The organism is Bradyrhizobium sp. 1, from assembly GCF_023073315.1.
Taxonomy (GTDB): Bacteria; Pseudomonadota; Alphaproteobacteria; order Rhizobiales; family Xanthobacteraceae; genus Bradyrhizobium.
Map to the genome: position 1 here is coordinate 348,323 of NZ_JADPJH010000011.1, position 57,671 is coordinate 405,993.

General features: G+C 61.1%; 50 protein-coding genes and 1 pseudogene (2 of these 51 running past the window's edge). 13 read left to right on the forward strand and 38 right to left on the reverse strand.

Translation table 11 applies throughout. The annotated features are described in order from the left end of the window. The 6 genes from IVB29_RS06975 to IVB29_RS07000 all read right to left on the reverse strand — a co-directional run. A protein-coding gene (locus IVB29_RS06975) for a two-component system VirA-like sensor kinase (RefSeq protein WP_247502656.1) crosses the window boundary here: on the reverse strand, window positions 1-323 show its start. Its footprint begins 2,179 nt before the window's first position; 323 of the gene's 2,502 nt are visible here — the first part of the coding sequence; it begins with the start codon at window positions 321-323; its stop codon lies off the left edge, out of view. Beyond that, complete coding sequence (locus IVB29_RS06980; RefSeq protein ID WP_247502657.1) at window positions 320-1,303, reverse strand: cytochrome c peroxidase; 984 nt, start codon at window positions 1,301-1,303, stop codon at window positions 320-322. The genes IVB29_RS06975 and IVB29_RS06980 overlap by 4 nt, the downstream gene beginning before the upstream one ends. 193 nt (window positions 1,304-1,496) lie before the next feature. Then, window positions 1,497-2,105 carry a DUF1127 domain-containing protein gene (locus IVB29_RS06985; protein ID WP_247502658.1) on the reverse strand — a complete coding sequence of 203 codons (609 nt, stop codon included), beginning with the start codon at window positions 2,103-2,105 and terminating at the stop codon, window positions 1,497-1,499. 147 nt (window positions 2,106-2,252) lie between these two features. Continuing rightward, complete coding sequence (locus IVB29_RS06990; RefSeq protein ID WP_247502659.1) at window positions 2,253-2,978, reverse strand: response regulator; 726 nt, start codon at window positions 2,976-2,978, stop codon at window positions 2,253-2,255. Between the two features lie 447 nt (window positions 2,979-3,425). Next, on the reverse strand, window positions 3,426-4,376 hold the full coding sequence (locus IVB29_RS06995) for a c-type cytochrome (RefSeq protein WP_247502660.1): 951 nt from the start codon (window positions 4,374-4,376) through the stop codon (window positions 3,426-3,428). 146 nt (window positions 4,377-4,522) lie between these two features. After that, window positions 4,523-4,723 (reverse strand): hypothetical protein, encoded by a 201-nt coding sequence (locus tag IVB29_RS07000; protein WP_247502661.1) that lies wholly within the window; start codon window positions 4,721-4,723, stop codon window positions 4,523-4,525. Between the two features lie 13 nt (window positions 4,724-4,736). Here IVB29_RS07000 and IVB29_RS07005 point away from each other — a divergent pair, with 13 nt between their 5' ends. From IVB29_RS07005 to IVB29_RS07025, 5 genes are all read left to right on the forward strand, one after another. After that, window positions 4,737-6,089 (forward strand): glycosyltransferase, encoded by a 1,353-nt coding sequence (locus IVB29_RS07005; protein WP_247502662.1) that lies wholly within the window; start codon window positions 4,737-4,739, stop codon window positions 6,087-6,089. A gap of 88 nt (window positions 6,090-6,177) precedes the next feature. Next, complete coding sequence (locus tag IVB29_RS07010; protein ID WP_247502663.1) at window positions 6,178-7,431, forward strand: Bcr/CflA family efflux MFS transporter; 1,254 nt, start codon at window positions 6,178-6,180, stop codon at window positions 7,429-7,431. 422 nt (window positions 7,432-7,853) lie between these two features. After that, the gene (locus tag IVB29_RS07015) at window positions 7,854-9,284 is read left to right on the forward strand and encodes a sodium:solute symporter family protein (RefSeq protein WP_247502664.1); all 1,431 of its coding nucleotides are present in this window, start codon (window positions 7,854-7,856) and stop codon (window positions 9,282-9,284) included. Then, window positions 9,281-10,489, forward strand: coding sequence for an exo-alpha-sialidase (locus IVB29_RS07020; protein WP_247502665.1), 1,209 nt, complete (start codon window positions 9,281-9,283; stop codon window positions 10,487-10,489). The genes IVB29_RS07015 and IVB29_RS07020 overlap by 4 nt, the downstream gene beginning before the upstream one ends. Before the next feature lie 15 nt (window positions 10,490-10,504). Further along, window positions 10,505-11,185 carry an SDR family oxidoreductase gene (locus IVB29_RS07025; protein WP_247502666.1) on the forward strand — a complete coding sequence of 227 codons (681 nt, stop codon included), beginning with the start codon at window positions 10,505-10,507 and terminating at the stop codon, window positions 11,183-11,185. Window positions 11,186-11,187: 2 nt separating this feature from the next. On the opposite strand, the gene IVB29_RS07030 is transcribed toward IVB29_RS07025, so the two are convergent. From IVB29_RS07030 to IVB29_RS07060, 7 genes are all read right to left on the reverse strand, one after another. Further along, window positions 11,188-12,120, reverse strand: a complete 933-nt coding sequence (locus IVB29_RS07030) for a dihydrodipicolinate synthase family protein (protein WP_247502667.1) — start codon at window positions 12,118-12,120, stop codon at window positions 11,188-11,190. Between the two features lie 93 nt (window positions 12,121-12,213). Then, window positions 12,214-13,572, reverse strand: a complete 1,359-nt coding sequence (locus IVB29_RS07035) for an ABC transporter substrate-binding protein (protein WP_247502668.1) — start codon at window positions 13,570-13,572, stop codon at window positions 12,214-12,216. A 199-nt stretch (window positions 13,573-13,771) separates the two neighbouring features. Then, the gene (locus IVB29_RS07040; RefSeq protein ID WP_247502669.1) at window positions 13,772-14,827 is read right to left on the reverse strand and encodes a LacI family DNA-binding transcriptional regulator; all 1,056 of its coding nucleotides are present in this window, start codon (window positions 14,825-14,827) and stop codon (window positions 13,772-13,774) included. A 260-nt stretch (window positions 14,828-15,087) separates the two neighbouring features. Beyond that, complete coding sequence (locus IVB29_RS07045; protein WP_247502670.1) at window positions 15,088-16,437, reverse strand: carbohydrate porin; 1,350 nt, start codon at window positions 16,435-16,437, stop codon at window positions 15,088-15,090. A 121-nt stretch (window positions 16,438-16,558) separates the two neighbouring features. After that, a complete protein-coding gene (locus IVB29_RS07050; protein ID WP_247502671.1) occupies window positions 16,559-17,620 on the reverse strand; it encodes an ABC transporter permease in 1,062 nt (353 codons plus the stop codon). Then, window positions 17,617-19,143, reverse strand: coding sequence for a sugar ABC transporter ATP-binding protein (locus IVB29_RS07055; protein WP_247502672.1), 1,527 nt, complete (start codon window positions 19,141-19,143; stop codon window positions 17,617-17,619). The genes IVB29_RS07050 and IVB29_RS07055 overlap by 4 nt, the downstream gene beginning before the upstream one ends. Window positions 19,144-19,203: 60 nt before the next feature. Further along, window positions 19,204-20,166 (reverse strand): sugar-binding protein, encoded by a 963-nt coding sequence (locus IVB29_RS07060; protein ID WP_247502673.1) that lies wholly within the window; start codon window positions 20,164-20,166, stop codon window positions 19,204-19,206. A gap of 255 nt (window positions 20,167-20,421) precedes the next feature. On the opposite strand from IVB29_RS07060, the gene IVB29_RS07065 reads away from it, so the two are divergent. After that, the gene (locus IVB29_RS07065) at window positions 20,422-21,690 is read left to right on the forward strand and encodes an ROK family protein (RefSeq protein ID WP_247502674.1); all 1,269 of its coding nucleotides are present in this window, start codon (window positions 20,422-20,424) and stop codon (window positions 21,688-21,690) included. Window positions 21,691-22,482: 792 nt separating this feature from the next. Here IVB29_RS07065 and IVB29_RS07070 read toward each other — a convergent pair. The 8 genes from IVB29_RS07070 to IVB29_RS07105 all read right to left on the reverse strand — a co-directional run bounded on the left by IVB29_RS07070 (window position 22,483) and on the right by IVB29_RS07105 (window position 30,088). Beyond that, entirely contained in the window at window positions 22,483-23,688 is a 1,206-nt protein-coding gene (locus tag IVB29_RS07070) for an ABC transporter substrate-binding protein (protein WP_247502675.1), read from the reverse strand. A gap of 380 nt (window positions 23,689-24,068) precedes the next feature. Further along, on the reverse strand, window positions 24,069-24,260 hold the full coding sequence (locus tag IVB29_RS07075) for a hypothetical protein (RefSeq protein ID WP_247502676.1): 192 nt from the start codon (window positions 24,258-24,260) through the stop codon (window positions 24,069-24,071). A gap of 130 nt (window positions 24,261-24,390) precedes the next feature. After that, window positions 24,391-26,655 (reverse strand): trehalose-6-phosphate synthase, encoded by a 2,265-nt coding sequence (locus IVB29_RS07080; RefSeq protein ID WP_247502677.1) that lies wholly within the window; start codon window positions 26,653-26,655, stop codon window positions 24,391-24,393. A gap of 661 nt (window positions 26,656-27,316) precedes the next feature. Then, complete coding sequence (locus IVB29_RS07085) at window positions 27,317-27,592, reverse strand: DUF5985 family protein (RefSeq protein WP_007607495.1); 276 nt, start codon at window positions 27,590-27,592, stop codon at window positions 27,317-27,319. Further along, entirely contained in the window at window positions 27,592-27,849 is a 258-nt protein-coding gene (locus tag IVB29_RS07090; protein ID WP_247502678.1) for a DUF5985 family protein, read from the reverse strand. The genes IVB29_RS07085 and IVB29_RS07090 overlap by 1 nt, the downstream gene beginning before the upstream one ends. Before the next feature lie 2 nt (window positions 27,850-27,851). Further along, entirely contained in the window at window positions 27,852-28,223 is a 372-nt protein-coding gene (locus IVB29_RS07095; RefSeq protein WP_007607493.1) for a hypothetical protein, read from the reverse strand. 170 nt (window positions 28,224-28,393) lie between these two features. Further along, window positions 28,394-28,900, reverse strand: coding sequence for a PRC-barrel domain-containing protein (locus IVB29_RS07100; RefSeq protein ID WP_247502679.1), 507 nt, complete (start codon window positions 28,898-28,900; stop codon window positions 28,394-28,396). A 390-nt stretch (window positions 28,901-29,290) separates the two neighbouring features. Beyond that, entirely contained in the window at window positions 29,291-30,088 is a 798-nt protein-coding gene (locus IVB29_RS07105; RefSeq protein ID WP_247502680.1) for a Crp/Fnr family transcriptional regulator, read from the reverse strand. 218 nt (window positions 30,089-30,306) lie between these two features. Between IVB29_RS07105 and IVB29_RS07110 the strand changes: the two genes are divergently transcribed. Then, a complete protein-coding gene (locus IVB29_RS07110; protein ID WP_247502681.1) occupies window positions 30,307-32,319 on the forward strand; it encodes an ATP-binding protein in 2,013 nt (670 codons plus the stop codon). Continuing rightward, window positions 32,291-32,977, forward strand: a complete 687-nt coding sequence (locus tag IVB29_RS07115) for a response regulator transcription factor (protein ID WP_247502682.1) — start codon at window positions 32,291-32,293, stop codon at window positions 32,975-32,977. Before IVB29_RS07110 ends, IVB29_RS07115 begins: the two co-directional genes overlap by 29 nt. Window positions 32,978-33,655: 678 nt before the next feature. On the opposite strand, the gene IVB29_RS07120 is transcribed toward IVB29_RS07115, so the two are convergent. Then, window positions 33,656-33,889: a hypothetical protein gene (locus IVB29_RS07120; RefSeq protein ID WP_247502683.1), complete on the reverse strand. Its 234-nt coding sequence runs from the start codon at window positions 33,887-33,889 to the stop codon at window positions 33,656-33,658. Window positions 33,890-34,210: 321 nt separating this feature from the next. Between IVB29_RS07120 and IVB29_RS07125 the strand changes: the two genes are divergently transcribed. Beyond that, a complete protein-coding gene (locus tag IVB29_RS07125; RefSeq protein ID WP_247502684.1) occupies window positions 34,211-35,461 on the forward strand; it encodes a sodium:proton antiporter in 1,251 nt (416 codons plus the stop codon). Window positions 35,462-35,517: 56 nt separating this feature from the next. On the opposite strand, the gene IVB29_RS07130 is transcribed toward IVB29_RS07125, so the two are convergent. Further along, window positions 35,518-37,335, reverse strand: a complete 1,818-nt coding sequence (locus IVB29_RS07130) for a chloride channel protein (RefSeq protein WP_247502685.1) — start codon at window positions 37,333-37,335, stop codon at window positions 35,518-35,520. 100 nt (window positions 37,336-37,435) lie between these two features. Beyond that, window positions 37,436-38,641 carry an FAD-binding domain gene (locus IVB29_RS07135; RefSeq protein ID WP_247502686.1) on the reverse strand — a complete coding sequence of 402 codons (1,206 nt, stop codon included), beginning with the start codon at window positions 38,639-38,641 and terminating at the stop codon, window positions 37,436-37,438. 230 nt (window positions 38,642-38,871) lie between these two features. Between IVB29_RS07135 and IVB29_RS07140 the strand changes: the two genes are divergently transcribed. Next, window positions 38,872-39,912, forward strand: coding sequence for an AI-2E family transporter (locus IVB29_RS07140; protein ID WP_247502687.1), 1,041 nt, complete (start codon window positions 38,872-38,874; stop codon window positions 39,910-39,912). A gap of 1,138 nt (window positions 39,913-41,050) precedes the next feature. Here the strand turns inward: IVB29_RS07140 and IVB29_RS07150 are convergent. The 14 genes and pseudogenes from IVB29_RS07150 to fdhD all read right to left on the reverse strand — a co-directional run bounded on the left by IVB29_RS07150 (window position 41,051) and on the right by fdhD (window position 54,142). Continuing rightward, on the reverse strand, window positions 41,051-41,773 hold the full coding sequence (locus tag IVB29_RS07150; protein ID WP_247502689.1) for a DUF4396 domain-containing protein: 723 nt from the start codon (window positions 41,771-41,773) through the stop codon (window positions 41,051-41,053). 123 nt (window positions 41,774-41,896) lie between these two features. After that, window positions 41,897-42,673 (reverse strand): Crp/Fnr family transcriptional regulator, encoded by a 777-nt coding sequence (locus tag IVB29_RS07155; RefSeq protein ID WP_247502690.1) that lies wholly within the window; start codon window positions 42,671-42,673, stop codon window positions 41,897-41,899. A gap of 92 nt (window positions 42,674-42,765) precedes the next feature. Further along, a complete protein-coding gene (locus IVB29_RS38345) occupies window positions 42,766-43,431 on the reverse strand; it encodes a glycoside hydrolase family 15 protein (RefSeq protein WP_346731267.1) in 666 nt (221 codons plus the stop codon). Further along, window positions 43,428-44,546: a glycoside hydrolase family 15 protein gene (locus IVB29_RS38350; RefSeq protein WP_346731268.1), complete on the reverse strand. Its 1,119-nt coding sequence runs from the start codon at window positions 44,544-44,546 to the stop codon at window positions 43,428-43,430. Before IVB29_RS38350 ends, IVB29_RS38345 begins: the two co-directional genes overlap by 4 nt. A 9-nt stretch (window positions 44,547-44,555) precedes the next feature. Next, window positions 44,556-45,635, reverse strand: a complete 1,080-nt coding sequence (locus IVB29_RS07165; RefSeq protein ID WP_247502691.1) for an SDR family oxidoreductase — start codon at window positions 45,633-45,635, stop codon at window positions 44,556-44,558. A gap of 12 nt (window positions 45,636-45,647) precedes the next feature. Then, window positions 45,648-46,027 (reverse strand): annotated as a pseudogene (locus IVB29_RS07170) (sensory rhodopsin transducer). A gap of 2 nt (window positions 46,028-46,029) precedes the next feature. Next, window positions 46,030-46,470 (reverse strand): PPC domain-containing DNA-binding protein, encoded by a 441-nt coding sequence (locus IVB29_RS07175; protein WP_247502692.1) that lies wholly within the window; start codon window positions 46,468-46,470, stop codon window positions 46,030-46,032. Window positions 46,471-46,480: 10 nt separating this feature from the next. After that, on the reverse strand, window positions 46,481-48,136 hold the full coding sequence (locus tag IVB29_RS07180) for a GMC family oxidoreductase (RefSeq protein WP_247502693.1): 1,656 nt from the start codon (window positions 48,134-48,136) through the stop codon (window positions 46,481-46,483). After that, window positions 48,126-48,794 (reverse strand): gluconate 2-dehydrogenase subunit 3 family protein, encoded by a 669-nt coding sequence (locus tag IVB29_RS07185; RefSeq protein ID WP_247502694.1) that lies wholly within the window; start codon window positions 48,792-48,794, stop codon window positions 48,126-48,128. The genes IVB29_RS07180 and IVB29_RS07185 overlap by 11 nt, the downstream gene beginning before the upstream one ends. After that, window positions 48,787-49,596, reverse strand: coding sequence for a hypothetical protein (locus tag IVB29_RS07190; protein ID WP_247502695.1), 810 nt, complete (start codon window positions 49,594-49,596; stop codon window positions 48,787-48,789). Before IVB29_RS07190 ends, IVB29_RS07185 begins: the two co-directional genes overlap by 8 nt. Window positions 49,597-49,711: 115 nt before the next feature. Continuing rightward, window positions 49,712-50,809: an enolase C-terminal domain-like protein gene (locus IVB29_RS07195; protein ID WP_247502696.1), complete on the reverse strand. Its 1,098-nt coding sequence runs from the start codon at window positions 50,807-50,809 to the stop codon at window positions 49,712-49,714. After that, window positions 50,806-52,581: a thiamine pyrophosphate-requiring protein gene (locus tag IVB29_RS07200; RefSeq protein WP_247502697.1), complete on the reverse strand. Its 1,776-nt coding sequence runs from the start codon at window positions 52,579-52,581 to the stop codon at window positions 50,806-50,808. The genes IVB29_RS07195 and IVB29_RS07200 overlap by 4 nt, the downstream gene beginning before the upstream one ends. Before the next feature lie 199 nt (window positions 52,582-52,780). After that, complete coding sequence (locus tag IVB29_RS07205) at window positions 52,781-53,140, reverse strand: hypothetical protein (RefSeq protein WP_247502698.1); 360 nt, start codon at window positions 53,138-53,140, stop codon at window positions 52,781-52,783. Between the two features lie 144 nt (window positions 53,141-53,284). Then, window positions 53,285-54,142 (reverse strand): formate dehydrogenase accessory sulfurtransferase FdhD, encoded by an 858-nt coding sequence (gene fdhD / locus IVB29_RS07210; protein ID WP_247502699.1) that lies wholly within the window; start codon window positions 54,140-54,142, stop codon window positions 53,285-53,287. A 311-nt stretch (window positions 54,143-54,453) separates the two neighbouring features. On the opposite strand from fdhD, the gene IVB29_RS07215 reads away from it, so the two are divergent. The 3 genes in view from IVB29_RS07215 to IVB29_RS07225 are tightly spaced (at most 27 nt apart) and all read left to right on the forward strand, a layout consistent with a single transcriptional unit that may run on beyond the window. After that, on the forward strand, window positions 54,454-56,745 hold the full coding sequence (locus tag IVB29_RS07215; RefSeq protein ID WP_247502700.1) for an FdhF/YdeP family oxidoreductase: 2,292 nt from the start codon (window positions 54,454-54,456) through the stop codon (window positions 56,743-56,745). 27 nt (window positions 56,746-56,772) lie between these two features. After that, window positions 56,773-57,426 (forward strand): cytochrome c3 family protein, encoded by a 654-nt coding sequence (locus IVB29_RS07220; protein WP_247502701.1) that lies wholly within the window; start codon window positions 56,773-56,775, stop codon window positions 57,424-57,426. Then, window positions 57,414-57,671 carry the 5' portion of a 4Fe-4S dicluster domain-containing protein gene (locus IVB29_RS07225; protein ID WP_247502702.1) on the forward strand. It continues 2,601 nt past the right edge of the window, so 258 of the gene's 2,859 nt are visible here — the first part of the coding sequence; its start codon is at window positions 57,414-57,416; the stop codon falls past the right edge of the window. Before IVB29_RS07220 ends, IVB29_RS07225 begins: the two co-directional genes overlap by 13 nt.

A 57,671-nucleotide genomic window follows, 5' to 3' on the forward strand; every position in this document is an offset into this window, starting at 1 on the left:
AGGCTTTCCTGCCGGCCGGCCCGCGCCGACAGCACGTCGATCGCGCCGGTCTGCTCGACGTCGAGGCCCGCCGTATCGCGCAACTTTGTCAGGGCATCGTCATAGGCATTCACCATTTCCACCAGCCCGTCATAGTTGCGCGACAGGCCGGCGCGCGCAGTGAGGACTTCCCTGGTCATCCCGCGTTCGAACCGGCTGAAATCCCCGAGCGCCTGCAACTGGGTGTCGTAGCGCGCCGAATTGACGTTCAGCCCGTTGAGCAGGAGCCAGGTGAGAAGCGCGAGCACGAATGCAACGCAGGCGACGAGCGGAGCAGATCTCACGGCGAGCCTCCCACGGGCGCGCCGCGATAGGTCCCGGTCAGGCTGCCCAGAAAAGCGACGAGCGACCTGGCCTGCTGGTCTGTCAGCGTCGCGTTCAACTGGGCCATCGCCATCTTGCGAACCGCGTCCTCGAGCGTCGGTGAGCTGCCGTCGTGAAAATAAGGCGGCGTGGTCGCGACGTTGCGCAGGCTCGGCACGCGCAGGATCTTCGGCTCGGGCGAGGCGAGAGGATGGAATATGCCGTGTCGCTCGTACAAATTGCCGCCGACATTGACGCCCTGATGGCAGGCCGAGCAACCCAGCGACTTGAACAGGCGATATCCGTCCAGTTCGTCCGCCGACAGCGCTGCATCGTCGCCCTGGAGCCAGCGATCGAACCTGCCGCCCGGCGTGAGCAGCGTGCGCTGAAAGCTTGCAAGCGCGTCGACGACATCGTCGCCCTCCGGACGGCGGCCATAAGCCGCCATGAAGCGGCCGCGCATGTCGAGATCGGCATCGAGCTTTGCGGCAATCTCCGCCGCGCTGCTAGCCATGGTGCGCGGGCTTTCCAGCGATGCGTTGATATCAGCCTCGACGGTGCGGAATTTTCCTTCCCAGCTGAAACGAAAGCTGAGCGTCGAGTTGAAGACGGTGAGCGAGTTGAGCGCAAGCTCCACCCCGTCGAGACCGACATCGTGCCGCTTCTGGCTGGCGCCGTTGGTCGCGATGTCATGGCAATATTGGCAGTTGCGGGAATTGTCGTGCGATACCCGGCGGTCGCTGAACAGTTTCTCACCGAGCGCGACCTTGAGCGGGTCGATGGCGGGAGCCGAAGGAATCGGCGTGATCGGCTCGCCGCGGTCCAGCACGACTGGCGGCGGCGATTGCGACGGCGCAGGCGTGACTTCCACGCAGCACAACAGCACCGCGCAAATGGCGATGACGCCGCCCCGATAGCCGGCGCCTGGCCCGGCTCCGCGAAATCCAATCAATGGTCGCACTGTCAATCATATGGGGGTGGAAGCGAAACCAGCTGCATCTGTTCAAGGGCTTTTGATCGAAGCGCGATGATTTCGTGAACGCGGCCTTGGCCAGATCCGGACGCCGAACATGCCGGCGTTGAAGCCGCTCGAGATCATCAAACGGCACATGGCGTGGCAGAGGTCCAGCCCGGCGAAGGCAAGATAGAACGCATCAGCAATCACGGCAGTACCTCACCGTTCGCTCGACGTCCGAACGGCAGCAGATTCCGAGATCGCGCAACGTCCGGTCGTCGAGCTCCTCGAGAGCGACAACCGCCCGTCTGATCTCGCGCTCGCGGCGCAGCTGCGCCGGCCATGCCGCCAACGTCTCGCCCGCTGCGCGCAGCCAGCTCCAGTGCCGCTCCGGTTGCGCCCCGAGCGGCCGGACGTGATCGAGCTTGACCACGTTGCCGGCGCCGGCACGGTCCTGCACCGGCTCCGGTGGCTCGCTGACGTCAGGGGGCGGCTCGCGATCTCTTGTTGCCGCCAGGATGGCATGAACCGGCATGGCGGCCGTCGGATGCAACGCCGCGCCATAGAGGGCAAAGCCTTCCATCAAGGCAAAGAGCAGCTTCCACCAGAATGAGCCGGCGCTCCGCCCCGGCTCCGCTTCGGGCCGCACCGGATGCGAACCGATGTCTGCAACGCTCTGCATCCCGGTACGGTCAAAACCGAAATGAACGAGGCCACGGCCGTCGGACCGTGCAAGCCAGCCCGGTCCGTCAGGCTCGGTGATACTCAGGCGGACAACACGGGCTACACTGCGAGACTGCGCTTTCATCGTAAATCTCCCACACGCTGTTGGTGGGAGGCAATCTGAATACAGGCCGTTACACCGAGATCACCACCGCCGGCAAAGGAGTTACAGTTGCAATCAGGCGGTGGCATTTTTGTATACGCGTGATCTTCGCGCAAACGCGTTCTGCGCCTAGAACGGATCTACGGGAACCGCGAAGACATAGCCGACGCCTCGCTCGGTCTGAATGACGCGCGGTGCGCTCGGATCGGACTCCAGCTTGCGCCGCAGCCGCAGCACCTGAACGTCGATGCTGCGATCGAAAATGTCCTCGTGGATGCGGGTCGCCTGAAGCAGGTGCTCACGGGTCAATGGCCGCTGCGGCGCTTCGAGGAAGGCCAGCAACAAGGCATATTCGCCCTTGCTGAGCGGTACCGGCGCTTCGCTGGGATCGATCAGCTTGCGGCCGCGGCGCTCCAGCTTCCATCCGCTAAAGCGATAGCCGCCGCGCTCGGGATCGCGGGCGCGCGCGGCACGGCCCATCTCCTGTCGCCGCAACACCGCGCGGACACGTGCCAGCAGCTCTCGCAAGGAAAACGGCTTGATGATGTAGTCGTCGGCGCCGAGCTCGAGCCCGACGATACGATCGATTTCATCGGGGCGGTGGCCGGTCGTGATGATGACGGGCACGTCGGAATGCGAACGGATCTCCCGCAGCAGATCCAGACCGTCTTCTTGACCAAGCCGAAGGTCGAGAATGATCAGGCTGGGCTGGCCGGCTTCGAGGTAGTGGTTCAACTCAGTCCTGTTGGAGGCCGCCCTGGTCGGGACGTTGTGCTCCTCGAGATATCTTATCACCATCTGTCGCAAGGTGGGATCGTCGTCGACAACGACGATGTGGCCAACATCTGCAAGCATACTTCTCTCTCAAAATCTGCCGTCACCAACAGAGTCGCGATCTGATATCCGCAATCACTCAGAATAATATAGGGGACAGCCAAAACCTCACCATGCGCGAGACCGTCCATAACGCTCTGTTGGCGCCGTATCCCGGTATTTCTGCGGCTAATTCCATCGGATATCGCAGACGTGAAGCATTGTGATCCGAGGGAATGCTACTTTTGAGCGATTCCAATCTGTCCGCCTGCGTCATTGTTCGCCGGAGACGAAGGGATTGTCCGGCGGTGACGACGCCCCTGCGCGACTGGCAGCGAAGACTGTGAAAGCTTTGCTGCCTGCGCAACGTCGACGTCCGCAACGCGCGTGCTTTTCCCGATGCCGCTGCACTGTACGCGTATCGGACGCGTGATGACGACGGTGCAGCCGGGGCGAGACCGGCCGCACCAGATTATTTGACACGATTTGTCAGGAACGCGGGAGAGCCGTCAGGTACTGGTAGATCGCTGCCAGCTCGTCGTCGTCCATCCGCCCGATCGGCCGCCAGGGCATTTGCTCTTCGAGCCGATGTCCGTTCGGATCGACACCCGTGCGCATGGTGGCGATGAACTGTGCCTGGCTCCAACCCTTGACGATGATGAGGTCGGGTCCGAGCGGCGGCAATTGGCCGGGCACGCCGCCGGCGAGATCCTTGCCGTGGCATTCACGGCAGTCCTGATAGGACAGGAGGTACCTGCCATAGCGAGCCGTCGGCGCCTTCGGCGGCGCGATGATCGCACCGGTGAACACCGGCTTGGCGTCCGGCAGCAGTCCGGCGCCCAGCATCGCCAGCCCCAGCAGGCTGAAATGATCCGGCGGATCCCGGGTCGGCTCCCCCGTCGCGGGCAAGCTGCGGATATAGGCGATCACCGCCCTGGTGTCGTCGTCACTGAGTCGGCCGGCATTGGTGAAGGACATGATCGCCAGCCATCGCCCCTGCGCGTCGACGCCATTGCGAATCGCGCGAAAGATCTCGCCGTCGGACCATTGCTTCAACGCTCCGGCGGGCGTTAGATTCGCCGGCACGAAGGAGCCGATCGGAAGCGGGAGATCCTCGCCGACGTCGCCGCCGCCGGACAACACGCCGCTGTTCGAATGACATCCGGCGCAGAAGCCATCCGCGACCGCCCGGCCGCGGGCGATTTGCTCCGGCGTCGCATCGATCTTGAGATCGGGGACCGGCGCAGAACGGGCATGCTGCTTGACGATGCCGGCCGCGGTCAACGCGCCCATGCCTGACACCGCGATGGCCAGTGCTGCCACCAGCACCACGCCGCCCCACTTCACCACAAGATGATCTGCCCGCAAGGCGCGAACGCCGAGCCAGACCAGTAGCGCGATGAGAGCGACCATCGCAGCCAGGGCGACAACATCCTGCATGGCGTACTCCTCAAAGAATTCTGCGCGGTCACAACCGCGCGATATCCTGGTCGTCAATAATTGCCTTCGGCCAAATCGCCGTTGAATGTCCGCGGCACGCCAAACGGCGCTTTGTCGGATTACGGGCGCGGCATTACCGCCTCGTTTCACGGCAGGCCGCTCGCGTTACAATTGTAATGCTTGCCCGGCAGCGCCATCGCTGCCTTCACCGGCCTTGGCCGCGCCACGATGCGTTGCCGACGTAACCATTTGGTGGTCATCGGAAGCCTTGGTGTAACGGCGATCCCCTCAATTCCCTCTTGCTCACGCGAGCGGCTGCCCTGTGGCAACCGTGCATCGATCATCAAGAGGTCATCTCCTATGAAGATTCTTATCGCTTCGACACCTGCGACCGGTCATCTCAATCCGATGCTAGCGATCACGCAGATCCTGGTCGGCGACGGCCATGAGGTCGCTCTCATGACCGGCACCGCCTTTCGTGCCCGCGTCGAAGCCAGTGGCGTCAAGTTCTTTCCCCTGCCGGAGGATGCGGACTTCGATCCGAACGACGTCTTCTCACGGTTCCCCGAGCTCAAGACCATCCCGCCGGGGCTCGAGTGGTTCCGCGTTGCCTGCGAGCGCCTCTTCGTCGACGCCATTCCGGCCCAGCACCAGGGGTTGCTGCAGGCGCTGCAGCAGTTTCCCGCCGACATCATCGTCGGCGACGACATGCTGTTCGGCGTGCTGCCGATGCTGCTCGGACCGCGCTCGCAACGGCCGCCGATCGTGCTCTGCGGGACCTCGTTCCTGCATTGGGCGCGCGAGGATGGCGCCCCGAATTTCCTCGGCCTGCAGCCGGCAAAGAGCGACGACGAGCGCGGTCAATATGCGGCGATGGCGCGGGATTATGATGCGGCAGTCGACCAGCCGGTGTCGCTGCGCCTGAATCGGGCGCTGAAGACCCTCGGCGTCGGACCGATCTCGATGCCGCTGTTCCATTCCGTGGTCGCGCTCGCGGATTCCTATATGCAATTGTCGGTGCCGAGCTTCGAGTTTCCGCGCGAAATCCCGTCCTCCGTGCACTTCGTCGGCACGCCTCCGATCATCCCCAACCAGGTGCCGCCGCCGGCCTGGGCCGAAGACCTCGACGGTTCGCGCAAGGTCGTTCTGGTAACGCAGGGAACGGTGGCCAATCACAATTTCAACCTGCTGGTCGCCCCGACGCTGGCAGCGCTTGCCGACGAGCCCGACATCCTGGTGATCGCGACCGCGGGCGGACGGCCGGTGAACGCCATCCCCGGCAAGGTCCCGTCGAATGCGCGCATCGCCCGCTATCTGCCGTTCGAATGGCTGCTGCCGAAGGTCGACGTGCTCGTCACCAATGGCGGCTATGGCAGCGTCAACCAGGCCATGAGCTACGGCATCCCGCTGGTCACGGCGGGACTGACCGAAGACAAGGCCGACGTCAACGCGCGGGTGGCGTGGTCCGGCGTCGGAATCAATCTCGAGACCAACGAGCCAACTCCGGAAGCCTTGCGCAACGCCGTGCGGGCGGTGCTCGACCAGCCGCGTTATCAGTTGCGCGCAGCGCAGATCGCGGACGAGTTCGCCGGGATCAACACACGGGCGGAGGTTCTCCGGGTCATCAGCGAGCTCGTGACCGACGAGACCGAAGTGTCGCGCCAGCGCGCGATCGCTGCGAGCCAGGGACGGCGTGCCAGCCGGCGCGCCTGATCCGCAGCTGGAGAAAAGCGATGGAGCGCGGCACGACCGCGCTCCATCGCCGCGTGAAAATTCATCACACCTCACCGGATATTCGTCCATGCGGATCGAACCAGATTCTTTTGCATTCACGCTGCTGCTCGGCGCGCTCGCAGCCGTGCCGTATTCCGGCATCGACATCAATCTGCCGGCACTGGCCGCCACCGGCGCCGCGCTTGGTGTGAGCGCGTCGGATGTCGGGCTGACGATGAGCGCCTTCATGCTGAGCCTCGCCACCGCGCCGCTGATCTACGGACCGGTCTCGGACCGCATCGGCCGCAAGCCGGTCCTGGCCTTCGGCCTCGCGCTGTTCATCGCCGCCAGCATCGGCTGCGCCCTCGCCGCCTCGCTGCCGGTTCTGCTGCTCTGCCGCTTCGTCCAGGGCATCGGCGCCGCCGCAACCGCCACGACCTTCGCCATCATCCGCGATCTCTTCGACGGCGACGCCGCGCGCGGCAAGATCGGCAACATCATGGTCGCGGTCAATGTCGCGACCGTGATCGCGCCGACGGCGGGCGCCGCGCTGCTGGCGGCGGCCGGCTGGCAATCGATCTATGCGACCCAGGCCGCGGTCGGCTTCATGCTGCTGGTGGTGGTGATGTTTCGCTTCGCCGAAACCGCGGCGGACGCTCCATCCGGCCGCATGATGCCATCAACCGTGATCGACAGTTATCGCCGGGTGCTGATGCATCCGGTGTCGCTCGCCTACATCCTGGTCGGCGCCGCGGGCGGCGCGACGGTGTTTGCCTACGTCACCGGTGCCTCGCTGTTCTTCGTCGGCGCCGTCGGGCTCTCGCCTGCGCAATACGGCCTGATCTTCAGCGCCTGCTCGGCGTCGGTGATGGCCGGCGCCCTCCTCGACGGCCAGCTTGGCCGGCGCGGGATATCCTCGGGCCACATGCTCGCCATCGGACTGACACTGTCGTCCGCGGCGAGCCTCGCCTTGCTCGCGATGACATTGGCCGGCTGGATGCCCACGGCGGTCGTCGTCGCGCTGCTGATGGCGGTGGCGCTCGGCTTCGGGCTGAGCGTGCCGAACGTGATGAGCACGACGATGCAGCATCTCCCCGACATCGCCGGCGCCGTCAGCGCCGCTGCCGGGAGCATTCAGCTGATCGCAGGTGCGATATCGAGCGGACTGGTGGCGGTGCGCTTCGACGGACGGACCGCGCTCTCGATGACGGCGGTGATGGCCGCATCATCGCTGCTCGCACTGGTGCTGTATGTGCTGGTCGCGCGTCCCGCCGACCGCCGCCTGCATGCGCAGACGATCGATGCCGGCGCCGCAGCGATCCGGAACCCCACGCGCTCCTGAGGTTCGCGCGGCGGCATCTGAACGCGCGCCTCGTCCTTAGACGACCGCTCCACGGTCTCCTCAGGATGAGGCTAAAGCCGGACCCCTGTTGAAACTGTCGCCACACACTCCGTCCTCATCCTGAGCGCCCGCCAAAGGCGGGCGTCTCGAAGGATGGCCGCGGGCGAACAGGCCTCAAATGCGATAGCCCTCGCGTTCGCTTGGATGACGTGTTTCTGCGCACTGCAACCCTCTGAACTTGCTGCGGCAATGCATCCCCGACGGGGTGCGTTGCCGCGCCGCTTCCACCCCCGCGCTTGACGCATCGCGCCTGGAAAGGTCTAATAGATTCCAAGAACAATTGTTCGCATTCCGAACATAACTCCATCGGACCAAGCGGGCTCACAACACCGCATCCGCGTCACCAGAGGAAACGTCCACCGATGCAAGCCATTCTCAATGGCGACAGCACGCCCATCGTCGCGATGATCGTCGCCTACATCGCCTTCACATCCTGGCTCACGTTCAAGCTGCGCAGCCGGACCAGCGACCAGTTCATGACCGCCGCGCGCGCGATGCCGGCCGTCGTCGTCGGCGTGCTGATGATGTCCGAATTCGTCGGCGCCAAATCGACCGTCGGCACCGCGCAGGAAGCGTTCCAGTCCGGCATGGCAGCCGGGTGGGCCGTGCTCGGCGCCTCGATCGGCTTTTTGCTGTTCGGGCTGTTGATGGTGAAGAAGCTCTACAATTCCGGCGAATACACCATCTCGGCGGCGATCGCGCAGAAATACGGCAAATCGACCATGCTCACCGTATCGGTGATCATGATCTACGCGCTGCTGCTGGTGAATGTCGGCAATTACGTCAGCGGCGCGGCCGCCATCACCACTGCGCTGCATGTCAGCATGCCCGTCGCGATGTGCATCATCGCGGTGGTCTCGACCTTCTATTACGTGTTCGGCGGATTGAAGGGCGTCGCCTGGGTGACGATCCTGCACAGCGGCTTCAAGGTGATCGGCATCGTCATCATCTTTTCGGTCGCGATGTCGCTGACCGGCGGCATCGCGCCGATCCAGGCCAAGCTGCCGGCCTACTATTTCACCTGGGACGGCAAGATCGGTTTTGCGACCATCTTCGCCTGGACCTTCGGCACCGTCGGCGCGATTTTCTCGACGCAGTTCATCGTGCAGGCGATCTCCTCGACGCCGAGCGCCGATGACGCCCGCAAGGCGACCTACTATGCGGCGGCGTTCTGTCTCCCGCTTGGCTTCCTGCTCGCGCTGATCGGCGTCGCCGCGAAGTATCTCTATCCCGATATGAACAGCCTCTACGCGCTGCCGGTGTTTCTGGAGAAGATGCCGCCGCTGGCATCCGCCTTCGTGACGACCTCGCTCGTCGCATCGATCTTCGTCAGCGTCTGCACCGTCGCGCTCGCGATCGCCTCGCTGGTGGTCCGCGACTTCTACGTGCCCTACTGGAAGCCGGCGCCGGAGCGCGAGCTGAAGATGACCCGTGTGTTCTCGATCGTGATCGGCCTCGCGCCGCTGGTGTTCGTGTTCTTCATTCCGGAGATCCTCAAGCTGTCGTTCTTCACGCGCGCGCTGCGGCTGTCGATCACGATCGTGGCGATGATGGGCTTCTACCTGCCGCTGTTTGCCAGCAACCGCGGCGCCACGACCGGCCTGATCGGCGCCGCCGTCTCGACCACGGTCTGGTACATGCTCGGCAACCCCTTCGGCATCGACAACATGTATGTCGCGGCGGCAACGCCGCTGGTCGTGATGGCGATCGAGCGCCTCGTGCTGGGCCGCACGCCCGCCGCGACGCCGGAGACGGCGCAACCCAATGCATTCGTGGAGAGGACTTCGACTTGATCATCGATACCGAGATCGTGACCACCGACATCGAGATCGCCGCCGACGGCATCGTTCGCCAGGCGGCCGGCGACCCTGTCAGGTTCGACGCCTTCATCCCCTCGCCTTGCGTGCAGAACCACGCCGCCAATCTGATGCCGCTCGCCAATGGCGATCTGGCCTGCGTCTGGTTCGGCGGCACGCAGGAGGGCATGTCGGACATATCAGTCTACTTCTCGCGCCTGCCCCGCGGCGCGGCGCAATGGTCGCCTGCCGAAAAGCTGTCCGACGACAAAGGGCGATCCGAGCAGAACCCGGTGCTGTTTCCGGCCCCGGACGGCGCGCTGTGGCTGATGTGGACGGCGCAGCTCGCGGGCAACCAGGACACCGCCATCATCCGCCGCCGCATCTCCCGCGACCATGGCAAGAGCTGGGGCCCGATCGAAACGCTGTTTCCCGAGCATCGCGGCCGCGGCACCTTCATCCGGCAGCCGATCGTGGTGCTCGACAACGGCGACTGGCTGCTGCCCGTGTTCTATTGTCACAGCACACCGGGGCGGAAATGGAACGGCGACGAGGACACCAGCGCGGTCAAGATCTCGTCCGATGCCGGTGCGACCTGGCGCGACATCGACGTCCCCGGCAGCCGCGGCTGCGTGCATATGTGCATCGCGCGGCTCGACGACGGATCGCTGATTGCGGTGTATCGCAGCCGCTGGGCCGACAACATCTATCAGAGCAGGTCCGAGGATCACGGCCTCACCTGGTCGGAACCTGAAGCGACCGTGCTGCCCAACAACAATTCCTCGATCCAGCTGACGCGGCTCGACAACGGACATCTCGCGCTGGTCTTCAACGATTCCAGCGCCAGGGATGCGACCGGGCGCCGCCTCTCGCTCTATGACGAAATCGAGGACGATCTGCCGCCCGTGCTCGCCGGCGGTGGCCAAAGGGCGGACGGACGCACCGCGTTCTGGGGCGCGCCGCGGGCGCCGATGACGCTGGCCGTCTCCGCCGACGGCGGACGGAGCTGGACCAAACGCAACGTCGAGACCGGTGACGGCTATTGCATGACCAACAATTCGCGCGACCAGACCAATCGCGAGCTGTCCTATCCCTCCGTCAAACAGACCGCCGACGGCGCGCTGCATATGGCATTCACCTTCCATCGCCGCGCGATCAAATATGTGCGCGTGACAGAGGCATGGGTGAGGAGAACTGGGTGAAGCAGGACTGAGAGCATGGACAAGAGGCCTCACGCACTCGTCACCGGCGCCAGTTCAGGGATTGGCGCGGCGATCGTCGAGCGCCTGTTGCGCGATGGCTGGCGCGTCACAGGCATCAGCCGCCGGCCTGTAACGTTCGATCATCCGGCGTTCGATCATCTGACGCTCGATCTGAACGATGTCGACGGGGTTGGGGATGCTGTCGCAAAGATTGCGCCGACTGCGCTCGTTCATGCCGCCGGCATGCTGAAGGTTGGCCAGCTCGGATCGCTCGATCACGACGATGGCGCTGCGATGTGGCGGCTGCATGTCGACGTCGCCGAGCGTCTCGCCAATGCGCTGGCGCCGCGGCTGCCGAACGGAGGGCGCATCGTCTTCATCGGCAGCCGCACCGCATCGGGTGCAGCCGGCCGCGGGCAATATGCCGCGACCAAGGCGGCGCTGGTCGCGCTGGCGCGGTCCTGGGCGATCGAGCTCGCGCCGAAGGGCGTCACAGTCAACGTGGTTGCGCCCGCTGCCACCAAGACAGCGATGCTGAAGGATCCCTCGCGCGCCAATGTCACGCCAAAGCTGCCGCCGATCGGCCGCTTCATTCTTCCGGAGGAAGTTGCCGGCGCGGTGGCGTTCCTGCTGTCGACTGAGGCTGCGTCCATCACCGGACAGCAGCTCGTCATCTGCGGCGGCAGCTCGCTCTGAACTCAGCGCGTGGCCGCAATCCTGGCGCGGAAGCTCGCCTGACCCTGCATGATCTTGTCGAGCAGCGCATCGAGCGCCCAAAAGCGCTCGTGGATGTCGAAGTCGACGGCACGGCTGCGGATGCACGAGAAGGTGCCGAGCCTCTGATGATACAGCTTCGCCAGTTTTGGATATCCCATCGGCTCGGCCATCGCGGCGAGCGCGAGATAGACGGAGAGATCATCCGCCAGTGCGGGATGCCTGGCGCTGCCGGTCAGCAGCCATTTGTAGAGGTCGGGGTGGAAGTTGGTGAACACGCCGGTGAAGCCGGCTGATCCGGTCTTCATGGCGTCGAAGGCGATCGCTGCATTGGCGTTGACGATGGCAAGCGACGAGCCTTTCGTCAGCGCCACGCGGCGCTTCACGATGTCGAGATCGCAGGACACATCCTTGAGGATCGCGAAGCGCCCGCTGCCGGCGCAGAACTTAATCTCGTCGTCGGACATGAGCCGGCGGAACGGCGCGGGACATTCGTAGAGGCCGAGGGGAAGAACCGACGGCAGCGCATCGAGCAGTGCGCGCAGATTGTCCATGAAGACGCTGCCGCCCTGCCCCTTCGGATCGAACCGGTTCGTCACGAGTACCAGTCCGTCCACGCCGGTCTTGGCGATCGAGGTCAGCTCAGTCACCTGATCGTCGCGGGATTCACTGACGTGCCCCGATGCGATGACTGGCACCCGACCCGCCGCCTGCCGCACGACGAAGCGCGCCAGCGCGACGCGCTCATCGAGGCTCAGAAACTGCATCTCGCTCGACTGGGCCACGGCGAACAGCGCATCGGCGCCGTTGGCAATGTACCACTCGATAAGGTTTTCGAGGCCCGCATAGTCGATCGCGTCGGCTTCGGTGAATGGCGTCAGCATCACCGGAATGATGCCCTTGATGGTTGCAGTCACAAATCGGCTCCCAGGATGTTGAAATCGATGACAGGCAGGAGCCTGCCGCTCACGCGTCTTGCAACGCGTGAGCGCAACTGTTCGGGCCGGTGATCAGTTGCCCGCGACGTCCTTGATGCGCGCGATCATGTCGTCGACAGCCTTCTCGACCGGTTCCTTGTTGGTGACGATGGCATTCACGGCCTTGATCCAGACGTTCTCGTTGTAGAGCGTGGTGAACTTGTAGTTCTTGCTCATCTCGTAGCCGCCGACGCCGGCGAAGAACTGGTCACGCTCGGCGCGGCGATGCACGTCGCCGTCCCAGAAGGCGGACTTCTGTGCTGCCGTCTTGACCGGGAACCAGCGACCGAGCGCGCCTTCGACATACGGCTGGAGATTTTCGTCGCGCAACAGGAACGAGACGAACTCCTTGGCGCGCTCCTTGTTCTTGGCCTGCTCGAAGATCAGACCGATCACCACGGACGCGCGGGTGTGGACCGGCGTGCCATCGGGCTTGTCGGGCCAGACCATGGTGCGGATGCGCTCGTAATAGTTCTTCTTCGCCTCGTCCCGCTGCTCGGCGGTGAGCGTCTCGTTGTTGGCGTCATCGAGCCATTTGCCAGGCACCGAAATCGTCGAATTGTGCGTCATGATCGTCGTCTTGTTGTGGAAGGCGACGTTGTTGTCGGGGTCCTTCCAGCTCGTCGCCGACTGCGGCGTGCAGCCCTTCGCGGCGATCTCGACGTAGTCCTTCATGGCGGCGACAAGGCCCGCCTTCACCTTGGGATCGTCGACCAGGAGCTTGCCGTTGTCGTCGACGAGCACGACGTTGTAGGCGTCCATGAACACCAGGAACGAGATGAAGCTGTCGGTGGCGTCGACGCCCATGGGATGGCCGATGCCGTAGATGCGTTTGCCGGACGCCTTGCGCACGGCCGGCTGCGCCTTGTCGCACCAGAACGACCAGAAGCCCTTCCAGTCCTTCGGGATGTCGGTCTCCTTGAGACCGCCCTCCTCGAGCATGTCCTTCCAATAGTGCAGATGCAGCGTCGCCTGCTTCAACGGAAAGGCGTAGTAGGCCTTCGCCTTGGTCTTGTCGTTGTAGAGCATGACCGTTTCGAGCGACTGCGGCGAGAACTCGCCCTTGATCGGCGCGAGGACCGAGCTGAGATCGACCAGCTTGCCCTCGGAAGCCCACTTGCCGGCGCCCTGGAAATGATAGGTGTCCGCATAGGAGACGTCGGGCGGACTGCCGGCATCGAGCGCCGCCACCAGCTTGGGCATCATGTCCTGCGTCGCATATTGCGACAGCTCGACCTTGACCCCGGTCTTGGCCTCGAACTTCTTGATGACGGCAAGCAGCGCGTCTTCCTCGGCCTTGTAATAGCCCTTGTTCCACCAGACGACGAGCTTCTCCTCCGCGGCCGCGGGGCTCGCCGTTCCCATCACGGGCGCGAGCAGAGAAACCGCCATCGAACAGTGTCTCGCCCATCGCAAAATTCTGTCGCGCATTGTTGTTTCCTCTCCGTCTCATCCCGGCGAGGAGCCCGCCGGTTGCTCTCATGGCTTTTAAAACGGGCTTATGTAAGCGCTTACATATTCGGAGTCAAGCCGCCCTCTTGCGGGGACGTTGTGCGCTATCGAAGAGAGGAGAGGTATCCGCCGTGAGGGATCAGTGTCCCCTGGCCTCGCCGGCGCTCTCGCGGATTTTCAGAACGGGCACGACTTCGCGGGACTGCGCCTGCTCTTGCCGGCCCGCGATCACCGCGAGGAGCTCGTTGGCCGCCAACACGCCGATTTCCTGATTGTCGACTTTCATCGTCGTGAGCCCAGGAGAAAAACGTGATGAAATCGCAAGATCATCGAAGCCGGTGATGGAAAAATCCCCCGGCGCATCAAGGCCACTCTCCCGTGCAGCCATCAACGCACCGAGCGCCAGATTGTCATTGCCGCAAACGATCGCGGTCGGCCTGACATCAACCGGCTGCGCCATCAATCTTGCAAAGCTTGCCGCGCCGAATTCCAGCGTCGAGGGCCCCATCATCAGATCCTGCGCCGCAATTTCCAGGCCCGCAACCGCGAGCGCCTCGCTGATGCCGCGAAGCCTTTCCTTGACGCGGTCGTTATTGGTGTCCGGCTGAAAGACCGCGGCAAACCGGCGATGGCGAAGAGACAGCAGATGCTCCGTCATGCGCCTGAACGCGGCGCGATTGTCAAAGCCGATGCACGGGTGCGATGACAGCTTGTTGTAGGAGTAGGTCACGACGTAGGGAATGCCCCGCGAGTTGAGCGCGTCGAACAGCTCGGCAGGATGATTTTCACCGACCACGGCAAGCGCTTCCACGCCGCGCGCAAGCATCGCTTCGGCCTGCTTCAAGCCTTCGTCCGGATCATAGTTCGAGCAGCCCAGGAACAGCGTGAAGCCGCGTTCGCTGAACACAGTCTGCATGCCACCAATCTGGTGGGCAAAGATCTCGTCGTCGAGCGTCGGAATGATGGCGCCGGCGATATGTGTCCTGCGCGAGGCCAGCGCCCTTCCGGCTGCATTCGGAATCCAGTTCAGCGCGCGGGCGGCGTCCTTGACCCGCTGCCTGACCTCTTCGGAGACCTTGTCGGGCTCGTTGAATGCGCGCGATACGGTCGCAGTCGAGACATTGGCCTTGCGGGCGACCTCATCGAGCTTGACGCGGCCGCTTCCCCCGCGCGCTCTCTTTGAACCAGCTACCATCCAGGCCACGGTTGAATGCGATTTGATCAGTGCCTTGCCATGGTATTGATGACGATGTGGGTCCTCAACGAAAATCTCCTCGCCTGGGCCCCGGCTGGCGATCGTTTCCAGATGAAAAAGCGCGGCGTGCTGCCCAATCGGCAGATCGGTGCCAGCGGCTCCGCTGAGGGCGGGCCGCCGGTGCATACGCTGCGATGCGAGCTCCTCGGCATGCCCGCAGACGGGCATGCATCTTTTGTATCGGACGGCTTACCGTCACATCAGAAGTGGACCTCGGTGCGCATGCCAAGGACCACGGCATTGTCGGTCTTCAAGCCTGCGGCGTTATAGCCGCGCCCGCCGGGATTGATCACATATTGGGCGTCGAACTTGAGGTTCAGCCAGCCGGTCGCCTGCCATCCGTACCACGCTTCGATCGGCACTTCGTTGCCGCCGGCGTTGGGGCTGAGGGCGGCCGAGTTCACATGGGTCGTGCCCACCGCGAAGCCGACTTCGTCCTGCGGACGCCAGGTGAACGTTCCGGTATGCCGGAAGCCTCCGGCGATCTGGTAGTCCTGGTACGACGTCCGATGATCGGCAACAGTCGTATTGAGGAAGGTATACCAACCCACCGCACCGGGGCCGTCGATGGTCAGCCGCTGCACGACCGACTCGTAGACGCCAAAGCGGCCTCTTTGATCTCCGAGATTTTGATCCGGGACGCCACCGACGCCCGGGATGGTCGAAATGATACCCGGCAGGCCGCCATCGATTGTCGATGCGTTGTCGTACCAGCCGCCCAACCTCCATGTCCCGTTCAAGGGACCTTTCGGCGCCCAGACCAGCTCCACCGGCACCAGCACGCCGCTGGCAGGATTTGAGCGGGGGACGCCCGGCAAGAAGTAGGTGGTGGGATCGTCCGTCGTCAGGTAATTCGGATTGGCATCGTAGACGCCGACCGAAATCGTGAATTCCGGCGCGATCTTGTAGTGGACGACACCGGCCCACTGGCTCACCGGCCAGTTATAGATGTAGCCGCCCTGGATGTTGCCGGGCTGGCCGCCGCAGAAGGTCAGGTTGACGAACTCGCACAGGCCGAAGAAGAAGTCGGAGCCGACGGGCAGACGGCCGCCCTTGAGTTCGAGGCGGTCATCGAAAAGTTTCTGCGAGTAGTAGAGCTGCGTCAGGCGCAGGATGTTGCCGCGGCCGAACACTTCGTTGGTCAGCTGCAAGGCGGGAATACCCGCCTGGTCATTCAGATTGCGGCCGAAGCGATCGACCAGCGTAAGGCCAACCGTGCCGCCGGGGATGCCGGCAAGCTTCGCCATATCGAGCTTCGCGCCGAACCACAACTGACCAGCATTTGCTGCGGTGTTCTTGCTTCCACCCGTGACGTTGCCGACGGCTTCGTCGCCCAGCGTGAGGCCGAGCTCGATGCCCCGCTCCTTCAGCTTTGTCCTGCCGAGATCGCCGAACAAATACGGCCTGGTCCAGAAATCATCGGTTTCGGCATAAGGAACAGGAGCAGCTTTCGTTACAAGATCGGCCGCATGCACTCCACCACCCAATAGCGATGACAAAGCAATCCCGACACCGCACACACCTGCAGTGCTCACTAACCTGCGCAACATTTTCGTCGTCCTCCCGCGTCTTTGGCTTGGTCTGTTTTGCCTCACGTCCTTGCCCGAAGCCCACGAGCCCAAGACGCGTTCCGTCCCCCAGCTGGCCGCTGACGGAGCGGCCTTGTGTCTGTCATGCCTGATCGCCCGTTCGCGTTGGCACCACGGCCGCACCGCGCGGCGGTGCGCTCTTCTGTCCTTGCACAGGTGCGGACCGCGGCGTGGTGCGTGCGACGCTGGCCAGCGCCACCTTGCGGCGGCGACGAGCCTGCAACTGCTGATCCGCCAGCACGCCGATCAGGATCACCGTCCCCATCACCGCGAAGTTCAGCGAATTGGGAATGCCCAGGATGTTCACGAGGTTCTGCAGCACCTGCAGCAACGCTGTCCCCAGCACGATACCGAGAATGGAGCCCTCGCCGCCGCGCAGGCTGCATCCGCCCAGGACGGCGGCCGCGATCGCGTAGAGCTCATAGAAGTTGCCGAAGGAGCTCGGCGAGACCGAGTTCGTGTAGAACACGAACAGGACCGTTGAAACTGCGGCGAGCCCGCCGCTGATGATATAGGCGGTTGCGATCACCATATTCGTGCTGATGCCCGAGAAGCGCGCCGCTTCCTCGTTTTTGCCGACGGCATAAAGCCAGCGCCCGTAGACCGAACGGTGCAGCAGCACGCCGAGAATCAGGGTAAGGATGATGAGGAGGATGAAGGTGTTCGGGACGCCCGCCACATTGCCGGAGGCGATGTCGCTCAGTGTCCCGGCCTCGTCGCCGTAGCCGAAGCCGCGTGTCGAATCGGACGTATAGTAGCGGGCGGCGCCGCGATAGATCAGCAACCCGCACAGCGTCACGATGAAGGGCTGCATTTTCAGCCGCGTGATCAGGAAGCCCTGGATGCCCCCCAGCGCCAGCCCGCCCAGCAGCACGGCCAACAGCGCGATGGGCCAGGGAATCTCATAAGTCGTCAGAAGGTCGATGAAGACGACGCCGAGCAGCGCGAACATCGAGCCGAGCGAAAGGTCGATGCCGCCGGTGATGATGACGAGCCCCTCACCAAGCGCGAACACACCGAAGAGGCCGATCAGATTGGCCATGTTCAGCAAATTCACCAGCGACAGGAAGGCCGGATTGATAGCGCCCGTGATCGCGGAGATCACCACCAGCAGCAAGCCGAGGCCGAGTTCTTTCTTGATCATGGCGCAGCCGCTTCCATGCTTTCCAGCGCCTGGCCCATTGCTAGCCGCAATACGTTGTATTCGCTGAACTGCGGGCGCTCGAGCACGCCGCTGACGCTGCCTTCATGCATCACGGCCACCCGGTCGGAGACGCCGATGACCTCCTCCATGTCCGAGGAGATCATCACGATCGCGACGCCCTGCTCGGCGAGTTCGCGCATCAGCGCGTAGATCTCACTCTTGGCGCCGACATCGACGCCACGGGTCGGCTCGTCGAAGAACATCACGCGCGGCTGCATGGAAAGCCACTTGCCCAGCACGACTTTCTGCTGGTTGCCGCCGGAGAGCGTCACCGCCTCCATATCGATGCTTGGCGCCTTGATGGAGAGACGCCTCACCTGTTCTTTCGCCACCTTGCGCTCGTCCGCGCCGCTGACCAGCCACATCCGCGCGTAGTTCAGCAGGCTGGCGAGCGTCACGTTCTCCCGGATCGGCAGCTCCAGCACGAGCCCGGATTTCTTGCGGTCCTCCGGCACCAGATAGATGCCTTGCCTGATCGCATCCCGCGGCGATGCGACACCGACCGGTGCGTCGTCGATCCTGATCTCGCCACCGAGCAGCGGGTCGATGCCGAAAGCCGCGCGGGCAAGAGAGGTGCGGCCGGCGCCCACCAGTCCCGCCAGCCCCAGGATCTCGCCATGCCGCACGGAAAGATCGATCTGCCGGTCGGGAAAGGCGGTGGTGACGACGCCGACGATATTGCAGCCACCCGGCTGCGGCGGCCGTTGCGGCGGCGTATACAGCGCCTTCAGGTCGCGGCCGATCATCAGCCGGATCATTGCGACATGGCTGAGCTCGTCCCGCGCCAGCTCCCCGACCGTGCGCCCGTCGCGCAGCACCACCACGCGGTCGGCGCAGGTCATGATCTCGCCGAGCCGGTGCGAGATGTAGATCACTGCGATGCCCTGCGCCTTCAGGTCGGCAATCACCTCCAGCAACCGTTCAGTCTCCGAAATCGTCAGGCTGGAGGTCGGCTCGTCCATGATGATCACGCGGGCGTCGATCGAGAGCGCCTTGGCGATCTCCACCATCTGACGCTCGGCGATGGACAGATTGTCGACCAGCGTGTCCGGGGCAAAATCGGCACCCAGCCGCTCCAGCAGCGGCGTCACACGGGCGCGCATCTGCGCGTTGTCCACCAGCTTCAGCGGGCCGCCGACAAGCTGCTCGCGTCCGATGAAGACGTTCGCGGCGACGTCGAGATTCTCGAACAGGTTCAGTTCCTGATGCACGAAGGCGATGCCGGCCTGCGTCGCCTCGGTCACCGTCATCCCGGCATGCTCGTTGCCGCCGATGCGGATGACGCCCTCGCTCGGCGCGATCACGCCGCCCAGCACGCGCATCAGCGTCGATTTGCCGGCGCCATTCTCGCCGATCAGGCCCAAGACCTCGCCGCGGCACACGCGCAGGCTGACATCGTCGAGGGCCATGACCCCGGGATACGACTTGCTGATCCCGGCGAGTTCGAACAGGATTTCCGCCATTCATTTCCTCCCGCACGACGCCCGGCGGCTGTGGCAGCCGGGCGTCGCAAGGCGCTGAAATCACTTCTTCAGCAGGTCCTTCAGATTTGCGGTGAAGTCTGCGACGTTCGACTTGCTGATCACCTTGGTCGGCACGATCAGCTTGCCGCCTGCCGGGATCCAGGACTTGTCGCCGTTCAGCGTCTTGATGATGTTGGTGGCGGAGAGATAGCCGAACTCGTAGGGCTGCTGCACGACGGTGGACTCGATCGTGCCGTCCGAGACGCCCCGCAATGTGCGCTGATCCTCGTCGAAGCCGACGATCTTCACCTTGCCGGCCTTGCCCGCCGCCTTGACCGCATCATAGATCAGCGGTGTCTCGTAGCTCCAAAGGCCGGACAACAACGCGATGTCGGGATATTTGACGAGCACGTTCTCCATATTCGCCTTGGCCTTGGCGAAGTCCACCTGGTCGGTGAACACGTCGACCAGCTCGACCTTGGTACCGGCGATCGCTTCCTTGATGCCCTGCACCCGCTCGCGGGCGTTATCCGCGTCCATCGTGCCGACAAACAGCGCGATCTTGCCGCCGTTCGGCAGCGCCTTCTTGATCTCCTCGCCTGCTTGCCGCCCGGCCGCAACGTTGTCAGTCCCGATATAGGCAAGACGGTTGCTCTGCGGCGCGTCGCTGTCCGTCGTGATCAACACGGTCTTGGCGGCAACCTTGTTGAGCTCTTCGGTTGCGTGCGACGCATCGTCGACCGAGATGGAGATGCCGGCGACGCCGCGCACCAGCAAATCGTCCAGCTCGCGACGCTGGCCCGCCGCGGTTCCGTCGTTGGTGACGATCAATTCGATCTTGTAGTCCGGGTGCTCCTTCTGCGCCTTCTCAAGACCGCGGCCTGCGATGGTCCAGAAGTCGGCCGCGACATTGGTCACCAGCGCGATGGTCTTTTTCTGTTGGGCCTGCGCCACCCCCGTCGCCATCGCGAGCGCGGCGGTCGCGAGTAGCGGCACTAGCAATTTCTTCATCGATCCGTTCATGTGCACCTCCCTTTGGTCACCCCGATGAGGGGCTTCACGACGCTTTTGCGCCTTCTTTTATTCACGCAGCGAAGAAATGTCGCAGAGCAAAAACATCGAAAACAGGATGTACTGGCTCCTTCTTCAAGCTGAAATAGTACATGAGGTATTATATTAGTAAATATGGCTCGCAAACGTCGCTATCCGGCTGTGCTTTTTCGATCACACCAGGAATTCTCCGAGCATTAAATTCACCTCACGAATTAAAGAGACAACATGGTTGACCAAATTGAGCCGTCGAGACGCAATTCAAGCATCGCCCGCGGCTCAAATCGCGGCCGCCTCGTCGAAGTCTTGCGACGCCAGGGACCGTTGCCGCGTGTCGAGCTCGCCCGGAGTACGGGATTGAGCTTCCCCGCCGTGTCGGGCCTGACCTCGAGACTGATCGCGGAAGAGTTGTTGTGCGAGACCGAGACGCCGGCAGCCTCATGGTCCGACGACACGGAGGAAGACGATGCGGACGGGCTGAACGGCCGCCGCCGTGGCCGGCCGGCCGTGCTGCTGACCCTGAACCCGCAGTTCGGCCGCATCATTGCGGTCTCGCTGCGGATGAATCTGATCGAAACATTGATCGCGGATTTCAGCGGCTCCGGCCTGGCACAATCGCGGCTCGAAGTCGCAACACGGGCTCTCGATGCGGGCGCGTTGTGCGATCTCGTGATTGCGCAGATCGATGCGATGCTCGAGGCGACGGCCACACCGCGCCATCGCCTGTTGGGAATAGGGATTGCCCTGCAGGGTATCGTGAACGCGGACACTGGCAGGCATCTATGGAGCCCGGCGCTGTCCGTCACCGACATCGACCTGGTGAAGCCGGTGCGCCAGGCCTTTGGCACCGAAGTCGTGATTGCGAATGACGCTGTGGCGGTTGCGCTCGCGCTCTCCGCCGCGGAGCCGATACTGGCGCAGGGCCTCGCGGCCACGATCATGGTCGGCCACGGCGTCGGCATGGGCGTCATTGTCGATGGTGAAGCACGTTGGGGCGCCGGCGCCGGCAGCGAGATTGGCCATATCAAATTGGGATCGAACGGGCCGCAATGCCGCTGCGGCCAGCGCGGCTGCATCGAGGCCCATCTCGCCGACTATGCGCTCTACCGCGACGCCCGCACCTTTCTCGACTTGCCGCCGGCGGCGGCGCAACAGCCTTCCGAGGCGCAGATGGCCCTCCTCCGCGAGCGCGCGCGGAGCGGCGATCCCCGTCTCGAGCACGTATTCCAGCAGGCAGGCCGCGCGCTTGCCGAGGCGGTCGCGGCGACGATATCGGTGCTGCGCCCACACCATGTGATCCTCGCGGGACCCGGCCTGCAGGCATTTGACATGATGCGCGGCGCCTATGAGGAGCGGCTCGCGCAAGCGGTGTTGCCATGGCTGCTCAAGTCCACGGCGATCTATCTGCGCCCAAGCGAGTCGGCGGCAATTGTCGACGGCATGGTGCGGCGGACGCTGTGGGTCGTGGACCGTAACCACATGGAAGCGACCGAGTAAGCACCGGCAGCTGCGCTGGCTGGGGCGGGAGGGATCGAACCTCCGAATGGCGGAATCAAAACCTGCTTGATTATATAGTTATTTCAAGGCGCATTTGGAAAAATTGGTCGAAACACAGTCCAGTAAATTCAATAGGTTGGCTACTGTTTCCAAATGAAAATGGGGGAGCTAGCGATCGATTGAGTAACGCAGCTGCCCTTCAGATTAGCTTAGGCATTGCGCGCGCTATCACGCGCGCAAGTGTCTTGAAATAAGCGTCTGAAGATCCCGAGAAAGCGGCTAATCAAGAGACGTCCTGTTCGTATTGGAGTCTCAATGGGATTTTTCCAACCAAGCCAAAACCCGTTCATTCCAGATCAATGGCTTACAGCGAAATATCCAACCGGACCGACGCAGCCGAAGCGTCGGAGGTTCGAGTCACTGGACCACCGCCTTTCCCCACACGACGCAAATCCGCGATATTCCTTCGATCGTCCGCCTAAGCCCAGAAGCTTGTCCAACGGTAGGTTCAAATCGGGGACCTGCAACCCTCTCGAATTACTCTTTGAGGCCAGGGCCTGAGCGGTCGGATCGGCCGATCCGTGGACAACACGAGAAGTGGCCCGCCAGCGATGAGGATATTAGGGTTCCTTGAAGCGTCAGCATTTCCTTCTGGCGAATCTTAGAATTCTTCCCGGTGTGGAGAGCTGCATGGCCGGCGGGTTTGGTGTCGCGCATTCCACACTACGAACAGGAGCGCCACCGGCGGGTGCGCTCCTGTGCATGCGACTACTGGGTTCGGAGGCAGGAGTATCAGTGTGTAACCAGCGGACAGGCCGAGTCGGATAACTTCCCGAACGCTTCTTCTCCCGACATGGTCTGAACCAGCTTGTAGTAATCCCACGGTTGTTTGGACTCCTCAGGCTTCTTCACCTGCATGATATACATCTCATGCTCCATCAGGCCGTCGGCACGGATCTTGCCGTTGCTGGTGAACATGTCGTCGATCTTCATCTTCTTGAGCTCCGCCATGACCTTCTCTGAATTGGTGGAGCCGGCAGCCTTGACCGCGTTGAGGTAGCTCATGGTCGCCGAATAGTAGCCCGCCTGATTCATGGTGGGCTCGCGCTTCGTCTTCTCATAGTAGCGTTGGGCGAAGGCGCGGGTCTTCTCGTTGAGATCCCAATACCAGCCGGTGGTGAGGTACAGGCCCTGTGCGGTCTTGAGGCCGAGGCTGTGAATGTCGCTGATGAAGGCGAGCAATGCGGCCGGCTTCATGGTCCTGGCGATGCCGAACTCGTCGGCAGCCTTGATCGAGTTAGTGAAGTCGTTGCCGGCGTTGGCCAATCCAAGCACCTGCGCACCCGCGTTTTGCGCCTGAAGCAGATAGCTCGAGAAGTCCGACGTGGAGAGCGGAACGCGCACGGCACCGATCACCTTGCCGCCATTGGCCTCGACCACCTTCGAGGCGGACTCCTGCAACTGGGTGCCGAAGGCGTAGTCGGCCGTGAGGAAGAACCAGGTTTTACCGCCCTGCTTCACCATCGTCTTGGCCGTACCGTTGCCGAGCGCCGTCGTGTCGTAGACGTAGTGCACCGTATACGGTGTGCAGTCCTTGCCGGTCAGTGATGCGCCGGCTGCGCCGATAGCGATGAACGGAATTTTCTTCTCCTTGGCGGCATTGTTCATCGCCAGGCTGACTCCCGTGTTCGATCCGCCGAGAATCATCGTAACACCATCCCGATCGGCCCATTCGCGGAATTTTTGGGCTCCCACGTCGGGCTTGTTCTGGTGATCGGACACCATGAACTCGATCTTGTTCCCGAGCACGCTGCCGCCAAAATCCTCAATTGCCATCTTGGCCGCCTCGACACCGCCGGGGCCGATCACGTCGGCATAGAGGCCGGACATGTCGTCGATATCGCCGATCACGACCTTGTTTTCGGCTGCGTGTGCAGTTGTCGCTGCCATCGACGCTGCAAGCAGCCAGGGGATCGTCCTTACCGCAATACATTTCATATGAAGCGCTTCCTCCGAACATCGTTGTTGTCTGCAGGCAAAGTATAACCTGTCCGGCGGCAGCCGGCCTCAAGGGCCTGCCCGCGCCGGGCACGTCACATCCGCCTGTCGCTCTTGGACGTAACCATTGCTTGTGAACACCTTCTGTCAATTTCGTCTTTGGTCGAATGACGATAATTATCTCGTGAAAACATGTCGGATCACGATATACATTAGTCTTTGTGAGTACGAGTTAGCGCGGTCGATCAGGTGGAACAGTGTTCGCATCCCGACCGCGTTTCAGATCATCCTGGTGAAGATCCTGCTGTCGGCATGACTGATGCCGAGAATTGCCGGCATGGGCTACACCTGGAAGGGCCGCCTCCATGTCTCGAAGGAAACTATCCAGTGAGCAGGCCTGAAATCAGGGCCGCAGCGCCGAGGCCAATGAACGACAAGACCATTGGAGGATATAGAACCAGCGCTGCTTCAAAGCGAAGGAACTTCGGTTGCTCGCCGGTCCGATTGGGAAGCCCAATGAAGATCAGGATGCCTGCTACGGCAAGCATCGCAGCTCCGATCAGCATGTTCATATTCGCCTTCCTCCACATCACGGAGCAAAAAGTCGCAAGCACGAGAGTGCGACCGAGCTGTCGTTTTGGAAAGAACCAACCGTACGCTTTGGTACCGATATTCTTGCAGACCGCTTTTGAAGAGAGCCCCTCAGATCTGCTTCACGCCATGACCGGCCTTGGTGGCCAGACCAAGAACCCGCTCGCGGGTGCGACTTCTCGCTGCGTCCACCAGCATCGTGCCTGCCCAGCGATAGACGTTATGCTCCTTTACCTGCTGTCGCATGAGCTTCATGCGCTCGGCCTGCTCCTCGATTGGCATTGCAAGTGCAAGCTCGATAGCCGATGCCATTTCTTCGGTGTCATAGGGATTGACGATGAGAGCCTCGGACAATTCTCGTGACGCCCCGGTGAAGCTCGACAAGATAAGGACCCCAGCGTTGTCTTCCCGCGAACTAACGAACTCCTTGGCGACGAGGTTCATTCCGTCGTGCAGGCTGCTGACGACGCAGGCGTCGGCCGCTCTGAACAGCCGGAACACGTCTGACGGCTCGTAGTGCCGCGCGACCAAATGCATCAAGGGTTGGCGACCGCGGTGCCGCTCGTTTATTTCAGCGGCGAGCGCCTCCGCTTCAGCCTGGAGCTTCGAGTACGCGCTGAGTTTGCTGCGCGTGGGTGCTGCGATCTGGATGAACGCAACCCTGTCCCTCCAGGCCGGATTGCGCAACAAGAGCGCGTCGACCGCCTGCATACGATCAAGGATGCCTTTGGTGTAGTCAAAGCGTTCGACACCGACAATCAGTCTCGTTCCTTCCGCCAACCCGAACTGCGAGATGATACTGGATCGGCATTCCGTGGGAGGTGGTAGCTTTTCCAGTTCCCGTGGCGGCCATTCGATCGAGATTGGATAGGCACGTATTCTGGTCTCATGTCCTCCAAGGCTAACCGCCTGCACCTCGCGATCGATCCTGCTCTCCAAGAAGCGATCCACACCCTCGATGAAGTTGTTACAGTGAAATTGGGTATGAAATCCAACAATGGTGCTGCCAAGCAATCCTTCGATAATCTCCGCCTTCCATGGGCAGATGCTGAAGGTTTCCGCATTGGGCCACGGAATGTGCCAGAAGGTTATGATCGTCGCCCTGGGCAGGCGCTCACGGATCATTCTTGGAGCAAGCGCGAAGTGATAGTCCTGGACCAGCACAATGGGGTCGTCGGCACGCGCCTCGGCAACGACTGCATCGGCAAAGCGCTGGTTGATCTGCCGATACATTTGCCAGTCGCTGGACCTGAACGTAGGGCGCACGAAAGCGATATGGCACAATGGCCAGAGCCCTTCGTTGGCAAAACCGTAGTAATATCCGTCCTGTTCTTTCTCAGAGATCCAGATGCGCCGAAGCGTGTAGGCCGGGGCTGCCTCGGGGACGCGGAGCCTATCGTGGTGGTCGACAGTCTCCCGATCGGCGCTGCCGCTGCCGTGGGCGATCCAAGTGCCACCGCAGGCACGCATGATCGGCTCCAGGGCCGAGACCAATCCACTTGCCGGCCGCTGCACCACAGTCCCCGCTTCCGAAGTGTTGTGAATGTAGGGCTCCCGATTGGAAAGGACGAGAACTTCGGCCCCCGGCAGGACGCTTTGCAGCACCTCTTGAAGCGATTTCGGCGTCCACTCGATCTGGCTTGTAAACGTAACTTGTTCGGCGCTACGCAACAGCTTGTGAATTTCCCGATCAATAGACGAGCCACCGAGTTGAAGGTGCACTCCCTGAGCACCTCGACGGACCTCCTCGACCGCGCGTCGCAATGCCTTCATCCAGCCGCGCATCATGAGGACGGCGAAAATGATCGTGCCAACGGTCAGGACCAGAACGACGCCGGCAAGCGCTGCAAGCAGATACGCCAGCACCTGGCTGGACCTGGCCGCCGCGAAGCTGAGGTCGGTTAGAATGACGAGGTAGGAACGACCTCGGCTACTCGAGATCGGAAACGCAGCTACAAGAATTCGTCGCCCGCCGCTGGCGATGCTTGCGAAACTCTCGTTCTCGGATTTGGCCGACTTTTCGCAGGAGAAGCTCGCCGGCATTTCCGGTGTTGGCGCGAGCAACGCGCCTTCCGGATCGCAAAATCCAACCGCGAGAATCTTCTTGTCGAGCGCCACTCTCTTGAAAAGGTCCGAGAGCCGGTCCCACGCCTGGTCTTCCACATCACGACTAAGCAACGGCTGGATGGCGTTGAAGACCAGCTTGGATCTGGCTTCAACATCGCTTCGCGACCACTGCTGTACGATTCCTCCGGTAAATGGCGAGATACCGAACGCCACGACTGCGGCTACCGCCAGGCCGAAAATGCCATAGCGGAAGAACTCCTTATACGATATCGGGGTCACTCCGGAGCTACCCCGACTGTCCGCAGGCATCTGCTCGAGCCGTCTAGCAGGCGCAGCTCTCGCGGCGCATTGGGCACTGCCGATTGCGCTAAGCGGTAGTGAGCGAATATATACCAGACCAAAGGACGGCTGCTGTTAGCTCGGATTGGCGAGCCGCTTCCCCGCCTCAAAGCCCGTACGCTCGTTGTTGCAGGTGAGACAAGTCGCACGTGCCATTTGCGTACCGTGGATTGCCAGCCGTTCATGCCGATGCGGCGTCTTTTCCTCGCAAGACAGGCAGTACGCTTGCGGAAACACATTGAGTGCCGTTTGATTCGATTTTCTGATCATGAAAGCCCCCTGCGCAATATCCTTCGGAGGTCGCCCGCGAGCAAGCGGCAGCGGGGCGGATCGGCTGCCTATTGTACAGAACTGTACCGTGTTTCGTCACGTAGCAAGCTGTGCGCGCTCCGCCGAAGGTCACTCCTGTCCCACACAGCAGCCCGCCAACGTCCGGGTGAATTAGCGCGCGGCGGGAGCTGAGATCCCAGCGTTCCTCGGCTGTGGTCCGCCTCTCCTGACGGCATGACCTGTCCATCCGTCCCGGGTAAGGTCAGTGGTCAATTCCCCTGCCCGTCGTTCAAAGCGCGAAACCGGCTGTACGGTTGCACCCCGAGCAATCTTGCCAGTCGGCGCCTCTTGAATTCGCGCTTCACTTGCGCTTCTTCGGCAGCGCATTCTTTCCGACGATCGAAAGCGCAATCAGACCGAATGTGATCAGGCGTGGGATGAAGTACACCGGCTCGCTCGCATTCGTCACTTGCACCACAGCCAGGACAAATCTCGCAACGGCGTCGATCACAAACGCAGCCGCAAAGAGCAGGAAAAAGGTGTCGCCCGTCTTACGCCAAAACTTCAGGAAATATATGCTCGCCAGGAGCGATGCGAATGCCGTCGCACCTGAAAGAACGGGATTCAAATGGTCCATCACTCGGCCTCCCAGATCATGCCGATAAGCAGGACCGTCATGGCGAACAGGCCGATCGACAGACGCACGGCGGAAAGATCAACTTGAGGAAATACGATTTTATCGATCCACAGAGCAGCATTTTCGAAAGTCAGACCCGCGAAGCAGACGGCGCTCCATAGGAGCAACCTTGACCTGTTACCGATATATGCCCGAATGAGCAGCCATGCACAAAAGCCGCTCGTGATCGCGCAAAGTGTGTAAATCACCGCAGCCATGACTAATCCTTTCGAATCCTGAAGGCATCTGAAAATGCCTGGATGCGGTGTGGGCTGTTGTGGATGATATGTGTGATCGGGATCAGATGCCGCGAATACGCCAAGGCCAAGCTATCGACCACTGGCCGCAATTCGGGGCGCGGCGCAAACGCATAGATCCCTGCCTCGCCGTCGAGGAAGCCATCCTTCCTCAGGGACGCTAGAGCATCGGCCATCTCGATCTTGCCCGCGTAAAGGCGTGCAGCGAGCGATTCCACGTCGAAGCGCTCGCCGGGCCGCTTGTGGAAGAACAAAAGGGCTTCGAGCTGCGCCACAGAGCGAATGTAGCGTCGGACAAGCTCCTCTACCTCTTCCGGCAGTGCTTCATCAGACATCGTCGACCTCAGCCAGCGGCACGCAAGCTGATCAATTCAATGCGGAAATTCAAGACTGCTGTTCCTGCCACTACAAATTTAAGCCGACCGGATCAATGCAACTGGAAAAGGCGGCGTCATCTCAGATGACACCGCCGATAAGCATGCTGGAAATAGGGACCGAAATCGGCTCAGTACTTGAATTCGGGCATCTTCTTCAGCTGATCCTTGTTGGCGTTCAGCACCACGTGATCCGGATACCAATTGTCGCTTCGGTGGGCCGACGTTGACGCGCTTCCCGTCGTGCTCGTCGAACCGGCATTGCCGGTCTTTCCAGCGCCATCGCTGGACGCAGTCTTCACCGGTTCTTTGGCGAATTTGAGCTGATCGAACGTTACGGCGACGTTGTGCTCGCCCATTCCAAGGAATCCTCCCACCCCGATCACCACGTTGGCAACCCGCCCGCTGGAATCAAGGATCAGATCATTGATGTCGCCGATCTTCTCGTTGCTATTGTTATAGACGTTCACGCCAACGAGTTTCGATGCACGCCATTCACCTTCCTTGTGCATGGAGGCGGTCGAGGCAGCCGGCTGCACGTTGGGCGCCGCGGTCGTCGCGTTGTTCTGGGATGACTGCGCCATGACCGGCGTAGCCAGCAGCATCGCGGAGGCAAGAATGCAAAGTGATATCTTCATGACGATTGCTCCTACTTCTGTTGGATCATCGTCAACTCATCGCACGCTCGCAAGTTTCGTTTTCCTGAATGCGAATGTACGCTCCCGCACGAGACTTATCCGACCAGCTTGAGGCGGCTGCGCATCTTTTGATGAAGCATTGCACGTGTCACGGAAGGGTTGCATATGATGAACTCGACCATAGCGATAATGTCGTCCCTGGTGCGATTGCAGCAGGGGTTCTCGTAAACGGCAAGAAGCCTTTGGGCCTCCTCCAAGGCTCCCACCAGAACTTCGGTATCGGTTCGGATCCGGCTTTCTTGCGATGACATCTCCGCCTCTATCGCTTCAAGAATATCTGGACTCTGTTGGCTGCCGTACAGTCGACTTAACGGCAGCATGGAATCGCGTTCACGAATATGCAATGCGGAGGGGTGGCACCGCACAAGGACGGTTGTGCGCCGACAGGATGATCCCATGACAATCGCAAGACATCGCTTTCAACCTGGCCTCGTCCATGACGACGATCCCCGCCCTGCGACATCCAATCACTCCGTCGCGCATCATACTGCCGAGAGCGACCGTAACGCCGGCGCGCCGGACCGCGAGAGCATTGGCTATGTAACTATGCGTGAAAGGTACCTCGCGAGACCCGAGCCTGTCGCTGGCAACCAGGAGCCACCGCGCGAGGCGCTGGTGCAGCGTGTGCCTGGAATTGCAGGCTGATAATTGCGAACTGTGAATCAGGATCGCCTGAACATAGCCTAAAAGCATCTTTTCAAGCTCGACGTCCCTCTTGATCAAAGAAATCAGCTGATCGGACTGGATCCGAAGCGCTTGGCCCGGCACTCTCACGCTGCAGCGGTGCGGCGAAACGTGCATGCCCAGGACCAACGGCACGCCGACAAAATCCTTCATCCCGAGCGTATGGATCTCGACCGGCAGGCAGTCGCCCGCACGGGTCGTGACAGAACACCCGCCGGACTCGATGAAGTAGGCATGGCGAAGAGGCGTGCCGCGATCGTAGAGAATTTGTCCTTTGTTCAGAGACACCGTCTCGCAGCTTTCGAGCAAACGGCACTGCGATGAAGCCGACAGTCGGGAGACGAGTTCGTTGCGGCTAGTACCGCAGAAGGGCTCGTCCAAACCAAGCCGCTTCGGGTTGAATTCGTTCTCGATCAACCGCAGCGGCGATGAAGAATGTTCCATGTCAAGCCCAATTCTAGACCGCTACAATGATTGCCTGTACGATGGGATGGATCGAGCGATCCTGGGAGTCAGGGTGACCGATAGAAGTGTCGGGAAAAACCTGACAAGAACCAGAAACATCGAGGAAGTGCCAGGACGTGGGCGTTTTGCTGTCTCATTTGATACCCACCCGCATGGAGGCGCCCACCTCAATCTCCCGGCGCGCAGCTCGCCGCCCCTTGATCCTCGTCTTCATCGCGGCAGCGATGCCTCTTGCGCTTTTTGCGGGTTGGGTCGTTTTCCTGAACGCGCAGCAGCAGCGCAGGGGCTCTCAGGCTGCCGCCGTGGAGACGCTCGATAGCGTCGTCAACCGGCTTGCCTCCGAGATCAGCCTCCAGCTCGAGATCGCCGAGACCGTCGCGGCTTCCGCAACACTCGACAATCCGGACCTTGACGCGTTCTATCGCGAAGCGACGCGTGTCAACGAAGCACGTCCCCTTTGGCAGACGATTCAGCTCGTCGATCCCGACGGAAATCAGGTTCTGGATGTTAGCCGTCCGCTCGGAGATGGGATGCGCGCCACCGCCGACCGAGAGAACTTCGAACAAATTCTGAAAACGAGAAAGCCAGCAATCGGCGGAATTGGGCCACGTGGTCCCATCACCGGCAAACGCGTGGTGGCCGTCAGGGCCCCTGTAGAGCGCGATGGGCAATTGAAGTTTGTACTCACGGTGGCCCTGGTGCCTGATGCAATAAGCCAGATTTTGAAGAGCGCAGGAGCCCCGGCCGGCTGGGTGGGTTTCGTGGTCGATGCCAAGGGGAACATCGTCGCCCGCACCTTCGGCGAACAATCCGAACTCGGACAATCTGCCAGCGCTACGGTCCGCCAAGCGATAGCCTCAGCGCCAGAAGGAAGCTACGTCAAAACCACGCCTGCCGGCGAACAAGTCGATTCGATCTACAAAGTCATCCCCGGAACCAGCGGATGGTCGGTCCATTTCGGAATACCGACGCAGGAACTTAATGGTCCCGTCCAGCGCTCAGCCATTTTCCTTGCCGGGGGTGGGGTATTGAGCTTCGTCTTGGCTCTGACTTTGGCCTGGTACACCATACGCGACATTTCGCTTCGCCGGCGCGAGCAAGAGGCGCAGGCAGCATTGGCGCTCAGCGCAAGTGAAGAGCGACGGAGGCTGACGATCGATGCCGCAGATCTCGGCGTGTTCAGCTGTGATTTTGCGAGCAGAGAAGCGATCGTGTCGCCCCGCGCCCGGGAGATGCTCCGGATAGACGGTTCGCGCTCCGAAGGAGATACGATCCTTCCGATAGATCGGATACTGAGCCGTATTAATCCCGCCGATCAGCGGAACTTTGAGGCTTCCTTGCTGAGTTGCCGTTCGGGAAACGTGGCGATTGCTGATTTCCGGACCGCTCCCCCTCACAGCCGGTGGCTGCGGGCCAGCGGGCGGCTGTCTCGCATCGATGATAAGAACTTGGACGTCGTGTATGGCGTCATTCTGGATATCGACGAGACCAAGCGAGCCGAGCTGGAGCGACAGCAACTGCTTCGACGTCTTTCCGAAGCGGAAGAAAATGAACGCCGTAGAATCGCAAGAGAGCTTCACGATCAGATCGGCCAGACGGTCACAGGTCTACTTCTCGGTCTGAAGAACCTGGAGCCGCTTCTGGGCACGAGCCCCAAACGCAAGCTCGGATTGGAGAGGCTCAATTGGCTGCAAGGACTCGCGAGAGGGATTGGGCGCGATATCCATCAAATCGCCTCTGACCTGCGCCCGACCGCCCTTGATGACCTGGGACTTTACAAGGCGCTGGAGGCATTCTGCGCGGAGATCCGGCGCCGGTTCGGGATCAGCGTTGATTTTCAGCCTCTGGGAAGAAGAGATCGTCTCGGCCAGGACGTCGAAATCGCGGTTTACCGCGCCGTCCAGGAGGCCGTGAACAACGTGGTCAAACACGCGCAAGCTCGAAACGTCAGCGTGGTCATCGACCGACGCACAGCTGAGCTTAGGATCGTCGTCGAAGACGACGGGAACGGCTTCGACTTCCAGGAATTCTCGCAGGGTGAGAGCCGCCACGCAAAATTGGGCCTGTCTGTCATCGAGGAGCGCCTCACGCTGCTCGGTGGATCTTTGGCGATTGAATCTGAACCCGGCCACGGCACCTCTCTTTTCATGAGAATACCGGTGCCAATAGAGGAGATGGGCTATGTGCCCGATCCGGATCACGTTGACTGACGATCATCCGCTTGTTCTGGCCGGAATGAAGGCGTTGCTTCAGGACGTGCATGACATTGAGATCGTCGGGGAAGCAACGGATGGACAGGCCGCCTTAGACATCATTCGCCAGGCCACACCGGACATTGCCATCCTGGACATTTCACTTCCCGGTATCAGTGGCCTCGAAGTTGCTCGCGCCCTAGCGACGCAGCTTCCTCAAGTTCGTCTTCTGGCGCTGACCGTGCACGAGGATCACGCCTACGTTCAGCCGATGCTGCAAGCGGGAGCTCGCGGCTATCTGCTGAAGCGCTCTGCGGCCGACGAGCTCGAGCGCGCAGTTCGCGCGATCGCTGGAGGTGGTTTGTATCTGGATCCAGCAATAGCGGAGAAAGCACTTCCATCCGCGCAGGGCGCCCACTCGTCTTCCGGCGCTTCCACAGCCGGCGAGCTGACACCGCGCGAGAGTGAGGTTCTCAGATTCATCGCACAAGGCTTCAGCAACAAGGAAATTGCCAATCAGCTAAGCATCAGCATCAAGACCGTCGAAACTTACAAGGCCAGGGCGGTCGAAAAGCTCGGACTGTTCACGCGTGCCGACATAGTGCGCTACGGCGTGGCGCTTGGCTGGTTGAGCCATTCGGGAAAGAGTGCGGATCAAGTTTTGAGCGGGAAGTAGGTGGGCCAAACGGCCCTGCGTGGCGTGCGGACGTCAGGATTATCCCGACAAGCCCCGCTCATCTCCTGACTGCCCGATTGGACGCCGTCCACTATCTTCCGTGAAGCGGACGAGAGAACCAACGCGGATCGCCGGCCGGAACACCGCTCTTTCCGGCTTCTGCACTCCGCACCTTGTTGGATCGGATCAGGTTTGTATGGAGGCACACATGAGAAATGTACTTTTCCGAGGACGTGCCCGTCGTCGGCTCTTTGCACAGTATGAGAAACTGCCCGAGCTCGCGAACCGGACGAACTCGCGGCTAGATGCCCGCACGGCTAGAACCGCGGGCATTTTCCTCGCTTGCGTCTATCTCACTTGCCTTCTGTTCTCGGCGTACGCGATTGCTTGATGGCAACAGGCGTGTGACAACCGACAGAATCACGAAGTTGGATTCATTGTCCCGATCCCTTGCAGGAACTCGTTCGATTATGGATACAGTCGTGGTTCTCCTGGTCCTCGGTATGTTGTTCACGGCTCTTTGTTTTGCGGCACCGGAGATCGCGGCACGTCGATTTTCCCGGACTTTTGGACGTCAGCTTCCGATGTAATGTGCGGCGCACCCATCTCACTGCGCGATGAAGATTGCTGTTATGCAAGGTGAGGGCCGCCTCGATCGACGGCCCTCCAAGTTTGCGTTTATCGGCAGGCACGCACGTGCTTGACGATACGCCGACCATGATAGCCGCGTGTGACTATGGTTCGCACGGTGCAGACCCTCCGATGATGTTGACGATAGTGATAGCCGGCCTGCATCGTCTCGGATGTTGCCGCTGCGCCGACCGGTGGCGCCATCATCGCATTGGCAGGAACCGAGAACTGAGTGCCTGCAAGCAGAGCAGCGACCGCAAATCCATAGGCGATTTTCTTCATAGTTTTTCCTTGTCGTACGCCCCCTCCGCACTTTTAGGTCGGTCCAATGAATGCGGAGTGAACGACGATATTGACAAACGTCGTCGCGATCTTTCGCCGCAGATGCAAAATCGACAGCTGAAGGTCGCAGAGACGGGTTGGGATTGAGGCGCATCCTGGTCCGCTTACATGCCCCCGCAGGAACTGCCGAAGTTGCTTTTGATTATTCACGTCTCAAAAGTCGCCATCTCGAACGCACTACCCTCATTGGAGTAGAGCGAACAGCGGCCTTAACGGGAGGGAGTGAGCAGGCACTCTCGCCAGGACGCAAGGGAGCCTGCCGTGCTTTCGCTAATGGATATTGCTGCCGTTCTGCTGACATTGTCTGCCGTCTTCGGCTGGCTCAATCACAAGTTCCTGCCGCTCTCCCGCAGCGTAGGTCTTCTCGTGATGAGCGTCCTGACATCACTGCTCCTGATCGGCTTGGATGCGGCGTTTCCCACGATTCAACTACTAGACCAGCTTGCCAATGGGCTCCGGCAGATCGACTTTGCCGAAGTCGTGGTGAATGGGATCCTTGCATTTCTGCTGTTCGCCGGCGCGTTGCACGTAGATCTGGACACACTCAGAAGCCGCGCCATTCCGGTATTTATTCTGGCCGTCCTCGGCACCTCAATTTCGACCGTCCTCGTAGGCCTGATGTTCTGGTTCATCTGCGGCCTTTTACACCTACCCGTATCGTTGGCCTGGGCGTTCGTGTTCGGCGCGCTGATCAGCCCGACTGACCCCGTTGCTGTCCTGAGTACGCTTCGCAACACCAAAGTGCCGAAAGAGCTGCAGATCGAGACGGAAGGCGAGGCATTGTTCAACGACGGCGTCGGGATCGTTCTGTTCACGATCATGCTTCGCTTTGCGAGCACCGGAGACGGCGCTCAGGTTTCGGCCGCCGATGTCGCTGAGTTACTCGTTCGCGAAGCTGGTGGCGGATTAGTGCTGGGCTTGTTGACTGGCTATGTTGCGTATCGCGCGATGCGGCTCATCGACGACTACGCCATCGAGGTGCTGATCTCCCTTGCCCTCGTCACTGGAACCTACGCACTTGCGCTGCATCTGCACGTCAGTGGCCCGCTCTCCATGGTCGCCGCGGGCCTCCTCATCGGCGATCGAGGACCTCGATACGCAATGAGTGAGCGGACACAAGGATATCTCTTCGCGCTCTGGACCCTCATCGACGAAATTCTCAACTCGGTCCTTTTTTTGCTCATCGGGCTGGAGACCTTGATACTGCGCTTCGATCCTCGCAGCCTCGGTCTGGCGGCAGCGACGGTGCCAATCGTTCTCTTCGCCCGCTTTGTTTCTGTTTCGGTTCAACCATTTCTGTTCGGATGGACTCGGCTGCTCTCCTTGCGCAACGCGCCCTTTCTCACCTGGGCTGGCGTCCGAGGCGGAATTTCAGTTGCACTAGCCCTGTCCATATCGGATAGCCCGGCCAAGGCCGCAATGCTCGCCTCAACCTATGCAGTCGTCCTGTTCAGCATCATCATTCAAGGCTCGACTCTGGGCTGGATCGCAAAGCGAACTGTGGGACAATAGGTCACGTCTCCAATCATCGTTCAGGCCCAGGCGACAAGCGCCTCATTTTGCCCGGATCAATCCTCATAGCTGTCGATGACCGCATCTGCGATCACGCGTTTGGTCAGGACGCCGACGATATCCTTAACGCGCGGGCGCGAGGCAGAGCGGACAACGATTGCCGCGCCGGCCCGATGGCGCTTCAACCTAGCAAACACCAAGCTTAGAAGGTCCTGATCGCGGCAAATGACCATCCGCCGCTCGACGAATTGCTCGACCACGAGAGCTGGATTCGATTGCGACTCCGCCCATAAGCCGGAACGTGGTGGGATCAGGCCGACAATCCGGCCTTCACGCTCAACCACGATAGGAAGTGCATCATCGATATCTTCCGCAGCCATAGCCTGTTTTAGTGTCGTTCTTACTCCGGCGACGATAAAGCGCCTTTCCATGATGTCCTGGACCTGCTTCACCAGATAGAGGTTGATATGCCGCTCCTTTGGAATGCGGTGCCCGCGGTGGCGCAGCTTGACCGTGTAGATCGTCTCGTTGACGAGTGCACGCCTGACGCCTGCAGCCAACGCCACCGCAACGATCACCGGAACGATGATTGCGTAATCACGGGTCATCTCGAAGACCATCACGATCGCCGTCATGACGCCGCCCGTACCTGCACCGACGATGGCCGCCATTCCAATGATCGCGGCCGAAGATGGCGTTAGCCCTGAATGAGGCAGGATTGAATTGGTTGCAGCGGCAAAGGCGGCCCCCAGCGTGGCGCCAAGGTATAGTGATGGCGAGAAGATCCCGCCCGACGCCCCGCAGCCGAGGCTGACCGTCGTTGCCAACAGCTTCAGCACGAACAGCAGGGCCAGTAACCCTGCCGCCGTCATCTTGTGGTCCAGTATCTCCTGAATGACGGAGTAGCCCACTCCGTCGATGTAGGAGTGGCCAAAGGCATGGGTGAGCACCACCATCGTCAGGCCGATTGACGACATGCCGATGATATTTTGAACATACTCGTTGCCAGACAGCTTCGGAAACCCGTCTTCCATGAAGACGAGCAGACGGATAAACGCCCAGGCTGCCGCTCCAGACAACAGGCCAAGCAGGACGAATGCGAGAGCTTCCTGCGCATTGAAGGATGCAACCATGCTGAATTGCACATCCGGAACCGAAAAGGCCGGGTCCGGACCGATCAGGATGCGTCCGATCGTCGTCGCAGCCCCCGTGGCCACGACGACTGGAAGGAATGTCCGGTTTGAAACTTCCGGCAGAAGAATTTCCAGAGCAAACAGCACGCCGCCCAGCGGAGTATTGAAGGTTGCGGCGATGCCCGCGCCCGCGCCCGCGGACAGCAGCGTGATCCTCTGCCGGGTCGAGAGCCCGATGAATTGAGCAAAGGCTGAGCCCAGGGCTGAGCCTATCTGAATGATAGGGCCTTCGCGCCCGACGGCGGCGCCGCTTCCGATGGATACCGCGGATGCCAGCGCCTTTATCAAAGCCACCGAACCCCGAATTTTCCCGCGCTTGTAGAATATGGCGTCCATCACTTCGGGTACGCCATGTCCCTTTGCTTCTGGAGCAAACCGCCGGACGAGAAAGACGACGATGAGGCCGCCGATCACAGGCGCAAGAAGAACAAAGTCGCCGAAAGGACTCGGGCCCTCACTGACGTTTGCGTCGTAAGCGACGCTCAGCCTTCCATTGTAAGACAAGTTGTGCACGAGGCCGATCAGCGCGCGAAAGCCGACGGCGCCAAGTCCGGTCATGACGCCAATCACCAAGGCGAGCGCGCAAAGTACGAGAAGGCTGACCTTCCGCTCTTCAGCAAACGGCTTGATGCTGCTGCCGATCAGGGCTTTTCGCGTGCCGTAAGTCAGGACCGAGGGCATTTGACCACTATTGCGCACACACACCAATATGAACTCTGGTTCCGAAAGGCGGTTCCTGCCAAGAGGCATGGCGACAATCCGCGCCCACCGAGCCTCCACGTCACCGCCATCGTCGATTCATGGTGCCCGGCCAGCGGTAGTCAGGAAGCTCCAGTTCGTCGGCGATGTCCCGCCCAATTGCGAGCCTCGCCAGTCCCGGTATCGTGAAACTTCTGACCACGACGTTGCGGAAGAGCATTCCCACACGCGTTCTCGGCGCCAGGGCTCCGGCGAAGCGCTGGGCACCCTGCTGTTTCCGGCCTATATAGCTCTTCAGCCGCGCCTCGTATCCGGCAAATGCCTCCAAATATCCTCCGCCGGCCATGGCGAGTTCACCGGCCAAGACATAAGCTGAAATCATCGCCAGCGCCGATCCCTGCCCTGCCAGAAGCGAGACGCAGAAAGCGGCATCACCAATGAGCGCCACGCGACCTCGTGACCAGTTCGGCATCCTGATCTGACTGACGGTGTCGAAATAGAGTTCACCGGCGCGCTCCAGTTCGGCAAGCATCTGATCGCATTCCCAGCCATCTCCGCCATAGATTTCACGAAGGAGCGCCTTTTGCGAGGCCGGCGTTTCCGGAAACACTGAGTGATGCTCGGCAAATACCAAGAGAAACAAGGTGCGATCATCACGCAGCGTGAAGCGGCCTACCATGCGGCCCGGTTGACAGTAAATCAGATACACATCCTCGTCGCGCGGTCGATAGCCGTGTGCTTCGAAGGCGGCCACGATATTCCCCAGACGCCGCTCGAACTGAGCCTGCGGTCCAAAGACCAGATTGCGCACGGCTGAATGCAGGCCGTCTGCCCCGACGAGAAGGTCGAACCTCCGCCTGCCGCCGTGCTTCAGTTGGACTTCGACGCAATCCGGTTTCTCTTCGACGAGAATGATCTCGTCTCCGAAAATGGCTTCGACGCCGCTGGTCCGTTCGAACAGCATGCGCGAGAGGTCACTGCGCTGAAGAGTAACGTATCGTCCATTCGTCAACTCGGAGAAGACGTCGGTACCGAAGCCGGCCAGCCGACGGCCAGCTTCATCTACGATCCGAACCTCTCGGGCGTAGTAACTGTCGCGATTGATCTCCGGCATCAATCCCATCCGTTCAGCGATGGTGTAGCCGAGCCCCCAAAAGTCGATGACATAGCCTCCGCTTCGTAGAGCGGAGGCACGCTCGAGGAGCGTCGGCTGGAAGCCGGCTGCTTTCAACCAATAGGCAAGCGTGGGTCCGGCAATTCCAACCCCGGAGATTAGAACGCTGTTCATGCCATCTCCTCAAAAACGAACTACGATCAGCAACACGATGCCCGAGCCGCTCTAGCGCTTCGGCGGTCTTCGGACGAGAATTATTCGCTTGCGTACAAGAACATTTGAGGCCGCAACAGAGTATTACATACATCGCGACGCGATCGCCGTGATGATGTTCCGAGTAGTCTCGCCAGCGCAACTTCAATGTCGAGCTTCGGAATCTGGACTGTTCCGACAAAGGAGACGAATTGGAAGACAAATTGACTGTTCATGTGAGGCATATCGAGCGCACCCTCCGTGTAAGCGCAATCGCTCTATTTCTCGCCCTCTCGGTCTGGCTGCTTCGCGACATACTGTTGCTCTCGTTCAGCGCCGTCGTCATCGCTTGCGTTCTGCGGGGCGCCAGCAACGCGGTCCGTCGGGTAACGCGCCTCGGGCCATACACGTCTTTGATTTCCGTCATTCTCGTGACGGGGCTCGCGCTCGGTGCGCTGCTGTGGTGGCGCGGCAGCGCCATTCTCATCCAGGCCGACGAGATCAGCCAGCAACTGAGAACCCAACTGGCACGGATCTGGAGCGAACTGCAAAACAGCTCGTGGGGTTCGATTTTGGCTCAACAGTTGCAGATCGCCGGAAAGTCTCTGCGCACTGGCTTGACAGGCTACGTCACCGGCGTCGTTGGCTCCGTTCTCGGCATAGGTGGCACTCTCGTCGTGACGGCGGCGACAGCGATATTCCTCGCTGCGTCGCCCCAATTGTACCTCGAAGGCTCGCTTCGTTTGCTTCCAATGGCCTGGCGACCTCGCGGCCGAGAAGTTGCCGGAGAGCTCGGTGCTACACTTAGGCTCTGGTTTCTTGGTCAACTCGTCGACATGCTGATCGTTGGTCTGCTCCTCGGATTTGGCCTTCTCCTCATCGGTTCGCCCTTGCCACTATCACTGGCCCTACTGGCGGCGCTTCTGAACTTCGTGCCATACATCGGGGCACTTGCAGGCGCAGTGCCGGCGATCCTTGTGGCTCTGGCACAGTCTCCTGCCCTTGCCGCTTGGGTCGCTCTCTTGTTTTTGACGATCCAGCTGTTGGAAGGAAATGTCATCGCACCATGGATCCAGAAGCGAACTGTCTCGCTGCCACCCGCACTCACGATACTTTCCCAAACGATCCTTGGCACTCTCTTTGGTTTGATCGGGCTGATCGTTGCCACGCCCTTGATCGCTGTTCTGCTCGTTGCCGTCCGCATGATCTATGTCGAAGGCTTCCTGGAGCGCGAAAGTAAACAGGCTGCCTAGTTCAGGAATACTACTGAAAAGGTACGGAGGCGATGGAGTTGGTACGGTGTCGTACACTCGTGTGTCTGACCGGCAATCGGCGCGACATAGGGTCCCGAACCCTTGACTCTAGAAACCAAGATTGCAGGCTGATGTTGAGACCGCATTCTGAAATTACAGGAGCCACAGATGCGGAGACTCACACTTGCCCTTTCTCTCACCGGCCTGATCGCGATATCTCCTATCAGCAGTACCCAGGCTGCGCCTCTGACACCGCTCTCGGCAGCCGCGAGCCCGACGGTGCACACGTCGGCAGAGCAAGATAGTCTCACCCAGGTTCGCTGGCATGGCGGCTGGGGAATCGGCGCCGGCCTGCTGGCAGGAGCCTTGATCGGCTCCGCCATTGCGACTCCGTACTATGAGGAATATCCGCCATACTATGGTTACAGATACCCCTACGGCTATGGTGGGTACTACCCGGCTTACGCCTATACACCTTACTGGGGTGGCTACGGTTGGCGGCCGCGACCATACGCCTGGGGCCCGCGCCCCTGGCGCTATAGCTACGGCTGGTCCGCGCCGAGGCCGTGGGGGTATACGGTCCGGCGCGCGCACCCTTGGCGTCATAGCTACGGTTGGGCGCCGCGGCACTATCGGCACCACCATCACGGCGTAATCCGTGCGCACCATCGGTGGTGACGCGTTGCGCGTGTAGCAAAGTGCCCGGCGCACTCAGAAGCGCGCCGGGCGACGACGTGTATTTCGTTGGATAACCCGCAACATGACGGAATTGCTGCAGGACGTCCGTCAGCCGTTCGAAAGACTTCGAGAGGGCGATCACGGTGCAAGATTGGCTGTGTTGACGTCCTGCTTCCGAGTGGAGTTTGCGCCTACGGCTCGTTCCGCCGAGTATCGAAGCTCGTGCTTCCACAATGCGGACATTTCGGAATCTTGTGTCCTTTTGTGACGTGAGTGGCCTGATGACATCGCTCACACCGGAAGTCTCCAGTCTCTTGGGCTGTCTCACCTGCATGCGCCGCCATGATATTCTCCTTGTTGAGCGCGGGCGCCCCATTTGGTGCAAGCGTCGCGAGCGGAAAGAGTTGCTAACTGTATTCGGGGTCGCCAAAGCAACACCCTCAACCAATCGGAGCTTGCCCTACATGCGTTCTTTCACGCCGGTCTCTATGAGCCACCAATTCACGGGATAGCTCGTGAGAAATCCCGCGATCATCGCAATCTGCATCATGAACCAGAACTCCGGCATCGACGGCTCGAGTCTCACCCCGAACAGATTCCTGAAGATTGCGAACTGCGCGACTGCCATGAAACCGTACATGCCGATTTGCCAGGCGGTCAGGGAGAGAGTGTCTGCCTTCACGGCCTGGACGATTCCTGCGCCCGGCGACAAGTCGCGCATCGGTTTTATCGTGAAGTACTGGAATGCGACGCCGAGCACAAAAGCGAACAGGTAATCCACAACCCAGATCGCGAACATCTTCTCTGAAAACAGGCTCTTCCATCCCGCCCAGATCGCAATCACCGGAAACGCGAGCGCAAGGCTCTCGGCGAGGATGTCCCCGAGTGTACATCCGGCGCCACAGTGCATGGCACCTTTCGCGACCATGACCGGAAACGGCGTCTCCTTCTTGCTGTCGGAGTGCTTGTTCTGCTCAGTCGCATTCCGGGCCGCAAGCCGGCCGAACCGGTAGTACAGCCACAACATCAGTACGGTGCCGAACAGACCGTTCACTGGCCAGACAACATTCATGATCCACATCCGCTGTGGATGGCGGGTTAGGTCGATCGCGATGATGATTGCGCAAACAAATCCGACAGCCAGACTAGCCAGCGCCAGATCTTTCAGCCAAATCGGAATCATTGGCTCCTCCGTTTATCGGAGAAGAAACGTTGTGAAGATCGCCTTCGTTCAAATCGGGCTTGTGGTTTCCCACGATCATCGCGCGGCCGAGCTCTGGAGAATTGATTATTTCACATTCAATTCTCAGACACGCAAGCGACGTCCGATTTGCCGATCGTACTCGCGCTGTATCAATCCAGAGCACGAACAGGCGGAATGCTCCAGCTGAGCCCGGTCGACCAAAGTTATCGCTGCTCGGCTGTTGCGGATGATGCCGGCCTGTTCGAAGGTCTCGAGACATTCGCTGACACTGGCTCGACGGATCCCCAGCAATTGAGCTAAAACAGCATGCGTGATCGGCAACTCTCCAGAGTCCATTGCGTTTGCCGCGACGAGAAGCCAGCGGGCAAGTCGCTGCTTGACGGAATGGAGTGAGTTGCAGGCTCCCACCTGTGATGTCTGAAACAAGACAAGATTGATGTAAGAGAGGATCACTCCACGGAGGGTCCCAAGATCGTCAAGCGCAGCGAGAAAAGCCGGTGTCGGAATTCGCAGTGCCGTTCCGCCCACCTGAACGACCCGACGGTGCGGCGGCATCGGATCCTCCGGCGCCAAAACGCAGGGGGCGCCGATCATTCCCTCGGAGCCGACCAGCCAAGCCTCGACGAAGCGCCCGGCTTCCACCTTGGCAGAGACCGATACGAGACCACTGCCCAGGAAGTAGACATACTCCATCGGCAAACGCCAATGATGAAGGACTTGACGCGGCTTGAGCTCGACGACGGTCCCGATCGACCGGAGTACTGTCAGCTCCGCTTCTGGGATGCAGCGCAGGAGCTTGTTCCGTGCAGCCAGGGGCCGAACGCGGCCTTCAGGCTCAATCGATCTCGGAACCAGGCCTGTCGCCTGACCGTCCTGCATTGCTGCTGCTCCCCGCACCCGGGATCGGAACCGTCCACGGTCTGCAAAGAATACGCATCGGGCGATAGGCGGTTCCTTTTTCGGGACTACGACTATGGTCCGTGTCCATCACCCCGATTTGAGGCCCTCTGCTCGAACCGAAGGGCCGCCCGGACCAATGCCAAATGGCTTAATCCCTGCGGGAAGTTACCAGCAAGGCGTCGATCACGAACGTTGAACTCCTCGGCTAGAAGTCCCAGTTCGTTTCGCGCCTGCAAGAGGTGGTCAAAGGTGCGCTCCGCTTCTGCCCGCCTGCCCTGTATAAGCTGACATTCCGCAAGCCACCCGCTGCACGCAAGGAACGCTCCCTCACGAATTTCACCCGACAACCTGCGGTGAACGTAGCCCTCTTGCAAGAGCTCGCGCTCGATCGCTGCGATGGTTTTGGCGATGCGCCGGTCCGTGACGGGCAAAAATCCCACCAGCGGAAGATTGAGCAAACTTGGATCCACTTCATCAGATCCGTAATACTCCACGAATGTCTGTCGTTCAGAGTCGAACGCCTTCTCGCATATTTCGCGATGCATCCGGTCTCGCAATCCATCCATTCGGCTAACAAAGCCGCCATCTGCCGATCCGTGGAGATCACCACGGCGGACGAACCGATCCATCGCGGCCCAGGCCGAGACCTTTGAATAAGTATAGTGCTGCGGATTCCCTCTCGATTCCCACAGACCGTGGTCAGGCTCGTTCCAGACCCGCTCGACGTGACCGATCACGGCCGCAACCAGATTGCCTTCACGTTCGGTCGGGGCAATGCCTGCTTCGCTGCCGCAGCCACGGAATCCAGGAGTTCGCCGTAGACATCGAGCTGCCGTTGGGCCGCGGCGGCGTTGCCAATTCGGACCGGCCTCGCTCCTCTATAACCGGGTAGCCAGGATGCGATCCACTCCTCCAACCGGCGCGAGCCGTCTACCCGGTACATGATCCTGATCTTCTCGGGTTCGCCACCAGCGGCCCGGAGAAGCCAGTCGCGGAATGCCTTGGCTTCGTCGTGATACCCCGCGTCGAGCAGAACGGTTATCGTAAACGCCGCATCACGCAACCAGCAATAGCGGTAATCCCAGTTCAGGTTCTCGGCGGGCGCCTCTGGGAGCGAGGTGGTCGGAGCGGCAATGATGCCGCCTGTAGAGCGATAGATCATCGCCCTGAGCGTCAGGAGCGAGCGCCTGACGGCCTCGGGCCATTGCGTTTTGATTGCGAACTTCGCGATCCAGCTGCGCCAATATTCTTCCGTCGACCGCAGCGCTGTACCCGCCGCGATCGGCGGAGGTGGTGCCGCAGTTGCGCTGCCATAGCGCAGACAGAACGCGATCTCTTCGCCTTCACTCACCTCCACTTCCGAAACGATGCACGTGCCCTGCTGCGAAAGCTGCGTCGGCGCGTGTAGAACGACAAGATCGGGACCCACGAACGCCACGGCTCGATCGTGACCGATTTCCAGGGCAGGTCTCAACGACCCGTAGTCAAAGCGAAGATCCAGCTCGCTGCGCAAGCTGACTTTCCCGGCAAGGCCCCGAACAATCCGGATTACGGCAGAGGCGTCGTTCTCAACCGGCATGAAGTCAATCAGCCGGACATGGCCCGTTGTCAGCACGAAATCCGTCTCCAGGACGAGGGTATCGTCTCGATACCGGCGGCTGGATGAAGTGATGGCATCGACCGGTGCGAGCTTCCAACATCCGTGCGAGCTCGTACCGAGGAGCGCCGCAAAGCACGCATCCGAATCGAAACGCGGCCAACACAGCCAATCGATCGAGCCGTCACGGTGAACAAGAGCCGCCGTCTGGCCGTCTCCGATCAGGCCGTAATCCTCGATGAACTTCACCGCCACGGCAAGCACTCATCCAAATCGCACATTGCGTTGACGTCGAGGTTCGGCTGCTCTTCGTCTGCTGCGAGACGCGCGCCTCTGTGCGGTCAGAGCCAGTGCAACCGTCCCCAGCAGCGCCGCCAACGGAGCAAGTCGCAGCATGCTCGCAGACCCGACGAACGCTCTGCTGCTCGCTTCCGACTCGAAGCTGCCCCTCGTACGATGGAGTCCATGCAGCGGTCGGTCGAGATTGTCCGGCCGGCTTGCGTCAATTGGGCGATCCGTCTGTTGGCCGCTGATACAGGTTTGGGCGAGATAGCGATCCAGCAGCCATGGCATGATCATGTTGCCGAAAATGACCTTGAGTGTGCTGAAACCGATCCAATACTCTCTGGCGGGCTTTTGAGCCGCATCATATACGGCATTCGCGATCACCTCGGGCTCCACCACGGGCGCCACCGGACGGGGGGAATGGGACATATGCGCCCTTGCCCAATCGAACTGCGGGGTATTCACCGCCGGCAGTTGAAGCATCACCAGGTTGATCCTGCTCTGCTCGTGCCTTAGCTCGCTTCGGAGCGAATCTGTGAAGCCGCGAATGGCGTGCTTGGCACCGCAATAGGCCGACTGGAGTGGAATACCGCGGTAGGCCAGCGCCGATCCGATCTGGATGATCGTGCCCCTGTTGGCGGGCCGCATGTGGCACAGAGCCGCCATCGTTCCATGCACGAACCCGAGATAGGTCACCTCAGTGACACGGCGGAATTCATCCCGCGTCATGCGCCAGACCGGCGAAAACACCGTCACCATCGCATCATTGATCCATATATCGATCGGACCGAGCGTCGACGCAATACGATCTGCGGCCGCAAAGACAGCGCCGGCGTCCGCAACGTCGAGAGGCATCACGACCGCCCGTCCGCCCACGCCCTCGATCTCGCGCCGCACCTCCTCGAGAGCCTCCGCATCTCGGGCGATCAGACCGATGGCGTAGCCGGCGCGGCCGAAACGACGGGCGATGGCCCGTCCAACCCCGGCCGATGCGCCGGTAATCACGACAACTGGGCGTGACCGGCCCGGTACCTCACGCCCGCTCTCTTCGCTTTGCATCGGGACACCTCTTCACTGCGGCACGGCCGGATAGGCAATGGTCGAGAGTAACGCCATCCCGGGTTGGCGCGATCCAGTCTGGTATGCTGGACGATGAGCGGCGCACTTGCTTCAATCAGGGAGGCGTAGCTCGTGTCGCGTGGGACGGGCGCCGGATCTGTCAAGTCGTTGAAGCGCAGATGCAACGTGCGCCGAGCTGGCACCTTCACCCGGTAGGGGCCGACCGGATCTCTGTTCTCAAAAAACAGAGTGATCTGAACGTCGGCGTCGTTCTCGCCAACGTTCAGGAAGCAAGCCGCTTCGTGAGACACGAGATCATGGGCGTCGCTTACGCTGTCGCTTGGGATATAACCTTCTGGGATGGCCCACAGCGTGCGTCCGATACTCTGCATCGTTATCGCTCCAGCTTGATCAACGCCAGCCCGGTCACCGGGTCGCGCTCTTTCTGAAGATGCGTAGGGCTTTCGGTAACGATCATCTCGAGGGTGGGACGGACCCAGCCCGATCCCAAGTGGCCGGCGAGAGCCGTACCGTCGCGGCGGCCGACGACGAGATGAATGTGCACGGACGGTTCGCTCGAAGGCGAGACCGCGACATCCCCGACGAGCGAGGCAACTTCTACCTGCTCGTCCACGCGGTTCTCAATGTACGCTTTCTTCTCCCAATCGAAATATTTCAGCACCAGACCGCTGAATGCTCCGATGCCGGTCACTTGTGCTGCAGAGAGCCGCTGCTCTGCCGCAAACGAGCTGAGGCTTTCCATCGCCTCGTCGCCGCTGTCGAGGACGACTGCAAAGGTTCGCTGCGCGTCGTCGTTGAGGAGCTTGTGCCTCATCGAGATCCTCCTAGTTCAATCTGATCTCTCCCAGTCGGGACAGGGTACGGATTCGGTCTGCCGTGCGGCATGCGATTGCCTGGATCGTGAGGGAGGGATTCGCCCCGCCCACGGTGGGAAACACGGAGCCATCGCAGATCCACAGGTTGGGGATGTCCCAGCTGCGGCAATCTGCATTGACGACGCTGCTGTCCGGTCGATCGCCCATCCGGGCCGTTCCATTGAGGTGACAGGTGTCGTCTTCCTGGACCCAAATGTTCTTGGTGCCAATTGCGCCCAAAGCCCGGCTCATGAACGCGATAGAATGATCGATCAGGCGCTTGTCGTTGTCGCACCAGGAGTAGGTCACGCGCGGAATTCTGAGTCCGTACTGATCTAGTTCGTCCGCCAGAGTGACGCGGTTGTGCTCTTGGGGCAGCATCTCGCCAACGATCTTCAGGCCGACGACGTGATTGTAGCGTTTCATCTCCTCGACCAGCCGTGCTCCCCACAGACCGTGCGCCGTTGCTTGTGTGTTGGCCCAGAGCTGCGGCAGCGGGCCCTGGCTCATGTAGGCGTAACCGCCAAAGAAGTCCTTCCCTTCGTCCTCGTAATTCCAGTGCTCGGTGATTGCGAGGGACGGAGGTCCCTTGTATGAGCGAACCTCTTCGTCCATCTCGCCCCACACGGCCTGGTTTGCCTGTGCCATGAGGTTCTTGCCGACAAGTCCGGAACTGTTTGCCAGGCCGTCAGGAAACTTGTCGTTTGCCGAATTCAGCAAGAGCCTCGGCGTTTCGATCGCATAGCCAGCCACCACCACGTTGCGTGCCTTCTGGAAGTGCCACTTGCTTTGGCGGTGATAATGGACACCGGCGGCGAGCCCGTTCGCATCGGTCTCGATCCGGCCGACCATGGCGAGATCCCGAATCTCGGCGCCGGCAGACAGAGCGCGCGGAATCCAGGTCACAAGGGCACTTTGCTTGGCATTGGTCGAGCAACCCGTTACGCAGAAGCCGCGATAGACGCAGGGATGCGCGAGACCACGCGGCGCAGACAGGGTTGCGAGCGGCGTCTCGGTCCAGCCGATACCGAGGGCTTCACAGCCGCGCGCGAGCGCGCGGGCTGCAGCGTTGAGCGGATGGGCCCGATAAGGGTAGCGCGGACGCGGCGGGCCCCAAGGATAGTTGACAGGTCCGGATATTTTGAGGGCCTGCTCAACCTCCGTATAGTAAGCCCACATCTCGCGCCAATCGATGGGCCAGTCCGCACCGTATCCAAGTTTGGTCCTTGCTTTGAACCATTCCGGCCGGAACCGAAGCGACACCATTGCGAAATGCACCGTCGAGCCCCCAACGGCCTTGCCGCTGTTATTGCTTCCGAGCTGCAGGGGATTGTCGCCATCGACGATACGATCATCGGTCCAATAAAGCTTGGTTTGCTCGGACTCGTCGGAGGCGAAATCCTCCAAAGGGCGAAAGTAGGGTCCGGCATCCAGGGCAACCACCGAGAAACCGTATTCGGCCAGTTTGCAGGCGAGTGTTGCACCGCCGGCGCCCGTCCCGACGATCACGAAGTCGACCGTTTCGTGGTCGGCATATTCCTTCATGCTCACCCAGCCGCCGGGCCGGAAGACGTCGGGCGCGCGACCGTGGCGTGCGCGCGGAGCGTGCCGGGGATCATCGGACATTGCGATTGACCCTCAGAGCGTCAGCCTCGTGACCCGGCTTTGCTTCGGCCGCCTCCCACGGATCGCGATCGTTGAAATCGAGGCGCACGTAGCCGCGCGGACTGGCCGGTCCGCCCCAGCCAATCTCACTCCACGATATGGGGTGGCAATAGTAGGCGAGAACGAGGTCGCGCAGCAAACGATGTTTGAAGAACGTCTGCGACGGCATACCGTCCCACGCGGGCGACTTCAATTCGCCCGCCTCGCAGCACCTCAACAGATCGTCTCGATCAGACTCCACGATTTTTGCGAATCCATGATCGTGGCGGGCTCTCGCCTCCGCATCAAGGGCTCTGAGTCCCCTTCGCCAAGCTTCCCCGTCGCGTGGCAGGCTCGCTGCCCGATAGCCATCCATGACGCCGTCTTGTAGCTTCTGATCAAGCAGCGCAGCGACAGGAATAGGCGGCCTCGGCGCAGGTTGCGGCAGGATGCGATCGGCGACAGCGATGAGGGTTTCGAATTCCTCCCTCGTGAAGAAGCGCGGCTCGTCCGCTGCCTTCAGGCGAGCTGCCACCACCTCTCGCGTCTTGTCATTCCAAGATGGACTCCGCCATTTCGCAAGGACGTCATAGCCGGGATAAGGCTCCCCAGCCCCGCGCTCCGCCTTCCAGTCAAGCATCGCGCGCCTCTCTCATCAGCTCGAGCGACGCGAGCCCCGCCAGTGCAAGACCCGCAAAACTTGGGGGCGCCGGCAGGGGCGGTCCATCGAGAATGTTCTGGCTCCAGTTGCGCCAGCCTCCCATGTTTCGTGAGACCCCATAGGCGTGGAAGCCAACGCCGATAAAACCCATTGCGGTCAGCAATCGCATCCACCGTCGCGCGAGGCGGCGCGTCCGCCCACCGCCATTCAACACGGCACCAGCGAGCAAACCGGCCCCGATGGGCGGGAGAGTGACGGGAACGGCCATGAAGGGATTGTGAAAGGCACCGCGAAAATGGAGCAGACCGGCCTCTCCCGTGGTGCCGAGCAGGCCAAGCGCAGTCACGGTAGCAACCGTCTCGCCGGCCGGAAGGTTGAACACCCGGCGAGGTCGTTGACGTCCATTGGCGCGCACCCGTTCCGAGCAAAAGCCCAACAGTCCGGAAAGCAGAATAGCCATGGGAGCTCCGAGGGGGGCGCCGTAGAAGACATTTTGCCAGCTAAGCCCGCCCACCTTCTTTGTCACGTTGTAGATGTGAAAGCCTGTTCCCAGCAGTCCAGTGGCAGCTGCCAACAGATACGAAGTATCGCGCGCCCTATGCGCAACCGGACGCATGTCAGCCGTGCCGTGCAAGCTCATTGCCAGTGTCAGCCCGGCAACGACGAGCGGGGTGAACATCGCCTTGTTCTTGAACGAGCCCCGGTAATGCTCAACCGCACTGTCTACAAGCACCGAAGCAGCGAGTGTACCCGCCGCTCGATTCAACCGCCGCGCCGCCATAACGGTCTCTGTCTCACCCCATCTCGAACGCGACGCCGATTGCACTGCCCGTGCGCGCTCTCCTTTGCTTCCCGCGACTTTGGGGGCGCCGAGCGCTCTCTCCATTTTGGCCTGGTTAGATCGCATAGCGTGCAGCGTCCGCTTCCTTGAATATCAAACCATTCCCTGGTCGCGCCAGGTCGGGCTCGATCGCCCCATCACGTGGCGTCGGCGCGCCCTCGAAGAGCATGTGCTCGATGCGAACGTGGTCGTGAAACCATTCCAGGTGCCGCAGCCGCGGCGCCGCGCAGGCGGCGTGAAGATGCAGAGCGGGTGCGCAATGACCTGACAGGTCGATGTGGTGCGCCTCGCAAAGCGAGGCTATCTGCAGGAAACCCGTCACGCCGCCACACCGTGTAATATCCGCTTGCTGCACGTCGACGGCGCCGGACTCGAGCATCTCGCGCACATAGTCGGTCGTATAAGCGTACTCGCCTGCAGCCACTTCCATGCCAGCAGGAGCACTGGCGCGAACCGCACGCAAGCCTTGGAGATCGTCCGAGGACACCGGCTCCTCGATCCATTTGATGCCGTGCCGCCCGAATACATCCGCAAGCTGAAGCGCCTGCTGCACCGAGTAGGCGCCGTTTGCATCGACGAAGAGATTGGCGCGCTCGCCAATCGCCCGGCATGCGACCTGCACGCGGTGCGGATCGAGTTCCGGCTCGGAGCCCACTTTCATCTTGACGTCCTTGCACCCTTCGTCGGCAACCCAGCTGCCGAGCTGCTGGGCCAGCTCGCCGTCGGAGTAAGCCGTGAAGCCTCCACTTCCATAGATCGGGACAGACGTACGGTAGCTTCCGAGCAACTGAACCAGCGGCACATCCAGGAGCCGCGCCTTCAGGTCGTAGAGAGCTGTATCGACGGCAGAGATCGCATTTGCAGCCAGACCTTCGCGACCCAGGTTGCGGACCGCGCGCTGCATCGCCCTCCAGACGGCCTGAGGTGCCAAGGCATCCTTGCCACGGACGATCGACGCGAGCTTGCCTGCGATCAGCGCGGCAATGCTGCGATCGGAATACGTGTAGCCGATCCCTGACTTGGCGCCGGCGGCGATTTCGACCACGACGAGAGTCGTGGAATTCCAACTCATGGTCCCGTCCGCCTCGGGTCTATCGGTTGGAACTTGGAAGGCGCGCGCTTTTACAGCATCGATGGAGAGATCGGTCATCATTCCTTCCCGGGTAGCACGGTCGTCAGCAGCTCCTTGGCGCTGTTCTTCAGAACGCTGCCAAGCTCCGGTTCGGAAGGAATCATGCTGATGAAGTTCTTGGCATCCTTCAGGGTGATGTGGGGCGGCAGGGGCGGCACGTTTGGATCCGTGTACGCCTCGAGCACGACCGGACGATCCGCCGACAGCGCTTCATCCCAGGCGGCACCGACGCGTTCCGGATTGTCGACAAAGATGCCCTTGAGGCCGATCAGCTCGGCGTAGCGGTGATACGGAAAGTCCGGAATACTCTGGGTCGATAGCGTCTTTCCCGCCCCGAGCTGAATCCGCTCCTCCCACGTGACTTGATTGAGATCGCGGTTGTTGAGAACAAGGACGATTAGGCGTGGATTTGACCACGTCTGCCAATATTTCGAGATCGTGATCAGGACGTTAAGTCCGTTCATTTGCATGGCGCCGTCACCCATGCACGCGATCACTGTCCGGTCTGGATAAGCCATCTTGCCGGCCGTGGCGTAAGGTGTCCCCGCACCGAGAGAAGCCAGACCTCCGGAAAGCGACGCCTTCATTCCCCGGCGCATTTTCAGATCGCGGGCATACCAATTTGCGACCGACCCCGAATCCGCGGTTATGATCGCGTTCTCGGGCAGACGGGGCGAGAGTTCCCAGAATACACGTTGCGGATTGAGGGGCTCTGCTGAATCCATGGCGCGCTTCTCGAGCGTGCGCCACCATTCCTGCACGCCTTCCTCTATGGCCCGTCGCCACGACGATTTTTGCTTCTGCTGAAGGTGTGGCAGCAGTGCCTGTAAGGCTTTAGAGCTATCTCCAACGATGTTGATCTCCATCGGATAGCGCAGGCTCAACCGGGCGCCCTCGATATCGATCTGAACGCCGCGCGCTGACCCGGGCTTCGGCAGGAACTCGCTGTAAGGAAACGCCGAGCCGACCATCAGGAAGGTGTCGCAGTTCTTCATGAGGTCCCAGCTGGGCTTTGTGCCGAGCAGTCCGATGGAACCCGTTACAAAGGGGAGATCGTCCGGGAGGACTGCTTTTCCAAGCAGGGCTTTGGCCACCCCCGCCTGGAGACGCTCGGCCACCGCGATGACTTCATCAGTGGCATCCAGTGCCCCCGCGCCAACCAGCATGGCAACCTTACTACCGTTGTTCAGGATCTCGGCGGCCGCGCGTACCAGATCGTCTCGCGGCTGCTTCGCCGGCTCGGCATAGCCAATGCCGGTGTGGGTCGCACCATGTGCGAGAGGCGGATCCTGGTAGTCCAACTCTTGCACGTCCTTGGGCAGGATCACGCAGGCGACGGCGCGCTTGTTGTCTGCAATGCGTACGGCCCGATCGATCAGGTGACGTACTTGCTCGGGGACGCTTGCCTGCGCGACGTATTCGGCGACGTCCTGAAACAGGACTTGCAGATCAACTTCCTGCTGATAGCTCGCCCCGATTGCACTCCTTGCCTGCTGGCCGACGAGCGCAACCACCGGAACGTGGTCCATCTTGGCGTCGTACAGTCCGTTGATAAGGTGAATTGCGCCAGGCCCAGAGGTCGCATAGCAAAGGCCCACCTGCCCCGTGAACTTCGCGTGAGCGGAAGCCATGAAGGCCGCCATCTCTTCGTGCCGGACCTGCACGTACTCGATCTTGTCTTTCGCGCGTTCGAGAGCGACATCCAGTCCTCCGACGCCGTCACCCGGGTACCCATACACCCGGCTCAAACCCCATTCCGAGAGCCGATGCCAAACAAATTCGCTGACGTTCATTGGATTTTCTCATGTTCTTTCGCGCGCTGCGCTGGAGCAACGATCAGACAATCAGAACGTTTCGGAACTTGCCTGATCGTGCCCTGGATGTTCGTACGCTCGCGTACGCATCAGCTTGGCTCATCGATGCTCGCACCACCGGACGAACATCGCGGGCTCGTTCTGGTGGACCGCAATGTTCGACGTCGGGTACGGCAACCTATTTTGAGTTAGCGCCATCGTTCGACGAACTGGAGCCGGTGGTGCCCTGAGATTTGTTTGCCGAGCCGGATCCAGTCGTGTTCATCGCTTCAAACGCCGACATGCCATGAGGACCAATGGTCATCACCATGGGGTTGCCATCCTTGGTCTTGGCCTGAACAACGAAGGATTCGGCCACGACTTTGATGTCGGTGAAGCCTGCCTTCTTAAGATCATCCTGAATTTTCTGTGCTGCCGTAGTCTGGGCCGAGGTTGCGGCAGACTGCGAGCTACTCGTGGAGTTAGTGCCACTTTGCGCGAGCGCCGGACCGGAAACCGTTGCGGCGAACAACAGGGCCGCCAAGAGCGTGGTCTTCATCGCTGTCTCCTTCGGTTTTGTTGGACGGAATACCACCACAGCGCCGGAGGGCTCCAGACGTTCCGACCCAAAGAGTTGGAGTGATGCGATGTCGGTACGAGACCGAACGAAGGCATACGACGTTCTCTGGGACGGAGCTGGTTCTTAAGGTCTCGCGGAAAGCAATTCAGAGCCGCCAAGCGAAGCGGAATCCAGCTCTTCCTCTCCAAAGATCAGTCGGCCGGCGTGGCTAAATATTTCGTAGCCATCGTCGCGCGCGACCGCGACGAGCGTTACGCCGGCGTGCTCAGCGGTCTCGATCGCCAGCGAAGTCGGCGCGGACACGGCGATGAGCAACGGCACGCCCATTCGGGCCGTCTTCTGAACCAGTTCGACGGAGACCCGACTGGTTATGAGCACAGCTCCGCGCGACGTTTCGAGGCCGGCTCTGGCCGCCGCACCAGCGAGTTTGTCCAGTGCATTGTGACGTCCGACATCTTCCCTTACCAATCGGATGTCATGGCCGTCCCAGAAGGCCGCAGCGTGCATCGCGCCCGTCGCCTGGTTTTGATGTTGGAGCGGTCGCAAGGAGCGCATCGCCTCCAGAATGTCGACGGGGCGAAACCCGCCCTCGCTGACTACGCGCGTCGGCCGCGGGCAAGCCTGTTCCAGGCTTTCAATTCCGCACAGGCCGCAGCCGACCGGCCCGACCATCGCCCTGCGCCTGTTGGCGAGGAGGTCACCATGGGAATCGTCGACCCAGATCCGCACTTCGCAACCGAGCTCGAGCTCGACGACTTCGATGCTGATGATGTCCTCGCCATGCTCCACAATGCCCTCGCTCAAGCTGAAGCCTACGCCGAAATCCACGAGGTCAACGGGAGAGGCCATCATCACCGCGTAAGTCGAGCCGTTGTACGTGAGCGCTATCGGCCGTTCCTCTGCGACCTTGCGCGAGGATGGAAATGGCCTACGCCCGCGCCACACCAGTTCTGGTTTGTCGCGCGTACAACGATCCTGCATATCCGTCTCCGAGGTTGGCTTCTGGCAACCGCAGCCATTGGGCCGCGTTCCCCGGCCGTCCATTGTCGCGCCCCGCCCGGCTGTTCAACATCGCGCGATTAAAACACTTCCTTGGTACGGCACCGCGCACAGTTTTCCGGAGCGGAGAATACGGGCGTCGCCCGTCCGTCGATCGCCTTGCTCGTGCTTGGTTTTTTCACACGCGTGCCGCTCAAGCCGCCGTCCCGCCAGAAACGGCTGCTCAGGAACCTGCGCGGGGAACATACGTTGGCGATGCACAGGCTGGCCGGTTCCCGAAGAGAAGCAAGATCATGGCGCGACCCAACGAAGCTGGTGACACTCCCGACACGGTTGAATATGACGGCCCAGCTGGCGGATGGGGGTCGCTGAAAGGGATAGCGCGGATCTTCGGCAAGGAGTGGGATTCGCCCGCGGCCTTGAACACCCTTCGCCGGCAGAACAAGCCTAAAGGCTTCATGTGCGTTTCCTGCTCATGGGCCAAGCCTGCGGATTATCATGCCTTCGAATTCTGCGAGAACGGCGCCAAGGCGACACTTTGGGAGCTGACGTCGCGCCGCTGTACGCCGGAGTTCTTTGCTGAGCATACCCTGACCGAGTTGCTGTCATGGAGCGATTATGACCTCGAGCAGCAGGGGCGCCTGACACATCCACTGCGTTACGACAGCACCACTGATAAGTACGTTCCCTGCTCTTGGGACGAGGCATTTCATGCCATCGGATCGCAATTGAGGGCGCTCGATCCGAAATCGGTCGTGTTCTATTCGTCGGGGCGAGCCAGCCTCGAGACCTCCTATCTGTATGCTCTCTTTGCACGGGTGTACGGCAACAACAATCTGCCGGACAGCTCCAACATGTGTCACGAAACGACCTCAGTCGCTCTCAAGAAGCTGATCGGGGCGGGCGTTGGGACCGTGGTCTTCGACGACCTCAGTAACTGCGATGCGATGTTCTTCTTCGGGCAAAATACCGGGTCGAACAGTCCACGCTTCCTTCATCCCCTACAGGACGCTGCCAAGCGCGGCGTCCAGATCATTACGTTCAACCCCGTCCGCGAAAAGGGTCTCGAAGTCTTCATCAATCCGCAGAATCCGACGGAGATGCTGACCGGCAAGACCACACAAATCAGTAGCCAGTACCATCAAGTGAAGGTGGGTGGCGACATCGCGGTCATTGTCGGAATCTGCAAGCACGTCTTCGCGGCGGACGATGCCGCCAAGCAGGAGGGCAAACGTGTGATCGACGCTCCCTTCGTCGAGCAGCACACACTTGGCTTCGAAGAGTTCGAAGCCAAGGTCCGGGCGACGTCCTGGGACGAGATCGAGATTGCATCTGGTCTCAGCCGCTCGGTCATCGAGGGGGCCGCGCAGGTCTACGTCGAGGCTGACCGCGTGATCGGTATCTACGGCATGGGGCTGACCCAGCACGTACACGGCTTCCAGAACGTCGCAATGCTCGTCAACATGCTGCTTCTAAAGGGAAACATCGGGCGGGACGGCACCGGCATCTCGCCCGTGCGTGGGCATTCGAACGTGCAGGGTCAGCGCACCGTCGGGATCTCGGAAAAGCCCGAACTCGTACCGCTCGACAAATACGCCAAGCAGTTCGGGTTCGAACCGCCGCGCGAGAAGGGCATGAACACCGTTGAAACGTGCGAGGGCGTTCTCGCCGGGAAGGTCAAGGCGTTCGTCGGGCTCGGCGGCAATTTCGTCCGTGCGATCCCGGAGCGATCGAAGATGGAGGAAGCCTGGCGCGGACTGGAGCTGACAGTTCAGATTGCCACCAAGCTCAACCACAGCCACCTCGTGCACGGCAAGGCCGCCTATCTGCTGCCGTGCCTTGGTCGAACCGAAGAAGATGTGCAGGCCAGCGGGCAGCAGGCGGTCACCATGGAGGATACGTTCAGCTGCATCCAGGGTTCCATCGGGCTGCGCAAGCCCGCAAGCGAGCACCTGAGATCCGAGGTGGCGATCGTCGCTGGTCTGGCCAAGGCAACCCTGCCGCCCAATCCCAAACTGAAATGGGATGAATGGGTCGGCAACTACGATCTCATCCGTAACGAGATCGCCGAGACCTATCCGGACGAATTCCACGACTTCAATGCGCGGATGTTCACGCCGGGCGGGTTCTATCGTGGCAATTCAGCCCGCGAACGGATTTGGAAGACCGAGAGCGGCAAGGCAGAGTTTACAGCGCCAGAAACCCTCACCTCGACCGGCTTTTCCGATGCGCCCGGCCGCTTCCGGCTGCTGACCATGCGCAGCAACGACCAGTTCAATACGACGATTTACGGCTACAGCGATCGGATGCGGGGCATTGAGGGTACACGGGACGTATTGCTGATGAATCCCGACGAAATCGCACGCGCCGGACTTCAGGAGGGTCAAATGGTTTCCCTCGTCAGCGACGCGGAGGACGGCATCCTGCGCGAGGTGGGTCCTCTCAAGGTGACCCCGTTCAAACTGCCGGATGGCTGCGTCGGGGCCTACTATCCGGAAATGAACCCCCTGATCCCGCTGTCGCACCACGACATCCATTCGAAGACGCCGGCCGCTAAATCGGTGCCGGTCCGTATCCGCGCGTGAGCGATGGCGCGGAAGGGGGGCCGATGAATGCAGCTTTTCCGCCCCGGCGCGAACACGATTGCGACGGTGATGATCGCGGCAATTGGAGCAGCGCCGGTGCTTGCAGTTGGGTTGTCCTATGAGGTGATGCTATCCCCTTACGTCACCAACCAGAACATCAGCCGGAACCAGCCGGTGCCGTTCAGTCACGAGCATCATGTTTCCGGTCTCGGTCTGGACTGCCGCTACTGCCACGCCTCGGTGGAGAAAGCGCGCTTTGCCGGCATCCCGCCGACTGAGACTTGCATGACCTGCCATTCGCAGATCTGGACCAACGCGCTGATGCTGGCGCCGGTGCGCGAGAGTCTTTCCAAGAACCAGCCGATTGCCTGGGAACGCGTCCACCGGCTTCCCGACTACGTCTATTTCGATCATTCCGTCCACGTCGCCAAAGGCGTCGGATGCACGACCTGTCATGGCGACGTCGGACGGATGCGGCTGATGCGCCAGGCCGCGCCGCTGACGATGCAATGGTGCCTCGATTGCCACCGCTCTCCTGAACGTTTCCTGCGTCCGCGCGAAGCGGTTTTCGATCCGAACTGGCAGGCGCCCAAGAATCAGGCCGAGATCGGGCCCAAGCTTGCCGCAGGCTATCACATCAACACGGGTCATTTGACGGACTGCACGATATGCCACCGCTGAAGGAATTGCCGACGCGGCCAAGTCCTGCCGGACGTAGCAAGCTCAATCGCCGTCAGGCCCTCAGCTTGCTGGCAACCGGCATGGCGGGTGGACTCGCGGCCTGCAGCAAGCCGGACGAGCAGATTCTGCCCTATGCCAGGATGCCCGAGCGGATCGTTCCCGGCGAACCGCTGAAATTTGCGACGACGCTCGCATTGGCGGGGATCGGTCGCGGCGTGATCGTGACTTCGATCGACGGCAGGCCG

Bases quoted from the DNA above. Each gene is read 5' to 3' on its own strand.
- fdhD (WP_247502699.1), bottom strand. From the start codon at position 54,142: ATGCAGGATCGTTGTACGCGCGACAAACCAGAACTGGTGTGGCGCGGG.
- IVB29_RS07180 (WP_247502693.1), bottom strand. From the start codon at position 48,136: ATGTCCGATGATCCCCGGCACGCTCCGCGCGCACGCCACGGTCGCGCG.
- IVB29_RS06995 (WP_247502660.1), bottom strand. From the start codon at position 4,376: ATGCAGGATGTTGTCGCCCTGGCTGCGATGGTCGCTCTCATCGCGCTA.
- IVB29_RS07050 (WP_247502671.1), bottom strand. From the start codon at position 17,620: ATGATCAAGAAAGAACTCGGCCTCGGCTTGCTGCTGGTGGTGATCTCC.
- IVB29_RS06985 (WP_247502658.1), bottom strand. From the start codon at position 2,105: ATGAAAGCGCAGTCTCGCAGTGTAGCCCGTGTTGTCCGCCTGAGTATC.
- IVB29_RS07205 (WP_247502698.1), bottom strand. From the start codon at position 53,140: ATGAAGACCACGCTCTTGGCGGCCCTGTTGTTCGCCGCAACGGTTTCC.
- IVB29_RS07105 (WP_247502680.1), bottom strand. From the start codon at position 30,088: ATGGAACATTCTTCATCGCCGCTGCGGTTGATCGAGAACGAATTCAAC.
- IVB29_RS07220 (WP_247502701.1), top strand. From the start codon at position 56,773: ATGCAGCTTTTCCGCCCCGGCGCGAACACGATTGCGACGGTGATGATC.
- IVB29_RS07005 (WP_247502662.1), top strand. From the start codon at position 4,737: ATGAAGATTCTTATCGCTTCGACACCTGCGACCGGTCATCTCAATCCG.
- IVB29_RS07085 (WP_007607495.1), bottom strand. From the start codon at position 27,592: ATGGACCATTTGAATCCCGTTCTTTCAGGTGCGACGGCATTCGCATCG.
- IVB29_RS07100 (WP_247502679.1), bottom strand. From the start codon at position 28,900: ATGAAGATATCACTTTGCATTCTTGCCTCCGCGATGCTGCTGGCTACG.
- IVB29_RS07165 (WP_247502691.1), bottom strand. From the start codon at position 45,635: ATGCAAAGCGAAGAGAGCGGGCGTGAGGTACCGGGCCGGTCACGCCCA.
- IVB29_RS07080 (WP_247502677.1), bottom strand. From the start codon at position 26,655: ATGCCTGCGGACAGTCGGGGTAGCTCCGGAGTGACCCCGATATCGTAT.
- IVB29_RS07155 (WP_247502690.1), bottom strand. From the start codon at position 42,673: ATGCAGGACGGTCAGGCGACAGGCCTGGTTCCGAGATCGATTGAGCCT.
- IVB29_RS07135 (WP_247502686.1), bottom strand. From the start codon at position 38,641: ATGAACAGCGTTCTAATCTCCGGGGTTGGAATTGCCGGACCCACGCTT.
- IVB29_RS07120 (WP_247502683.1), bottom strand. From the start codon at position 33,889: ATGAAGAAAATCGCCTATGGATTTGCGGTCGCTGCTCTGCTTGCAGGC.
- IVB29_RS07025 (WP_247502666.1), top strand. From the start codon at position 10,505: ATGGACAAGAGGCCTCACGCACTCGTCACCGGCGCCAGTTCAGGGATT.
- IVB29_RS07055 (WP_247502672.1), bottom strand. From the start codon at position 19,143: ATGGCGGAAATCCTGTTCGAACTCGCCGGGATCAGCAAGTCGTATCCC.
- IVB29_RS07195 (WP_247502696.1), bottom strand. From the start codon at position 50,809: ATGATGACCGATCTCTCCATCGATGCTGTAAAAGCGCGCGCCTTCCAA.
- IVB29_RS07015 (WP_247502664.1), top strand. From the start codon at position 7,854: ATGCAAGCCATTCTCAATGGCGACAGCACGCCCATCGTCGCGATGATC.
- IVB29_RS07090 (WP_247502678.1), bottom strand. From the start codon at position 27,849: ATGGCTGCGGTGATTTACACACTTTGCGCGATCACGAGCGGCTTTTGT.
- IVB29_RS07040 (WP_247502669.1), bottom strand. From the start codon at position 14,827: ATGGTAGCTGGTTCAAAGAGAGCGCGCGGGGGAAGCGGCCGCGTCAAG.
- IVB29_RS07115 (WP_247502682.1), top strand. From the start codon at position 32,291: ATGTGCCCGATCCGGATCACGTTGACTGACGATCATCCGCTTGTTCTG.
- IVB29_RS07190 (WP_247502695.1), bottom strand. From the start codon at position 49,596: ATGGCGGCGCGGCGGTTGAATCGAGCGGCGGGTACACTCGCTGCTTCG.
- IVB29_RS07175 (WP_247502692.1), bottom strand. From the start codon at position 46,470: ATGAGGCACAAGCTCCTCAACGACGACGCGCAGCGAACCTTTGCAGTC.
- IVB29_RS07095 (WP_007607493.1), bottom strand. From the start codon at position 28,223: ATGTCTGATGAAGCACTGCCGGAAGAGGTAGAGGAGCTTGTCCGACGC.
- IVB29_RS07035 (WP_247502668.1), bottom strand. From the start codon at position 13,572: ATGGCGGTTTCTCTGCTCGCGCCCGTGATGGGAACGGCGAGCCCCGCG.
- IVB29_RS07065 (WP_247502674.1), top strand. From the start codon at position 20,422: ATGGTTGACCAAATTGAGCCGTCGAGACGCAATTCAAGCATCGCCCGC.
- IVB29_RS07150 (WP_247502689.1), bottom strand. From the start codon at position 41,773: ATGATTCCGATTTGGCTGAAAGATCTGGCGCTGGCTAGTCTGGCTGTC.
- IVB29_RS07045 (WP_247502670.1), bottom strand. From the start codon at position 16,437: ATGTTGCGCAGGTTAGTGAGCACTGCAGGTGTGTGCGGTGTCGGGATT.
- IVB29_RS07130 (WP_247502685.1), bottom strand. From the start codon at position 37,335: ATGCCCTCGGTCCTGACTTACGGCACGCGAAAAGCCCTGATCGGCAGC.
- IVB29_RS07070 (WP_247502675.1), bottom strand. From the start codon at position 23,688: ATGAAATGTATTGCGGTAAGGACGATCCCCTGGCTGCTTGCAGCGTCG.
- IVB29_RS07075 (WP_247502676.1), bottom strand. From the start codon at position 24,260: ATGAACATGCTGATCGGAGCTGCGATGCTTGCCGTAGCAGGCATCCTG.
- IVB29_RS07215 (WP_247502700.1), top strand. From the start codon at position 54,454: ATGGCGCGACCCAACGAAGCTGGTGACACTCCCGACACGGTTGAATAT.
- IVB29_RS07200 (WP_247502697.1), bottom strand. From the start codon at position 52,581: ATGAACGTCAGCGAATTTGTTTGGCATCGGCTCTCGGAATGGGGTTTG.
- IVB29_RS07010 (WP_247502663.1), top strand. From the start codon at position 6,178: ATGCGGATCGAACCAGATTCTTTTGCATTCACGCTGCTGCTCGGCGCG.
- IVB29_RS07185 (WP_247502694.1), bottom strand. From the start codon at position 48,794: ATGCTTGACTGGAAGGCGGAGCGCGGGGCTGGGGAGCCTTATCCCGGC.
- IVB29_RS06990 (WP_247502659.1), bottom strand. From the start codon at position 2,978: ATGCTTGCAGATGTTGGCCACATCGTCGTTGTCGACGACGATCCCACC.
- IVB29_RS07060 (WP_247502673.1), bottom strand. From the start codon at position 20,166: ATGAACGGATCGATGAAGAAATTGCTAGTGCCGCTACTCGCGACCGCC.